Annotated in this window: 51 protein-coding genes (1 of these 51 running past the window's edge); 45 read left to right on the forward strand and 6 right to left on the reverse strand. The window is 66.2% G+C overall.

Going from position 1 to position 56,595, the window contains the following annotated elements; genetic code table 11:
- Positions 1-120 precede the first annotated feature (120 nt).
- The 15 genes from KUW00_RS13995 (at position 121) to KUW00_RS14065 (ending at position 14,023) form a co-directional block, all read left to right on the forward strand.
- Positions 121-654 carry a YceD family protein gene (locus KUW00_RS13995; protein ID WP_045993405.1) on the forward strand — a complete coding sequence of 178 codons (534 nt, stop codon included), beginning with the start codon at positions 121-123 and terminating at the stop codon, positions 652-654.
- Positions 655-679: 25 nt separating this feature from the next.
- Positions 680-850, forward strand: coding sequence for a 50S ribosomal protein L32 (gene rpmF, locus KUW00_RS14000; RefSeq protein WP_010627954.1), 171 nt, complete (start codon positions 680-682; stop codon positions 848-850).
- Positions 851-884: 34 nt separating this feature from the next.
- Positions 885-1,958: a phosphate acyltransferase PlsX gene (gene plsX / locus KUW00_RS14005; RefSeq protein ID WP_083970469.1), complete on the forward strand. Its 1,074-nt coding sequence runs from the start codon at positions 885-887 to the stop codon at positions 1,956-1,958.
- Between the two features lie 9 nt (positions 1,959-1,967).
- Positions 1,968-2,915, forward strand: coding sequence for an ACP S-malonyltransferase (gene fabD / locus KUW00_RS14010; RefSeq protein ID WP_045993431.1), 948 nt, complete (start codon positions 1,968-1,970; stop codon positions 2,913-2,915).
- 60 nt (positions 2,916-2,975) lie between these two features.
- Positions 2,976-3,719, forward strand: a complete 744-nt coding sequence (gene fabG / locus KUW00_RS14015) for a 3-oxoacyl-ACP reductase FabG (RefSeq protein ID WP_045993432.1) — start codon at positions 2,976-2,978, stop codon at positions 3,717-3,719.
- A gap of 121 nt (positions 3,720-3,840) precedes the next feature.
- On the forward strand, positions 3,841-4,074 hold the full coding sequence (gene acpP, locus KUW00_RS14020) for an acyl carrier protein (protein ID WP_021820799.1): 234 nt from the start codon (positions 3,841-3,843) through the stop codon (positions 4,072-4,074).
- A 266-nt stretch (positions 4,075-4,340) separates the two neighbouring features.
- Positions 4,341-5,579 carry a beta-ketoacyl-ACP synthase II gene (fabF, locus tag KUW00_RS14025; RefSeq protein ID WP_108447679.1) on the forward strand — a complete coding sequence of 413 codons (1,239 nt, stop codon included), beginning with the start codon at positions 4,341-4,343 and terminating at the stop codon, positions 5,577-5,579.
- Between the two features lie 3 nt (positions 5,580-5,582).
- On the forward strand, positions 5,583-6,401 hold the full coding sequence (gene pabC, locus KUW00_RS14030) for an aminodeoxychorismate lyase (protein WP_108447680.1): 819 nt from the start codon (positions 5,583-5,585) through the stop codon (positions 6,399-6,401).
- A 106-nt stretch (positions 6,402-6,507) separates the two neighbouring features.
- Complete coding sequence (gene mltG / locus KUW00_RS14035; protein WP_108447681.1) at positions 6,508-7,512, forward strand: endolytic transglycosylase MltG; 1,005 nt, start codon at positions 6,508-6,510, stop codon at positions 7,510-7,512.
- Positions 7,513-7,544: 32 nt separating this feature from the next.
- On the forward strand, positions 7,545-8,225 hold the full coding sequence (gene tmk / locus KUW00_RS14040; protein WP_222569336.1) for a dTMP kinase: 681 nt from the start codon (positions 7,545-7,547) through the stop codon (positions 8,223-8,225).
- Positions 8,216-9,217 (forward strand): DNA polymerase III subunit delta', encoded by a 1,002-nt coding sequence (locus tag KUW00_RS14045; RefSeq protein WP_371931871.1) that lies wholly within the window; start codon positions 8,216-8,218, stop codon positions 9,215-9,217. The genes tmk and KUW00_RS14045 overlap by 10 nt, the downstream gene beginning before the upstream one ends.
- Before the next feature lie 106 nt (positions 9,218-9,323).
- A complete protein-coding gene (locus KUW00_RS14050; RefSeq protein ID WP_222569338.1) occupies positions 9,324-10,160 on the forward strand; it encodes a TatD family hydrolase in 837 nt (278 codons plus the stop codon).
- A 94-nt stretch (positions 10,161-10,254) separates the two neighbouring features.
- Positions 10,255-10,845 carry a DUF1285 domain-containing protein gene (locus KUW00_RS14055; RefSeq protein WP_222569339.1) on the forward strand — a complete coding sequence of 197 codons (591 nt, stop codon included), beginning with the start codon at positions 10,255-10,257 and terminating at the stop codon, positions 10,843-10,845.
- A complete protein-coding gene (locus KUW00_RS14060; RefSeq protein WP_222569340.1) occupies positions 10,845-13,049 on the forward strand; it encodes an ATP-dependent helicase in 2,205 nt (734 codons plus the stop codon). Before KUW00_RS14055 ends, KUW00_RS14060 begins: the two co-directional genes overlap by 1 nt.
- Before the next feature lie 113 nt (positions 13,050-13,162).
- The gene (locus KUW00_RS14065; RefSeq protein ID WP_222569341.1) at positions 13,163-14,023 is read left to right on the forward strand and encodes a sulfurtransferase; all 861 of its coding nucleotides are present in this window, start codon (positions 13,163-13,165) and stop codon (positions 14,021-14,023) included.
- 214 nt (positions 14,024-14,237) lie between these two features.
- On the opposite strand, the gene KUW00_RS14070 is transcribed toward KUW00_RS14065, so the two are convergent.
- The gene (locus tag KUW00_RS14070) at positions 14,238-15,497 is read right to left on the reverse strand and encodes a dicarboxylate/amino acid:cation symporter (RefSeq protein WP_108132690.1); all 1,260 of its coding nucleotides are present in this window, start codon (positions 15,495-15,497) and stop codon (positions 14,238-14,240) included.
- 312 nt (positions 15,498-15,809) lie between these two features.
- Entirely contained in the window at positions 15,810-17,477 is a 1,668-nt protein-coding gene (locus tag KUW00_RS14075; RefSeq protein WP_045993415.1) for an electron transfer flavoprotein-ubiquinone oxidoreductase, read from the reverse strand.
- 379 nt (positions 17,478-17,856) lie between these two features.
- Between KUW00_RS14075 and KUW00_RS14080 the strand changes: the two genes are divergently transcribed.
- The 11 genes from KUW00_RS14080 to KUW00_RS14130 all read left to right on the forward strand — a co-directional run bounded on the left by KUW00_RS14080 (position 17,857) and on the right by KUW00_RS14130 (position 26,867).
- Positions 17,857-18,609 carry an electron transfer flavoprotein subunit beta/FixA family protein gene (locus KUW00_RS14080; protein ID WP_045993416.1) on the forward strand — a complete coding sequence of 251 codons (753 nt, stop codon included), beginning with the start codon at positions 17,857-17,859 and terminating at the stop codon, positions 18,607-18,609.
- On the forward strand, positions 18,606-19,532 hold the full coding sequence (locus KUW00_RS14085; RefSeq protein ID WP_222569343.1) for an electron transfer flavoprotein subunit alpha/FixB family protein: 927 nt from the start codon (positions 18,606-18,608) through the stop codon (positions 19,530-19,532). Before KUW00_RS14080 ends, KUW00_RS14085 begins: the two co-directional genes overlap by 4 nt.
- Before the next feature lie 314 nt (positions 19,533-19,846).
- Positions 19,847-20,701, forward strand: coding sequence for a DUF3450 domain-containing protein (locus KUW00_RS14090; RefSeq protein ID WP_083970470.1), 855 nt, complete (start codon positions 19,847-19,849; stop codon positions 20,699-20,701).
- Positions 20,701-22,167 (forward strand): MotA/TolQ/ExbB proton channel family protein, encoded by a 1,467-nt coding sequence (locus KUW00_RS14095; protein WP_261392185.1) that lies wholly within the window; start codon positions 20,701-20,703, stop codon positions 22,165-22,167. The genes KUW00_RS14090 and KUW00_RS14095 overlap by 1 nt, the downstream gene beginning before the upstream one ends.
- Complete coding sequence (locus tag KUW00_RS14100; RefSeq protein ID WP_222569344.1) at positions 22,145-22,684, forward strand: MotA/TolQ/ExbB proton channel family protein; 540 nt, start codon at positions 22,145-22,147, stop codon at positions 22,682-22,684. Before KUW00_RS14095 ends, KUW00_RS14100 begins: the two co-directional genes overlap by 23 nt.
- Positions 22,677-23,087: an ExbD/TolR family protein gene (locus tag KUW00_RS14105; RefSeq protein ID WP_108132694.1), complete on the forward strand. Its 411-nt coding sequence runs from the start codon at positions 22,677-22,679 to the stop codon at positions 23,085-23,087. The genes KUW00_RS14100 and KUW00_RS14105 overlap by 8 nt, the downstream gene beginning before the upstream one ends.
- Positions 23,084-23,893 (forward strand): energy transducer TonB, encoded by an 810-nt coding sequence (locus KUW00_RS14110; protein ID WP_222569345.1) that lies wholly within the window; start codon positions 23,084-23,086, stop codon positions 23,891-23,893. Before KUW00_RS14105 ends, KUW00_RS14110 begins: the two co-directional genes overlap by 4 nt.
- A 45-nt stretch (positions 23,894-23,938) precedes the next feature.
- A complete protein-coding gene (locus tag KUW00_RS14115; protein ID WP_222569346.1) occupies positions 23,939-25,153 on the forward strand; it encodes a tetratricopeptide repeat protein in 1,215 nt (404 codons plus the stop codon).
- 51 nt (positions 25,154-25,204) lie between these two features.
- Positions 25,205-25,540, forward strand: a complete 336-nt coding sequence (locus KUW00_RS14120) for a hypothetical protein (protein WP_222569347.1) — start codon at positions 25,205-25,207, stop codon at positions 25,538-25,540.
- Positions 25,541-25,640: 100 nt separating this feature from the next.
- Positions 25,641-26,078 (forward strand): copper chaperone PCu(A)C, encoded by a 438-nt coding sequence (locus KUW00_RS14125; RefSeq protein WP_222569348.1) that lies wholly within the window; start codon positions 25,641-25,643, stop codon positions 26,076-26,078.
- Between the two features lie 135 nt (positions 26,079-26,213).
- Positions 26,214-26,867 carry an SCO family protein gene (locus KUW00_RS14130; RefSeq protein WP_315901149.1) on the forward strand — a complete coding sequence of 218 codons (654 nt, stop codon included), beginning with the start codon at positions 26,214-26,216 and terminating at the stop codon, positions 26,865-26,867.
- A gap of 148 nt (positions 26,868-27,015) precedes the next feature.
- Here KUW00_RS14130 and xthA read toward each other — a convergent pair whose 3' ends face one another.
- Together xthA and KUW00_RS14140 are read right to left on the reverse strand one after the other, a co-directional pair.
- The gene (gene xthA, locus KUW00_RS14135) at positions 27,016-27,831 is read right to left on the reverse strand and encodes an exodeoxyribonuclease III (RefSeq protein WP_108447690.1); all 816 of its coding nucleotides are present in this window, start codon (positions 27,829-27,831) and stop codon (positions 27,016-27,018) included.
- Positions 27,831-28,094, reverse strand: coding sequence for a hypothetical protein (locus KUW00_RS14140; protein ID WP_045993474.1), 264 nt, complete (start codon positions 28,092-28,094; stop codon positions 27,831-27,833). The genes xthA and KUW00_RS14140 overlap by 1 nt, the downstream gene beginning before the upstream one ends.
- Before the next feature lie 214 nt (positions 28,095-28,308).
- Between KUW00_RS14140 and rhlB the strand changes: the two genes are divergently transcribed.
- Together rhlB and dinG are read left to right on the forward strand one after the other, a co-directional pair.
- Complete coding sequence (rhlB, locus tag KUW00_RS14145) at positions 28,309-29,583, forward strand: ATP-dependent RNA helicase RhlB (protein ID WP_045993475.1); 1,275 nt, start codon at positions 28,309-28,311, stop codon at positions 29,581-29,583.
- A gap of 102 nt (positions 29,584-29,685) precedes the next feature.
- A complete protein-coding gene (gene dinG, locus KUW00_RS14150) occupies positions 29,686-31,833 on the forward strand; it encodes an ATP-dependent DNA helicase DinG (protein WP_222569349.1) in 2,148 nt (715 codons plus the stop codon).
- A 182-nt stretch (positions 31,834-32,015) separates the two neighbouring features.
- Here the strand turns inward: dinG and KUW00_RS14155 are convergent, their stop codons facing one another.
- A complete protein-coding gene (locus tag KUW00_RS14155; RefSeq protein WP_045993477.1) occupies positions 32,016-33,089 on the reverse strand; it encodes a 3-deoxy-7-phosphoheptulonate synthase in 1,074 nt (357 codons plus the stop codon).
- Between the two features lie 301 nt (positions 33,090-33,390).
- On the opposite strand from KUW00_RS14155, the gene rpoE reads away from it, so the two are divergent.
- The 12 genes from rpoE (at position 33,391) to acpS (ending at position 45,326) form a co-directional block, all read left to right on the forward strand.
- Positions 33,391-33,993 carry an RNA polymerase sigma factor RpoE gene (gene rpoE, locus KUW00_RS14160; RefSeq protein ID WP_045993478.1) on the forward strand — a complete coding sequence of 201 codons (603 nt, stop codon included), beginning with the start codon at positions 33,391-33,393 and terminating at the stop codon, positions 33,991-33,993.
- A gap of 276 nt (positions 33,994-34,269) precedes the next feature.
- A complete protein-coding gene (locus KUW00_RS14165; protein WP_045993479.1) occupies positions 34,270-35,010 on the forward strand; it encodes a sigma-E factor negative regulatory protein in 741 nt (246 codons plus the stop codon).
- Between the two features lie 91 nt (positions 35,011-35,101).
- Positions 35,102-36,205 (forward strand): MucB/RseB C-terminal domain-containing protein, encoded by a 1,104-nt coding sequence (locus KUW00_RS14170; RefSeq protein ID WP_222569350.1) that lies wholly within the window; start codon positions 35,102-35,104, stop codon positions 36,203-36,205.
- On the forward strand, positions 36,202-36,627 hold the full coding sequence (locus tag KUW00_RS14175; protein WP_222569351.1) for a SoxR reducing system RseC family protein: 426 nt from the start codon (positions 36,202-36,204) through the stop codon (positions 36,625-36,627). Before KUW00_RS14170 ends, KUW00_RS14175 begins: the two co-directional genes overlap by 4 nt.
- Positions 36,628-36,808: 181 nt before the next feature.
- Positions 36,809-38,230, forward strand: a complete 1,422-nt coding sequence (locus KUW00_RS14180; RefSeq protein WP_222569352.1) for a DegQ family serine endoprotease — start codon at positions 36,809-36,811, stop codon at positions 38,228-38,230.
- Positions 38,231-38,436: 206 nt separating this feature from the next.
- Positions 38,437-40,254, forward strand: a complete 1,818-nt coding sequence (gene lepA / locus KUW00_RS14185; RefSeq protein ID WP_045993482.1) for a translation elongation factor 4 — start codon at positions 38,437-38,439, stop codon at positions 40,252-40,254.
- 93 nt (positions 40,255-40,347) lie between these two features.
- The gene (gene lepB / locus KUW00_RS14190; RefSeq protein WP_045993483.1) at positions 40,348-41,151 is read left to right on the forward strand and encodes a signal peptidase I; all 804 of its coding nucleotides are present in this window, start codon (positions 40,348-40,350) and stop codon (positions 41,149-41,151) included.
- Between the two features lie 57 nt (positions 41,152-41,208).
- Positions 41,209-41,898, forward strand: a complete 690-nt coding sequence (rnc, locus tag KUW00_RS14195) for a ribonuclease III (RefSeq protein WP_045993484.1) — start codon at positions 41,209-41,211, stop codon at positions 41,896-41,898.
- Entirely contained in the window at positions 41,895-42,794 is a 900-nt protein-coding gene (era, locus tag KUW00_RS14200; protein ID WP_045993485.1) for a GTPase Era, read from the forward strand. Before rnc ends, era begins: the two co-directional genes overlap by 4 nt.
- Positions 42,795-42,873: 79 nt before the next feature.
- On the forward strand, positions 42,874-43,572 hold the full coding sequence (gene recO, locus KUW00_RS14205) for a DNA repair protein RecO (protein ID WP_222569353.1): 699 nt from the start codon (positions 42,874-42,876) through the stop codon (positions 43,570-43,572).
- A 479-nt stretch (positions 43,573-44,051) separates the two neighbouring features.
- Complete coding sequence (gene pdxJ, locus KUW00_RS14210; RefSeq protein ID WP_222569354.1) at positions 44,052-44,855, forward strand: pyridoxine 5'-phosphate synthase; 804 nt, start codon at positions 44,052-44,054, stop codon at positions 44,853-44,855.
- Positions 44,856-44,945: 90 nt separating this feature from the next.
- Positions 44,946-45,326, forward strand: a complete 381-nt coding sequence (gene acpS, locus KUW00_RS14215) for a holo-ACP synthase (RefSeq protein WP_108132704.1) — start codon at positions 44,946-44,948, stop codon at positions 45,324-45,326.
- Positions 45,327-45,365: 39 nt separating this feature from the next.
- On the opposite strand, the gene KUW00_RS14220 is transcribed toward acpS, so the two are convergent.
- Positions 45,366-48,284, reverse strand: a complete 2,919-nt coding sequence (locus tag KUW00_RS14220) for an ATP-binding protein (RefSeq protein WP_222569355.1) — start codon at positions 48,282-48,284, stop codon at positions 45,366-45,368.
- A gap of 149 nt (positions 48,285-48,433) precedes the next feature.
- On the opposite strand from KUW00_RS14220, the gene cysM reads away from it, so the two are divergent.
- The 5 genes from cysM to ppc form a co-directional block, all read left to right on the forward strand.
- Positions 48,434-49,330, forward strand: coding sequence for a cysteine synthase CysM (cysM, locus tag KUW00_RS14225; protein ID WP_213228625.1), 897 nt, complete (start codon positions 48,434-48,436; stop codon positions 49,328-49,330).
- A 1-nt stretch (position 49,331) separates the two neighbouring features.
- A complete protein-coding gene (locus KUW00_RS14230) occupies positions 49,332-50,786 on the forward strand; it encodes a TRAM domain-containing protein (RefSeq protein ID WP_222569356.1) in 1,455 nt (484 codons plus the stop codon).
- Positions 50,779-53,037 carry a GTP diphosphokinase gene (gene relA, locus KUW00_RS14235; protein ID WP_045993189.1) on the forward strand — a complete coding sequence of 753 codons (2,259 nt, stop codon included), beginning with the start codon at positions 50,779-50,781 and terminating at the stop codon, positions 53,035-53,037. Before KUW00_RS14230 ends, relA begins: the two co-directional genes overlap by 8 nt.
- Positions 53,034-53,924, forward strand: coding sequence for a nucleoside triphosphate pyrophosphohydrolase (mazG, locus tag KUW00_RS14240; RefSeq protein ID WP_222569357.1), 891 nt, complete (start codon positions 53,034-53,036; stop codon positions 53,922-53,924). The genes relA and mazG overlap by 4 nt, the downstream gene beginning before the upstream one ends.
- Before the next feature lie 80 nt (positions 53,925-54,004).
- A protein-coding gene (gene ppc / locus KUW00_RS14245; protein ID WP_124804386.1) for a phosphoenolpyruvate carboxylase crosses the window boundary here: on the forward strand, positions 54,005-56,595 show its 5' portion. Its footprint extends 58 nt past the window's final position; the window shows 2,591 of its 2,649 coding nt (coding positions 1-2,591); its start codon is at positions 54,005-54,007; its stop codon lies beyond the right edge, outside the window.

Here is a 56,595-nt window from a genome sequence, read left to right on the forward strand (position 1 = left end):
TCGGGGAGGCCCGCTATGGGCAGGTTGTGCTCGTCGGGTTCGAGCGGATCCCGGGACATGGTAACCTATTGAGCACAGGGCTTTGACAGGGGCGGAGCGAGTGCCTATCATTGCGCGCCTATGTTGACCTCACGATTGCCCGGCCGGGTCGAGCCCTACAAGCTCGCCGCCCAAGCCGAACACCTCGAAGGCCTGGTGGCGCTGGCCGACATGAGCCGCCTGACCGAAGAGGTCGGCGCTCAACAGGGCGATGCCAGCGCCTGGCTGGAATTCGCCATCGACGCTCAGGGGCGTCGGGTGATCCGGGGGCGCCTGGAGGCCGATCTGCAGCTGCCGTGTCGCCGCTGCCTCGAGCCCATGGCCCAACATGTCACGAGCGACTTCCTGCTCGGGCTCGTCAGCAGTGACGACCTGGCCGCCGATCTGCCGAGCACCCATGAACCGGTGCTGGTGGAGAATGAACAGCTGGACCTGCTGGGCGTGGTCGAGGATGAACTTATCCTCAGTCTGCCCCAGGTGGTCTACCACGACGAGTCAGAGTGTCCTGTCTCGCGCGACCAGCTGAGCAGCGGGGCGGATGCCGAAGTCTCGGAAGCGCCCTCTGGCAGTCCCTTTGACGTGCTCAAGCGCCTCAAGGGCAACACCGATACCTGATCGATTTTTTGTGGAGTGATTTCCCATGGCAGTTCAGCAGAACCGTAAGACCCGTTCCAAGCGCGGCATGCGTCGTAGCCACGACGCCCTGAGTGCACCGACCCTGTCCCAGGACAAGGAAACCGGCACCACTCACCTGCGTCACCACGTCTCCCCGGACGGTTTCTATCGCGGTCGCAAGGTCGTCGACGTATAAGTTGACGACGCCTCGATAGCGCCTGGCCGCCGGGATGCGGATTGCCGTAGATGCCATGGGCGGGGACAAGGGTCCCCGCGCCACCGTGGCGGGGGCGGCCAGGGCAGTCATCGAGGACCCGCAGCTCGACATTCAGCTGTTTGGCCCTGCGGGCCTGCTGGATGACGAGATTTCACGCCTGCCGCGGCCTCTGGCCGCGGCGGCGTCGCATCTGCACCTGTGTGACGCACCCGATATCATCCCCGCCGATATGCGCGCCTCTCAGGCGCTGCGCCGAGGCCATGCTTCAAGCATGGCTCGCATGCTTGACTGTGTGGCGGCGGGTGAGGCCGATGTCGGCGTCAGTTCCGGCAATACTGGCGCCTTGATGGCGCTGTCGCGCCGCGCCCTTGGCATGGTTCCGGGCGTGCCGCGCCCGGCCATCAGTACCGCGATTCCGACGCGAGGCGACGGACGCTGCTATTTGCTTGATCTGGGTGCCAATGTGGATGTGTCGGCGGAGCGCCTGGTGGACTTCGCCCTGATGGGCGATATCATGGCGCGCCACGTCGACGGTCTGGCGGCTCCGCGGATTGCCCTGCTCAACGTTGGGGTGGAGTCGACCAAAGGCTCCTTGGCGGTACAGCAGGCCGATGCGGCACTGCGCCAGGTGGCCGGGATCGACTATCTTGGCTTTATCGAGGGCGATGGCGTGTTTGCCGGTCAGGCGGACGTCGTGGTCTGTGACGGCTTTGTCGGCAATGTGCTGCTCAAGGCCAGCGAGGGCCTGGCCAAGATGCTGGTCGGTCGCGTCCAGGCGACCTTCGAGGCGCACTGGGGGAGTCGGCTGGTGGGGATGCTGGCCCGTCCAGCGCTCAGACGATTGAAGAGTGAACTGGATCCGGTTCGCTACAACGGCGCCAGCCTGCTGGGGCTGGCGGGTATTGTGATAAAGAGTCATGGCAGCTGTGACGCTCAGGGTTTTTACTACGCCCTGAAGCGCGCCTCCCAGGAGGTCAGCCGTGACTTGCCGAGCCGGCTGGAGGCCGAGCTCGACCATCGTCGTCCATCTTCCGGTCCCTTGTCAGGGGGCAGTGTGGATATGGATGATGGCCAACAAGAGCTATAGGTGATCAAGATGACTCAACCGCTTGCCCTTATCTTCCCTGGGCAGGGGTCGCAACAGGTCGGCATGCTGCGCGATCTGGCCGAACGCTACAGCGTGGTGAGGACGACCTTCGAGGAGGCCTCGGAGGCGCTGGGTTACGACCTGTGGCAGGTGGTCCAGGAAGGTCCTGCGGAGGCGCTCAATGCCACCGCCTGCACCCAGCCGGCACTGTTGGCCTCCAGCGTGGCGATCTGGCGCGTGTGGCAGGAACTCGAGGGCCCGCGCCCCGGTGCCATGGCCGGCCATAGTCTCGGCGAATACAGCGCCATGGTGTGCGCCGGCGCGCTTTCCTTTGCGGAAGGGGTTCGTCTGGTTCGCCTGCGCGGCGAAGCCATGCAGCAGGCCGTGCCGGCCGGGCAGGGCGCCATGGCAGCGATTCTCGGTCTGGACGACGCGGCCGTCGAGCAGGCCTGCGCCAAGGCGGCCGACGGGGACGTGGTCTCTGCTGTCAACTACAATGCTCCCGGGCAGGTGGTGATCGCCGGCAGCAAGGCCGCCGTGGATCGTGCCATCGCCGCCTGTCAGGAGGCCGGGGCCAAGCGCGCGATGCCGTTGCCGGTATCGGTGCCTTCCCACTGTGACCTGATGCGGCCGGCCGCCGAGCGGCTAGAGCAGGCGCTTGGTGATATCGAGCTCAAGGCGCCGCGCTATACCGTGGTGCAGAACGTCGATGCCCAGGCCCATGCCGATGTGGCCACCCTGCGCACTCGCCTGATCGAGCAGCTCTACCAGCCGGTGCGTTGGGTCTCCTGTGTCGAGAAGATGGTCGACGGCGGTGCCGAGGTGTTCATCGAGTGCGGGCCCGGCAAGGTCCTCACCGGCCTCAACAAGCGTATTGCCCGGGGCAGTCGCGGACTGGCGGTGAATGATCCCGACAGTCTCAGTGCAGCCCTTGAGCTGGCTCGCGAGATCAACTGATCGAAAGCCTCCTGGCCCGGCGCTGTGCCGGGCGACAACGACGAAGCAATGGAAGTGACCATGACAACCGAGCCTAGAGTCGCCCTGATTACCGGGGCCAGCCGCGGTATCGGCCGTGCCATCGCCCACGAGCTGGGGCGGCAGGGTCGCATCGTGATCGGCACCGCCACCACCGATGCCGGTGCCGACCGCATCGATGCGGACCTCAAGGAGCAGGGGTTTCAGGGCGCAGGGCGCCGCCTAGATGTCACCGATCCGACCAGCGTCGAAGCACTGCTGAAGTCGATCAATGACGAGTTTGGTGCGCCGACCATCCTGGTCAACAATGCCGGTATCACCCGTGACAATCTGCTGATGCGAATGAAGGAAGATGAGTGGGATGGTGTACTCGACGCCAACCTCAAGTCGGTCTTTCGCCTCAGCAAGGCGTGCCTGCGTGGCATGAGCAAGGCCCGTTGGGGCCGTATCGTATCCGTCAGTTCGGTGGTCGCCACCATGGGCAACGCCGGCCAAAGCAACTATGCTGCCGCCAAGGCGGGCATGGAAGGCTTCACCCGGGCGCTGGCGCGCGAGGTGGCCTCCCGTGCCATCACCGTCAACGCCGTGGCGCCTGGCTTTATTGCCACCGACATGACCCAGGCGCTGTCCGAGGATCAGCAGACGATGCTCAAGGGGCAGGTGCCTCTGGCGCGTCTGGGGCAGCCCGAGGAAATCGCCGCGGCGGTCGGGTTCTTGACCAGCGATAGCGCAGCCTATATCACTGGCGAAACCCTGCACGTCAATGGCGGGATGAACATGCGCTGAATGCGCTTCCTGCGTGTGTTGCGTCGACCCGAAGGGGTCTATAAACTACCCCGCAGTTTACTTGCGGAATTAACCAGCTGGTCATCAGAACGGCTAACGTGAACGACTGGAGTATGTCTAAATGAGCACCATCGAAGAGCGCGTGAAGAAAGTTGTGGCAGAGCGCCTGAACGTCAAGGAAGAAGATATTCAGAACTCCTCTTCCTTCACCGAGGACCTGGGCGCTGATTCCCTGGACACCGTTGAGCTGGTGATGGCGCTGGAAGAGGAATTCGATACCGAAATTCCTGATGAAGAAGCCGAGAAGATTACCACCGTTCAGGAAGCGATCGACTACGTCAACGCCAACCAGTAAGACCGGCTCGGTGTTCCGAGTCAGTCTGCCGGTGGCGGCGATGGCCGCTTGCTGAAAGGCGGGGATGCAATCCCCGCGGAAGCCGTCCTGGTTCGCCAGGGCGGCTTTTGCGTGTCCAGGCCTCGAAGGCAGGGTCCTGTGCCAGCGTTCCCGGTAAAGCCTCGGCGCCGGGGGGAGCACAGCGGCCTGTGTCTCGGGTATAATGCGCGCAACCGACGGTCCTCCACAGTTGGGCCGTAACTTTTTGGATGTCTGGAGGAAAGCTGATGTCTCGTAGAAGGGTAGTGGTGACGGGCCTCGGCCTGGTCACACCGGTGGGCAACACCGTCAAGGAAAGCTGGGACAGCATCCTGGCCGGCAAGAGCGGTGTGGCGCCCATCGAGCACTTCGATGTCAGCGGCTTCAACACGCGCTTCGGCGGTTCGGTGAAGGATTTTGATATCAGCCCCTACCTGAACCCCAAGGATGCCAGGAAGATGGACCTGTTCATCCAGTACGGTATCGCCGCGGGGGCTCAGGCCATCGAGGACGCCGGTATCGAGTGCACCGAGGAAAATGCCGATCGCATCGGCGTGGCCATCGGCTCGGGGATCGGTGGGCTGCCGATGATCGAGCACAACCACAACGCACTCAACAAGAGCGGCGCCCGGCGTATCTCGCCGTTCTTCGTGCCCGGCTCCATCATCAACATGATCTCGGGCAATCTGGCGATTCAGCACGGCTTCCGTGGTCCCAATATCGCCATCACCACCGCCTGCACCACCGGTACCCACAATATCGGCTACAGCGCCCGCACCATCGCTTACGGCGACGCCGACGTGATGGTCTGTGGCGGTGCCGAGATGGCGACCACACCGTTGGGGCTGGGCGGCTTCTCCGCCGCGCGGGCGCTGTCCACCCGCAATGACGATCCCCAGGCGGCCAGCCGCCCCTGGGACAAGGATCGCGACGGCTTCGTGCTGTCCGACGGCGCCGGCGTGGTGGTGCTGGAAGAGTACGAACACGCCAAGGCACGTGGGGCGACCATCTACGCCGAGCTGATCGGTTTCGGCATGAGCGATGATGCCTACCACATGACCCTGCCGCCGGAAGACGGTCGCGGCGCGGCGGCCTCCATGGCCAACGCGATCAAGGACGCCGGCATCGACGCCAGCGAGATCGACTACATCAACGCCCACGGCACCTCGACCGCCGCCGGTGACCTGGCCGAGAGCCGGGCGGTGGAGAAGGTCATGGGCAGCGCCGCCGAAAGCGTTGCGGTCAGCTCCACCAAGTCGATGATCGGCCACCTGCTCGGCGCCGCCGGTGCGGTGGAGGCGGTCTTCAGCATCCTGGCGATTCGTGATCAGGCGCTGCCGCCCACCATCAACCTGGACAATCCCCAGGAAGGGTGCGTGCTCGACTACGTGCCGCATACCGCCCGCGATGCCAAGGTCGACGTGACCCTGTCCAACTCCTTCGGCTTCGGCGGCACCAATGGCACCCTGGTGTTCAAGAAGGCCTGATGGATGAATAGGCCGCCCGAGCCGACATTGCCCCTGAGTGATCGGGGGCTGGCCTACGGCGATGGCCTGTTCGAGACGGTGCTGGTGCGCGATGGCACGCCGCTGTTGTGGTCTGAGCACCTGGCACGACTGCTGAAGGGCTGCCGGGTGCTCGACCTGCCCCCGCCCCGTACAGAGGCCCTGGCATCCGCCCTCGCTGGCGCGGGGCCGGGGCTTGGTGTGCTCAAGCTGGTCTACACCCGGGGCAGCGGTGGACGGGGCTACGCGCCGCCGGCGTCCTCAGACCCCAGGCTTGAGGCGGTGTGGTCGAGCTTCGCACCCGATCAACAGCGTTGGGCAGCCGGGGTCAGGGTGCGTCGCTGCCGCCTGCGCCTGGCACGCCAGCCCGTGCTGGCCGGGATCAAGCATCTGGCCCGCCTCGAGAACGTGCTGGCACGAGCGGAGTGGCGGGATCCCGACATCGCCGAGGGGCTTCTCGAGGATGATCGGGGCCAGCTTGTCGAAGCCACCGCCATGAACGTGTTCTTTCTCGCCCGGGGCGCCGAACAGGTATCGACCCCGCCGCTGGATCAGTGTGGCGTGTCAGGTACCCTGCGGGCCGCCTTGCTGGAACAGGGCGCGGTGGTGGAGGCGCCGTTGCTGGCCGACGAGCTTTCGTCCTGCGAGGCTGTATGGCTTGGCAACAGCGTCCAGGGGGTGTGGCCGGTCGCGCGGCTCGACGACAGCGAAGGGCAGCCCCAGCATGGCTGGGAGCTGAGTGATGTCCATCGCGCCTTTCAGCACCGAGCCCACCGCCTGCTGGGGTATGCCGGGGCCGACTGAGTCACCCGGGCGCTTCCGGCCGGGGTGCCTGCATCCGCTTTGCCGTACTATTCTGACCGCTTCAGACAAGCGCCGTGCGCCGGCGCGACCAGACTAAGGAACTTCCATGCGCACCGCGCTCAAGGTCTTGCTCACTCTTGTCGTCATTGCCGCTATTGGCGGCTACGGCGCTTATCACTATTGGCAGACGCGTCTGCAGGCCCCGATCACCCTCGATGAACCGATGCTCTACGAGGTGCCGCCCGGGGCCGGTTTCAATCGGGTGGTGGATGATCTCGAGGCCCAGGGTGTGCTGGCCGACGCCTGGGCCTTCAAGCTGTTGACGCGAGTGGAGCCTGATCGTGTGCCGTCGCTGAAGGTCGGCGAGTACTCGCTGGAGCCAGGCATGAGTGGCATGCAGGTACTCGATAAGCTCGCCAGCGCCGAGGTGGTCACCTACAGCGTGACCATTCCCGAGGGCTGGACCTTCCAGCAGATGCGCGCGGCCCTGGCCGAGGCCGAGAAGCTGGCCCACGCCAGTGCCGAGATGAGCGACGACGAGATCATGACGGCGCTGGGCCACGAGGGCGAGCATCCGGAAGGGCGCTTCTTCCCCGATACCTACACCTACCACAAGGGGGTGGAGGATCTGGAGATTTTGCGCCAGGCCAATCAGAGCATGGAAGCCCTGCTTGAGGAAGTGTGGGCCGATCGCGCCGAGGATCTGCCCATCGATACGCCGTATGAGGCGCTGATCATGGCCTCGCTGATCGAGCGTGAGACCGGCGCCCCCGAAGAGCGGCGTCAGATTGCCGGGGTGTTCAAGCGCCGCCTGGAGCGTGGCATGCGGCTGCAGACCGATCCAACGGTGATCTACGGCATGGGCGATCGCTTCGAGGGCAATATCACTCGGGCCGACCTGCGCGAGGCCACCCCCTACAACACCTACGTGATCGATGGCCTGCCGCCGACCCCGATCGCATTGCCGGGGCGGGCTGCACTGGAGGCCGCCGTCGACCCAGAGGAGGGCGACACGCTGTACTTCGTCGCCAAGGGAGATGGCACCCACCACTTCTCCCGCACGCTGCGTGAGCACAATAACGCCGTCAATCGTTATATTCGGCGCCGTTGACGCGGACGTCTCCCGAACCAGGAGTGGTATCCATGACGCAGACACAACCGGCCGAGCCCACCTCTGGCGCGCGCGGGCGCTTCATTACCCTGGAGGGCGGAGAAGGCGTCGGCAAGTCCACCAACCTGGCCTTCGTGGTCGCCGCCCTCGAGGCGCGTGGCATCGAGGTAGTACAGACCCGCGAGCCTGGAGGGACGCCTCGGGCCGAGGCCATTCGCGAACTGCTGCTGGCGTCCAGCGACGAGCCGCTGGACAGTGACGCCGAGCTGCTGCTGGTGTTCGCCGCACGGGCCCAGCATCTTGCCCAGCGCATTCGCCCGGCCCTGGAGCGCGGCGCCTGGGTGGTCAGCGACCGCTTCACCGACGCCACCTTTGCCTACCAGGGTGGCGGTCGAGGCCTGCCGTTCGAGCGCATCGTCCAGCTCGAACGTCTGGTCCAGGGAGAACTGACGCCGGATCTGACGCTGTTGCTGGACATGCCGCTGGACGCGGCGGAGCGTCGCCTGGCGGGTCGTCTGGACCGCACCGGCACGCGCAAGGATCGCTTCGAGCAGGAGCGCCGCGACTTTTTCGAGCGGGTGCGCCTGGCCTACCTGGCCCGGGCCGAGCAGGCACCGCAGCGGATGGTCAGGATCGACGCTGACGCCAGCCTGGACGAGGTGCAGCGGCGGATCGCGCGGGTACTGGACGAGCGGGTGGCGCAATGGACGTGAATAGCAGCGTCGCCCAGCCGCCGATGCCCTGGCTGGCACCGCGCTGGCACGAACTGGTGCGACTGATGGACGCCGGTCGTCTGCCCCATGCCGTGCTGCTGTCGGGCCCCCGCGGGCTCGGCAAGCAGTCCCTGGCCGAGGCACTGATTGCCCGCGCCCTGTGTGCCCGTCCAGGAGAGACCGCCTGCGGAGAGTGCCACAGTTGCCATATGCTGGCCTCGGGCTACCACCCTGACCTGCTGCGGGTGGCGCCGGAGGAGGGCAAACGGATGATTCGCATTGACCCGATCCGTCAGGTCAATGGCTTCGTCTCCCAGACCGCTCAGCAGGGCGGGCACCGGGTCATCGAGATCCGTCCCGCCGAGGCGATGAACGTGGCCGCGTCCAACGCCCTGCTGAAGAGCCTGGAGGAGCCGGGGCAGGACACCCTGTTCGTGCTGGTCTCCGACATGCCGTCCCACCTGCTGCCGACGATCCGTTCGCGCTGCCAGCAGTGGACGCTCAAGCCGCCGGAACTCGAAGACTGCCTGGACTGGCTGTCGAAGGAACTCGGTTCCGAGGACGAAGCACGCTTCTGGTTTCGAGCCGCCGGTGGGTTGCCGCTGGCAGCGCGACAGCTGGCCGAGCCGGGCTCGCGGGCGCTGCGTCAACAGCTGCACGAGACCTTCGACGCCCTGGTACGTGGCGCCGAACCGGTGGCCGAGGCGGCCCGGCTGGACCGCCAGGCCATCGATGCCATCCTGTGGTACGGTATCGCCTGGCTGGAGGATCTGATTCGCCTGGGGCTTTCCGGCGAGCCTGAAGGCCTCAGAAACCCCGACCTGGCACCGCTCTATCGTCAGGCGGTGAAAAATGGCCGGGTGCGCGACTGGTTCCGCCTGCTCGACTACGCCCGTGAGCAGCGTCGGTTGCTCAGTGAAGGCGGCAATCCCAACCCGCAACTGGTGCTCGAGGCCTGGCTGGTCCGCTGGGCGGCCCTGTTGCGTTCCTGAGCGACGTCGTGTGCCCAGACGTCCTCCCCGGAGGCTCGCTGGCGTCTCTGATCATCGTCGCCGGTATTCGTCCCTGACATCCGTATTCAAGCCCCGAGAGATCTTCATGTTCGTCGATTCCCACTGCCATCTCGATCGCCTTTCTCCTGATACCCATGGCGGCGATCTGTCGCGGGCCCTGGACGCCGCCCGCGAGCGCGGCGTCCAGCAGTTCCTGGCCATCAGCGTGACCCTCGACGGCGTACCCGAACTGGCCGCAATTCGCCAGGCCCACGACGATGTGGTGATCTCCGCCGGGGTGCATCCGCTGCATCAGGTGGAGCACGAACCCGGCGTTGCCGAGATTGTCGCCTGCGCCAAGGAGCATGGCGCCGTGGCCATCGGTGAATCGGGACTGGACTATCATTACGACAGCGTTCCCGACGAGGTGCAGCACGAGCGTTTCGCTCGCCATCTGCAGGCTGCCACCGAGCTGTCGCTGCCGATCGTGGTGCATACCCGGGAAGCGAGGGAGGACACGCTCTCGCTGATTCGTCAGTACAGCGATCCCGAGGTCGGCGGGGTACTGCACTGCTTCACCGAGGACCTCGAGATGGCGCGGGATGCGGTGCGCCTGGGCTTTTATATCTCCTTGTCGGGGATCGTCACCTTTCGCACCGCCGAGGCGCTGCGCGAGGTGGCCAGAAAAGTCCCGCTGGATCGTCTGCTGATCGAGACCGACAGCCCCTATCTGGCGCCGGTGCCGCACCGTGGCAAGCCCAACGAGCCGGCCTGGGTGGTCGACGTGGCCCAGTGCATCGCCGACGAGCGGGGAATCAGCGTGGAAGAGGTGGCGATGCAGACCACCGCCAACTTCTACCGGCTGTTTCCCAAGGCCCAGCCGGCCGCCCCGGAGGACCTCAAGCAGGCCCTTCGCGACGCAGGTTTTGTGGAACAGGGCTAAGCGGGCTTTGTTGTGACCAGGCCGATGGCCCCGGTCGGCACGGGCACCGGTCTGTTGGCCGGGCCTTGAGCGATAACTCGACGAGGTAGCCTCCATGCAACTCGATCACATCCTGAACGGCATCGCCGAGCTTGGTGAGCGTCCGCCCTTGTCCGACTGGCAGCCCGAACCGAGCGGCGAGATGGACCTGGTGATCGCCCGAGACGGGCGCTGGATCCACGAAGGCAGTCCGATCCAGCGTCCTGAGCTGGTGCGCCTGTTCGCGCGCATCCTGCGACGGGAGGACGACGGCCACCATTACCTGGTCACGCCTATCGAAAAGTGGCGGATCAGCGTCGAGGACACCGCCTTCGTAGTGCTGGAGGCGGAACTGGCAGACGAACAGCGGGAAGGCCAGTCAAAAGGCCAGCCAGAAGACCACGTAGACAAGCGCTGGTGGCTGACCACCAACGTCGGCGAGCGTATCGCCCTGGGTCAGGAGTATCGACTGTCGCTGTCGACGACACCGGCGGGCGAGGAGGTGCCCCAGGTGTGCCTGCCCTATGGCGTGAGTGCTCGACTCGGGCGTAACGTCTTCTACCGTCTGGTCGAACAGGCCGAAGCGCGCAGCGACTGCGGCGAGCTGGGGCTTACCAGCGACGGCGTGTGGCAGCCGCTGGGACGCCTGGAGGGTGACGCGCACTGATGGCTTCACCTGCATTGGAGCGGCTCGCGCTGACGCCCGAACAACGCTGCGTTGTCGCCCACCCGGCAGGCCATGCCAGGGTCGCGGCGGTGGCCGGAGCGGGCAAGACCACCACCCTGGTGGCCAGGGTGCTGCACCTGCTGTCCCACGGAGTCAGCGCCCGGCGCATGATGGTGCTGATGTTCAACCGCGCCGCCCGGGAGGACTTTCAGCGCCGTCTGGTGGCCATGGCCGAACCCGGCATGGAACTGCCGGAGGTGCGTACCTTTCACTCTCTCGGTCATCGTCTGAGTCAGAGCCTGACCCGCTGGGGCGCGCTGCCACGGCGCGAACTGCTGACCGCAGACTGGCAGCAGGAGCGACTGCTGCGCCAGGCGACCCTGGAGGCGTTGGCCCAGGTCGACGAGGATCGCGACGCCGCGCTCGAGCCCGATCGCATCGAGGAACTCGCCCACTTCTGTTCGCTGGTCAAGGCCGAGGTGATCGACCCCCAGTTGCTGTATGAGCGGCTCGAGCTCGGCGAGGGGACTCGCCACTTCGTCGTCGCCCACCAGTGTCTCGAGACCTTGCTGGCCGATCAGGGGGTGATGACCTATTCGGATCTGCTGTATCGACCGCTGCTGGCACTCGAAGGTGATCCCTCGCTGCGCCAGCGGGTTCAGGGCTTCCTCGACCATGTGATCATCGACGAGTATCAGGACATCAATGCTGCTCAGCAGCGGTTGTTGGCGGTGCTGGCCGGCGACCAGGCCTCGGTGATGGCGGTGGGTGACGCCAACCAGTGCATCTACGAATGGCGCGGCGCCCACCCGGAGGCCATGCTCGAGAACTTTACCCGGATCTTCGGTGCCGCCACCGACTACCCCTTGTCGACCACCTTTCGCCATGGTCACGCCTTGGCGCTGGCCGCCAATCATGCCATCGCCGGCAACCCGCGTCGCCCGGACCAGCTATGCCTGGCGGCGCCCACCAATCCGCGTACCGAGCTCAAGGTCGCACGGGGCGCCAGTGCCTTCCTCGATGGACTCAAGCGCTGGGTGGAAGCCGGCCGTCGTCTCGACGAAGCCTGTCTGCTGGTACGTAGCTGGACCCTGTCGGTGCCGATGCAGCTGGCGCTGTTGCGCGAAGGCATTCCCTTTCGCCTGGCCCGGGAGGATCGCTTCGTCTTTCGCCTGCCGCTGGTAGAGGCACTGGCCGGCTATCTATCGCTGGCGCTGTCGCCCGAGCAGCTGCGCGACCCTGGCGCGCTGATGCCGATGTTTGCCCAGCCGACCTGCTTCGTACCACGTGAAGTGCTCGCTGGCCTGGTGCAGCGCCTGGCCGACACCCAGACCTGGCCAGGGCCGGGCGACGCGCTGCTGGCGCGACTGAAGCCGCACCAGAAGCGCACCCTCAAGCGTCGCTGGCAACTGCTGTGCGAGCTGCCGAAGCTTGCCCATCTGTCCGCCGACGCGCTGCTCGAGCATGTGGTCGCGGAGGTCGAGGCGGAAAAGGTGCTCAAGCGCGCCGCCTCCCGCCGCGACAAGGGCGAGGAGGACGTGCGCCTGCTCGACGTCCTGATCGAGCAGGCTCGGGAGGTCGGTGACATCGCCACCTTCATCGAGCTGCTGCGGCGCCCGGTGCAGAACCGCGACGAAGGGGTGTTGATCAATACGGTTCATGGCGCCAAGGGCCTGGAGTGGCCGCTGGTGATGGTGGGGGCGGTCAATGAAGAGGACTTTCCCCACTACAGTCGTGACAACCCCCTGTCCCCCGAGCGTCTCGAGGAAGAGCGCAGGCTCTACTATGTGGCCATCACCCGGGCCATCGAACGCCTGGTCATCCTCCACGATGGCGGCGATCATCGTCCCAGCCGCTTTATCCAGGAGAGCGCCTGCCGCGACGCCAGCGCCGTGGCCAGGGCGCTGTACCGATGCGCTGACGGAGCCGACCCCGAGGAGGTGAGCGTCGCCGAGCCGGCACTGGTGGGGCGCTATCTGAATGCCCTGGGGCAGCCGCTGCCGATCAAGGCGCTTGAGCGAGCGCCAGGCAATGGCCATTACCAGGTGGGTGAGCGCATTCGCCACGGCGTCTTCGGTGACGGTGAGGTCGCCTTGGTGGAAGGCGACCCCGCCAATCCGGTCATCGAGGTGCGCTTCGATCGTGCCGGCAAGCGCCGCCTGATCGCCCATCGCGCCCCGATCGAGCGGCTGTCGAGCGCCTGATCAGGGCGCGGGCCACTTGTCGAGACGCGCGAAAGCGCTTCGATACGATAAGGCTCCGGTGCGATAAAGCCTTGCGCCACCAGACAGTGTTCTGACATGAGAAGGAGTTCGTCATGACCCATCCCTTGATCGACGCCGATAGCCTGCGACACGCGCTAGACGGCGACACCCCGCCGCTGGTGCTGGACTGCCGCGTGCGCTTGAACGACCCCGATGCCGGGGCGGCGCTGTGGCGTCAGGCCCATGTTCCCGGCAGTCTGCACCTGGATCTGGACCGTGACCTGTCCGGACCCAGGGACGTTGGCTCCGAGGCAGGCGGACGACACCCGTTGCCGAGCCACGCCGACTTCACCGCGACCCTTCAGCGGCTGGGCGTTGCGCCTGAGCGCGAGGTGGTGGTGCTCGATGATGCCGGCGGCCAGCTGGCGGCGGCACGGGCCTGGTGGATGCTGAGCGAGTGGGCCGGCCACCCGCGGGTGCGCCTGCTCGACGGTGGCCTCGCCGCCTGGGAGAGCATCAATGGCGACTGGGAGGTGGGGGAGGGTGCACCTCCTGCGCCGTCGCAGTGGACACCCGAATTCGACGACAGTCGTTTCGTCGTCCTCGAGGAGATGGCGTCGACTGCGGCGCTGAAGGTGGACGCCCGGGCCGGTGAGCGCTATCGCGGCGAGGTCGAGCCGATGGACCCCCGAGCCGGGCATATCCCTGGTGCGGTCAATCGCCCCTGTAGCCTCAATCTCGACGACAATGGACGCTTCAAGTCGCCGGAGGCTTTAGCAAGAGAACTGCCCCAGAAGTCGCAGCAGGATCCTGGCGTGATTGCCTACTGCGGCTCCGGCGTTACCGCCTGCCATGACATTCTCGCCTATCGCCTGGCGGGTCTGCCGGCCCCGCGGCTCTATGTCGGCTCCTGGAGCGAGTGGAGCGTCGATCCCGCACGCCCGGCCGAGACCGGCCCCGCCGCCGCTTCCTGACGCCACTGCAGACGCCCCTTGCTGACGTCCCTTGCTGGCGCCGCCATGTGGCGCCTGCAGCGGTCCTTCAGCGTCAACACCATCAACGAGCACGGCCCCGTCATCAGGTGACGGGGCCGTGCTCGTTGGACTATCAGCATGGCGCTGAATCATCAGTACCTGGTCGAGGTGGGGCCTGGCTCTCCTGCGCAGCCGGGCCCTGTCGATTCATCGTCTAGCGGCCTGCCTCGCTGGCGCCTGTCTGGCCAGAGTCTGGGTGGGCGGCTGGGTGGGCGGCATGGTGGCGGCCCTCCAGACGGCTCAGCAGCATGGCGTTGGCGGTATTGCCCATCACGTTCAGAGAGGTGCGGAAGCCATCGGTGAAGCGGTCCACGCCGGCGACCACGGCGACGCCCTCCAGTGGCAGCCCTGCAGCCGACAGCACGGTGCTCATGGCCACCAGGCCAGCGCCCGGCACGCCAGCGGTGGAGAAGGATACCAGCAGGCCGGTGGTAAAGATGGTGGCGGCCAGGGTCAGGGTCACCTCGACACCGAAAAGCTGCGCCACGAAGAGCGCATTGAAGCCCTGGAGCACGGCGGCGCCGTCGCGTTTGAGGGCGGTCCCGAAGGGCAGGGCGAAGGCGCTGAGCTGGTGTGGTGCACCGTAGGCCCGGGCATTGTTGAGGGCGATCGGCAGGGTGGCGTTGGAGCTGGCGGTGCCAAGGGCAAAGCTCAGGGCCTCGCCGAAGTGGCGCAGGTAGGCCAGGGGGCGGGCACCTGTGATCGCCAGCAGCGCCAGATAGAACACCGCCATGGCGCCGATGGCCGCCAGCAGGCCGATCACGTACAGGCCGAGCTTCAACAGCAGGTCGAACCCCTGGGTGGCCACCACCGAGGCGATCAGCGCGAACACACCGATGGGGGCGAGCTTGAGTACCATCGACAGGATCTTGAGGGTCACGTCGTAGCCGCTCTGCAGCAGCGAGACCAGCGGCCGGCTCTGTTCCGGCAGCTGGCGGGCGGCCACGCCGACCAGGGCGGCGGCCAGGATGATCTGCAGCAGGTTGGCCTCGGCCAGCGCCTCAAAGGGGTTTTTCGGTACCAGGCCCACCAGCCACTGGGCCAGCGGGGTCGGGTCGCGGGCCTCGACGCCGGCGGCCTGAGCGCTGTCCACGCCGAGGCCCGGGGTCAGCCAGGCGGCCATGCCCATGCCGATGGCCAGGGCCACCGCGCTGGTCAGCACATAGAGCATCAGCAGCTTGCCGGCGTAGCGTCCGACGCTTTCGCTGCGATCGACCTGGGTAAAGCTCAGTACCAGAGCGCAGAACACCAGCGGCACCACGATAAACTGCAGAAGGCGCAGAAATACCTGACCCAGCGGGGTCAGCAGTTGTGTATCCAGGACGCCCGCCCACTGGGGCAGGAACAGATTGACGGCGCCGCCGGCCAGGATCCCGAGGATCAGGGCCAGCAGTATTTGACGGGTGTGGGCCATGGTATCTCCCTGTAGCGGCCTCGATCACGGCTGCCCTGTCCCTGGCCCTGGCCTGGAGTTCGGCCGGATAGGCCGATGACCAGGCGGGTGTTCGGCAGGGGGGGGGCGATCGATAAGGGGGCACACTATTAGGGCTCGGCGATGTCTTGGCAAGAAGCCCAATAGACCGATTTGTTATGACGTTAAGTGTATGCCCTGCAATAAAAAAACGGACGGGGCTGGGCCCGTCCGCTGAGGGTGTTGGCTAACGGGCGTGTCAACGCCCTGGGTCATGGTTGGGCCGCGTTCGGCAGCGACGCGGCCCGCCCGCGATCACATATTGGGATAGTTGGGACCACCGCCGCCTTCCGGGGCGACCCAGGTGATGTTCTGGGCGGGGTCCTTGATGTCGCAGGTCTTGCAGTGGACGCAGTTCTGGAAGTTGATCTGGAAACGCGGCTGGCCATCGTCACCCTCGACCACTTCGTAGACCCCGGCGGGGCAGTAGCGCTGAGCGGGCTCGGCGTACTCCGGCAGGTTCTTGTGGATCGGAATTTCCGAATCTTCGAGCTTGAGGTGGCAGGGCTGGTCTTCCTCGTGATTGGTGTTGGACAGGAACACCGAGGAGGGCTTGTCGAAGGACAGCTTGCCGTCGGGCTTGGGGTAGTCGATCTTCTCGAACTCGCTGGCGGGCTTGAGCGCCGCATGGTCCGCAGTGGTGTCGTGGACCCTGGGCAACTTGCCGCCGAGCAACTGATCGACGAAGTTGTAGGCGCCACCGCCCACGGTGCCGTACTTGTGGATCGCGGGACCGAAGCTGGCGGTCTGCTCGAGTTCCTTGTAGGCCCAGCTGTCCTGCCACCTGGCCTCGAACGCCTTGAGTTCGTCGCCGCCCTCGTTGCCGTCCTTGAGCGACTCGAACACGCTTTCTGCCGCCACCAGACCGGACTTCATGGCGGTGTGGATGCCCTTGATCTTGGCGAAGTTGAGGGTGCCGGCGTCACAGCCGATCAGCAGCCCGCCGGGGAAGGTCATCTTCGGCAGGCAGTTGAGGCCGCCCTTGGCGATGGCACGGGCCCCGTAGGCCACCCGCTTGCCGCCTTCCAGGTAGCGCTTGAGCACCGGGTGGTGCTTCATCCGCTGGAACTCGTCGAACGGCGACAGGTAGGGGTTCTGGTAGGCCAGGTCCATGATCAGGCCGACCACCACCTGCTGGTTCTCGGCGTGGTAGAGAAACCAGCCGCCGTGGGTGTTCTTGTCCAGCGGCCAGCCGGAGCCGTGCAGCACCAGCCCTGGCTCGTGCTGTTCCGCCGGTACGTCCCACAATTCCTTGAGACCGATGCCGTAGTGCTGGGGATCCTTGCCCTCGTCCAGGCGGAATTCGCGGATCAGGCGCTTGCCGATGTGGCCACGGGCGCCCTCGGCGAACAGAGTGTATTTCGCACGAAGCTCCATGCCCGGTGCGTAGCCACCTTTCTCGCTGCCGTCGGCGGCCACGCCCATGTCGCCGGTCAGGATGCCGCGTACCACGCCGTCCTCGACGATGGCGTCCTGGGCGGCGAAGCCCGGGAAGATCTCGACGCCCAGGGACTCTGCCTGTTCGGCCAGCCAGCGGCACAGGTTGCCGGCGCTGATCACATAGCGGGTGATGTCGCCACCGGTGTTGTGCATGCTCTTGGGCACCAGCGCGTTGGGCAGCTTCTGGGCCTTCTCGGCGTCCTTGAGCAGGTACAGCTCGTCACGCACCGCCGGGGTGGTCAGCGGGGCGCCACGCTCCTCCCAGTCGGGGAACAGCTCGAATAGCGCGCGGGGCTCGAGCACCGCTCCGGACAGAATATGGGCGCCCACCTCGGAGCCCTTCTCGACCACGCAGACGGTCAGCTCCTGCTCGGCCTCGTTGGCCTGCTGCATCAGTCGGCAGGCGGCGGCCAGTCCAGACGGACCGGCGCCGACGATGACCACGTCGAACTCCATGGTGTCGCGTTCTACTTGTTCTGCCATCGGGTGCTTTCCTCCTCGGCGTGACGTCGGGGTGCCACCAACGTCGTACAGATTTTAAACGGTCGTTTGCTTCACGGTGTGTCCCATGATAGGCATAATAGCGTCGTCGGGTCATCCTTACGATGGTCGACCCTCCACAATGGTCGACTCGGCATGCGGGGATTGTTGCCAAGGCCCGGCCTGTGGCACATTGAAGGTACGCACCGAGCCCCTATCAAACGCTTGCATGAAACGCATAAGGGCATAGCGAAAAGTTCTCAATCGTGGTGTCCTCTCGGGACACGCGATGCGTAAATCGATGCGGTGCCCGTCACCGCCAACGTGTTGATGGTTCCTTCCTTACATTCAAGGTTCCCCAGATGAACCAAGCGAGGACAACATGAAAGTACTCGTCGCGGTCAAACGCGTCATCGACTACAACGTCAAGATCCGGGTCAAGCCGGATGGCAGCGACGTTGACTTGACCAACGTCAAGATGGCCATGAATCCCTTCTGCGAAATCGCCGTGGAAGAGGCGGTGCGCTTGAAGGAGAAGGGCGTGGCGACCGAGGTGGTGGCGGTGACCGTGGGGCCGAAGGCGGCGCAGGAACAGCTGCGCACGGCCCTGGCGCTGGGGGCCGATCGCGCCATCCACGTCGAGAGCGACGAGCGCGTTGAATCGCTGGGCGCGGCCAAGGCACTGGCCAAGGTGGTCGAGAAGGAAGCGCCGCAGCTGGTCATCCTCGGCAAGCAGGCGATCGACTCCGACAACAACCAGACCGGTCAGATGCTGGCCGCGCTGACCGGCATGGCCCAGGGTACCTTCGCCTCCGAGGTGGAAGTCGAAGGCGAGACCCTCAAGGTCATCCGCGAGATCGATGGCGGACTGCAGACGGTGTCGCTGAAGCTGCCGGCGGTGGTCACTACCGACCTGCGCCTGAACGAGCCGCGCTACGCCAAGCTGCCGGACATCATGAAGGCCAAGAAGAAGCCGATGGACGTGATGACCCCGGCCGATCTGGGCGTCGAGGTGGCCAGCCGTCTCAAGCTGGTCAAGGTCGAGCCGCCGGCCGAGCGCCAGGGTGGCGTCAAGGTGGGCTCGGTGGACGAGCTGGTGGACAAACTGAAGAATGAAGCGAAGGTGATTTCATGAGCATTCTGGTTCTGGCAGAACACCACGACGGCCAGCTGGCCGACGCCACCGCCCACGTGGTGGCCGCCGCCCAGGCTATCGGTGGTGATATCGACGTGCTGGTTGTCGGTCAGGACGTGGCCGCCGTGGCCGATGCCGCCGCCAAGCTGGATGGTGTCAGCAAGGTGCGTGTCGCCGACGGCGAGACCTTCGCTCACCTGCTGGCCGAGCCCACCGCCGACCTGCTGGTGGCCCTGGCCGACGACTACAGCCATGTGCTGGCGGCCGCCTCGACCACCGGCAAGAACGTGCTGCCGCGCCTGGCGGCGCTGAAGGACGTGGCCCAGATCTCCGAGATCATCGCGGTGGAGAGCGCCGACACCTTCAAGCGTCCGATCTACGCCGGCAACGCCATCGCCACCGTCCAGAGCGAGGACGCGCTCAAGGTCATCACCGTGCGTTCCACCGCCTTCGACGCCGTCGGCCAGGGTGGCTCCGCTGCCATCGAACCGGTCGAGGCGAGCATCGACAACAGCCTGTCGAGCTTTGTCGGTGAAGAGCTGGCCGAGAGCGATCGTCCCGAGCTGGGGGCTGCCCGCGTGGTCATCTCCGGTGGTCGCGGCATGGGCAGCGGCGAGAACTTCAAGATCCTCGACAACATCGCCGACAAGCTGGGCGCCGCCATCGGCGCGTCCCGTGCGGCGGTGGATGCCGGCTTCGTGCCCAACGACATGCAGGTCGGCCAGACCGGCAAGATCGTGGCGCCGGACCTGTACATCGCCGTGGGCATCTCCGGTGCCATCCAGCACCTGGCCGGGATGAAGGACTCCAAGGTCATCGTCGCCATCAACAAGGACGAGGAGGCGCCGATCTTCCAGGTCGCCGACTATGGCCTGGTGGCCGATCTGTTCGAGGCCATTCCGGAGCTCGACAGCAAGCTCTGAGTGCAAGATGTAGAAGCGGTGTGCCGGCTAGGCCGGCTAGGCCGGCAACGCTGACAAACGCCGTGGCGGCCAACGCCACGGCGTTTTTATTGGTGGGTGTCTGGCATCGATGTGCATGGCCGCCAACCCCTCGCCAGGCGTGCCGATCCGCTGTCGGACAGGGGCGTCGATGCCCTTGCCCGAGAGGTGTTGACAGCGATGAACTCGGGGTAGAGGCACCTTGCTCGCATTGATAACAATTCGTGTTTCGGGTACTGTCGTGGCATTTGACGCGGCGCCCCAAGGCGGCGCGAGAGCAGGTCGGAGGCCTTGGAATGGCGAACAAGCAGATCAACGGGCGGCCCTTCGCCGGGCCATCACAGGCTAGCCCCAGCGATGTGGTGACGGCTGGCGCAGCGGCAAGGAACAGCCTGCTGGGCGTCTCCTGTGCGCTGGCGCTGGCGCTGGGGCACAGCGGGGTAGCCCAGGCACAGAACACGGCGGACAATCTCGGCGACGAGGCCCTGGCGGCCCAGACGACCCAGGCCGAGCTGCAGGCGCGGATCGATCAGGCCGACGACGAGGTGCGTCAGCGTATCGAGGCGCTGCGCCAGGCCGAGCAGGAGGCCCAGCGGCTTCAGTCCTACAACCAGGCGCTGGCCCCCCAGCTCGAGCAGCTCAAGGCGACCCTCGAGCAGCGCAGTCAGGGCATGGCGACCATGGCCGAGACCCGCGACGCCCTGCCGGGCCTGTTGAACGACATGACCCGCCGCCTCGACGCCTGGGTCGATCAGGACGTGCCATTCCTCCATGGCGAGCGCAAGGCCCGGGTGGCGTCGCTCGAGGCCTCCCTGGCCAACCCCGAGCTGACCGCAGCCGAGAAGCTCGAGCGGGTGCTGGCGGCCTGGCGTGCCGAGCTCGACTATGGGCGCGATCTCGATGCCTGGCGCGGCACCCTGGAAGAGGGCGATCAGACCCGCGAGGTCGACTTCCTGCGACTGGGACGCGTGGGCTGGTACTACCTGACCCCGGATGGCCAGAACGGTGGCGTATGGAACGACGGAGATTGGCAGTCGCTGTCCGCTGCCGAGCGCGACCAGGTGGAGAAGGGCCTGCAGATCGTGCGTGACCAGCGTGCACCGGAACTGTTGACGCTGCCGCTGACCCAACCGATCGAGGAGCGTTCCTGATGGTGTCTTTGACGGATTTCCCGGTGTCGCTGAACCGGCATAACTCGATGGGCAAGGGCCTCGCCCGCAGGCTGGTGCTGGGTGCCGCCGTGACCGCGCTGCTGGCCGCCGCTGCGCCTGCCGCCATGGCCCAGCAGGACGGCGATAGCGACAGCGTACTGTCGAGCTTCAAGCTGGAGCGAGAGGCCGCCGAGGCGCGTGATCAGGCGAGGTTGGCCGAGCTGGTGGAGGACAGTGAAGCGCTGTCCGCCGCGCTCGAGGAGGCCGAGGCCCGTCGTGACGGCGCCCGGGAAGAGCGTGAGCGGCTGGAGGCCGAGATGGCCGAGGCGCGTCAGGCGCTGGACGAGATCGGTGCACAGCGTGATGCCGAGGGCGGCGACCTCAACGCGGTGTTCAGCGCGGTGGCCGGCACCAGCGGTGAACTGAGAGACGATCTCGGCCAGAGCCTGCTGACCCTGGGCGCCGACGTCGATTTGCCGCCGCGGCTGGACGACGACGCCATCCTGACCGTCGCCCAGATCGAGACCCTGGCCGACAGCCTGATGGGGCTGACCGCCGAGACCGGACTGGTGCGCCGATTCGAGGCGCCGGTGGCCGCAGGCAGCGGTGAGGTCGCGCCACGCCAGGTGACCCGTGTGGGTGACCTGATGGCCTTTGGCGGCGGCCAGTTGCTCGAGCGGGTCGGCGACGAAGGGCGGCTCTCCGCCCTCGAGCACACCCCGGAGCGCGTCGGCGCTGTGCTCGACGCTTATCAGTCAGGCGATGGCCAGCTGCTGCCGGTGGATCCCGTCGACGGACGGGTGATCGAGGCGCTATCGCGCCAGCCCACGCTGCTCGAGCGCTTCCATCAGGGCGGTGCGGTCGGCTATGTGGTGGTCACCCTGGGCGCCCTGGGCCTTTTGATCGCCCTTGGCCAGTATCTGTACCTGCTGCGGGTCAGCATGACCACCCGTCGCCAGCTCGCCAACATGGATGAGCTGTCCAATGACAACCCCCTGGGCCGGGTGCTTCAGCGCTTCCACGCCTTCGGTGCCGGCCATGCTCCCGAAGCCCTGGAGGCACGTCTGGACGAGTCGATGCTGGCCGAGCAGCCGCGTCTCGAACGCGGCCAGGCACTGGTCAAGATGCTCGCTGCGGTGGCGCCGCTGCTGGGCCTTTTAGGCACGGTGACCGGCATGATCGTGACCTTCCAGTCGATCACGGTGTTCGGCACCGGCGACCCCCAGTTGATGGCCGGCGGTATCAGTCAGGCGCTGGTGACCACGGTGCTGGGCTTGATCACCGCGGTACCGCTGCTGTTCGCCCATACCGCCATGTCGTCACGCTCGCGCGCCCTGATCGGCACCATGGAAGGCCGCGCCAGCGCGGTGCTGGCCGACCGTCTGGAAGCCGATCGCAAGGCGCTGCAACCGGCCACCGACGCAAAGCAAGGAAGCAGGCGCCATGCCGATGCACCCCTGGCTTGATCCCCTCGTCCGGCTGATCGACGCCGGCGGGCCGGTGCTGGTGGTGATCGCCGTGGTGGCCATGCTGCTGTTCTCGGTGGGGCTCGAGCGCTGGTGGTTCTTTCGCTTCCACTATCGCCCGGCCCGGGCCGAACTGATGCGCCGCTGGGTCGGGCGGCCCGATCACCAGAGCTGGAGTGCCCGCACCCTGCGCGAGGTCTGGGTAACGGAGCTGATCAGGCGCCTGCGTGGCCCCTTGCCCTGGTTGAAGCTTTTGGTCGTGATCTGCCCGCTGCTCGGACTGCTCGGCACCGTGACCGGCATGATCACGGTATTCGACAGCCTGTCCATGGCCGACAGCAACCAGGCCCGCGCCATGGCCGACGGCGTTGCCCGGGCCACCTTGCCGACCCTGACCGGGATGGCGGTGTCGGTGGTGGGGCTTCTGTTCATTACACGGCTTGAACATATCATTCGGCGCGAGGATCAGCGGCTGCACGACCGCCTTGCCCGCGCCGCGGAGGATGCACATGCGTAGACGTCGACTGTCCGCCGGCGCCGAAGAGGCCAGCGAGGTCAACCTGACCCCGATGCTGGACGTGGTCTTCATCATGCTGATCTTCTTCATCGTGACCACCAGCTTCATCAAGGAGAGCGGGGTGGAGATCGAGCGCCCCGAGTCCAGCGCCGCCTCTTCCCGTCCCGACGTCCAGGTGCTGGTGGCGATCACGCCGGAAGGCGCCTTGTGGGTGGACGGTGAGCCGGTGGACATCCATCGCGTCGGCACCACCGTCGCCGGCATGCTCTCCGAGGATGGTTCGGTGGTGATCCAGGCCGATCGCAACGCCGCTACCGGGGTGCTGATCGAGACCATGGACCGGCTGCGCGACGCCGGTGTCGACAAGGTTGCCGTCGCCGCCGAAAGGAGCTCCGACGCATGAGGCGAGTGGTCTCTCTGGCGGCGGGTAGCCTGCTGACCCTGGTACTGTTCGCCCTGCTGGCGCTGCTGGTGGTGCCACCGGAGGCCGAGCCTGAGCTGCGCGAGGAAATCACCCTGAGCCTGGCCGAGGCGGTGGCGCCCCAGGCCGAGGCCCCGGCGGAGGCCTCCGCTGCTTCGGCATCGGCGCCGCCACCTCCACCACCGGTGGCCGCCGCGCCGCCGCCGCCGAGCCCGGCCCAGACCGCTGTCAGCGAGATCCAGTTGCCGGACCCCGAGGTGGTACCGCCGCCACGCGAGCCCAAGGCGCTGGACAGCGCCTTGCCGGAGTTGACCGAGACGCCGCCAGAACCTGAGCCTGAGCCCGAACCTGAGCCCAGGCCCGAACCGAAACCCCGGCCGGAGCCGACGCCGCAGCCCGAGCCCGCACCACAGCCATCGCCAGCGCCAGCGCCCAGCGTGGCCACCAATGCGACCAGCAACACGGGCAGCGCCAGCGCGGCAGGGGCCGGCGCCGCCGCGCCTGCCTCCAACGAGCCGGTGGACGTGGGCACCTCGGCCCGGGCCACGCGCAAGGTGCCGCCGGAGTACCCCCGCCGGGCCCAGCGTCGTGGGCTCGAGGGCTATGTGGTGATGCAATTTATCATCCGCGCCGACGGCAGCGTCGATCGCGGCAGCATTCAGGTACTCGAGGCCAGCCCCCGCCGGGTATTCGAGGACGCTGCGCGTCAGGCCATCGCCGGCTGGCGCTTCGAGGCGGCGTCAGGGCTTCGGCGGGCGCGTCAACGACTCGAGTTCCAGTTGAGATAGATGTCGAGATAGACATCGAGATAGCCACACAAGGGGTCGATCGCCATGGCAGTACTGTTGAAGACCACCCCGCTGGGGCGCTACCTGCAAGGCACTGGTGCCGCCCTGGCGCTGGGCCTGATGGCGGGTCTGGCCGGCGCACTGGCAAGTCCTGCGGCAAGCGCCGCGCCGACCCTGTCCGGTGGCATCATCGCCGACCTGAAAGGCCTCGAGCAGCGCCTGGCCGACGACCCGGCAGGGGTCGAGGCCAAGGCCGAGAGCCAGGCCGAGCGGCTCACCGGAGGCAACGCCTCGGACCGCTGGGCCAGGTCGCTCTACCTGCAGCTTGCCGCCGGGGCGGCGTCGGCCCAGAACCGGCCCGAGGAGGCCGCCGATCACCTGGCAAGCGCCCGCCGGATCGATGGGGTCGAGCAGGCCCAGCGAGATCGCTGGCTGCGCCAGGAGATTGAACAGCGCATCCAGGCGCAGCAACGTCAGCAGGCGAGAACGCTGTTGGAAGACTGGCTATCGCGCCACGAGGATGTCGAGGCGCTGTGGACCCTGGCCGAGCTGGCGGCCGCCGATGAGGACTGGGAGGCCGCCGCCGACGGGGTCGAACGGGCCAAGGCGGCGGACCCGCAGCCGAGTCAGGCGCGGCTCGATTTCGCCGGTGGCGTGATGCACAAGAGCGGTCGTCTCGATCAGGCCCTGGCGGCCCTGGAGGCGCGGCTTGCCACCGATCCTGCTGATGCCGATGCCTGGCGCCGGGCCGCGGCCATGGCCCAGCGCCTGGGTGATCCGGTCCGGGCCGCGGCGCTGTGGGAAGCCGGCTGGCGTCAGGGCGCCCTGTCCGGCAACGATGACCTTGAACGTCGCATCGAGCTTCACCTGGCCGCCGGTACCCCCGCACGCGCCGCCGAGCTGCTCGAACGGGCGCTGGCGGAAGGCGTCCTCGAGGATAGTGAGCAACGTCGCCGGTTGCTGGCCGAGGCCTGGTTTCAGGCTCGCGACCATGACCAGGCGCTGGACGCCTGGCAGACCCTTGCCGAGCGTTCCGACGCTGGCTCGGACTGGCTCCGGTTGGGACAGATTGCCGCAGGCTGGGGCCGCGAACAGACCGCGCGCGAGGCATTGAACCGCGCACTCGCCAAGGGCGAAGACGAGGCGAAAACCTGGCTGGGCGCGCTGTCCGCGGGCTCGCAGACGGGGCAGGGCGCGGCCGCTGAACCTGGCTCCGGCGCCACGGATTCACCTCGACCCTCCGATGAAGGCGCTGGCTGAGGCGGCTCGCTGCCTTGTGGCAAAAATGACCCTCAGCGTAGAATTCGCCCCATGAAGAATTCCAGAAGCCTCATATTGCTGGTCATCGTTCCCGCGGTGGCCGTGGTGCTGCTCGCGGCGGCCATCTTTGGCTCCCAGGCGATGTCCGACAGCCGTCTGGACGATGACGCGCGCGCCGCCCTGGCGGCGTCCCTTCAGACCTCGGCACCGATCGAGCTCGCCAACTTGCAGGAGGTGCGCTACGGCTATGGCGTGTGCGGCTCCTATCGGCTGGCATCGGACGAAGGCTTTGCCTCCTTCTATCTTGATACCCAGAGCGGCGAGGTGGAGCTGGACGTCAACTCCCGTCGTTTCAATACCCACTGTGGCCTGTCGGCGCTGTGCTGATGGCATCCATCGACGGTGAACGGTGTTGGTCGGCGGTTGACGACTGAGCCACCTTCGTCGACACAGGCTCGTGCCGGCACTTTCTCAAGGAGACGTTTTCATGCGCATGTTCAAGGGCACCCTGGTTGCCGGACTGCTGTCGCTGCTTGCGGCTACCCCGGTACTTGCCGCCGAGCTAGAGATCAGCGACGCCAGGCTGCGCATGCTGCCCGGCGACCGCCCCGGTGCCGGTTACTTCAAGCTCTACAATGCGGGCGACGAGCCGGCAGCGGTGGTCGGAGCAGAGACCGACGCCTACGCCTCGGTGGAGCTGCACATGAGCATGGAGAAAGACGGCATGGCCATGATGCACGGCGTCGAGCGCTTCGAAGTGCCCCCCGGCGAGACCCGCGAGTTCGCCCCCCAGGGTTATCACCTGATGTTTATGAAGCCGCAACAGTCGCTGAACGTTGGCGATGAAGTCGAGGTCCGCCTGATCCTCGAAGGGGATGAGCGCGTCGAGACGACCTTCGAGGTGGTCTCGCCGGCGGCGCTGTAACGACGGTCTTGAGACGGCTGAGACAGCTGAGACAGTTAGGTCGGCAAAGTGATGTCGAGAGAACGGTGTCGGGAGCAGGGGCTGCAAAGTAGAGCCGAGACAACGGCCCATGAAATGAAAGCTACGAGGTTGGCAATGCGACAGGGCAGGACCGGCGGCAATGGCAGGGTGCAGAGAAGGGGAGCTGGTGCGAGCCAGGCAGTCGTCAGGGCTGGTGCGGCACTGCTGCTGACGGCTGCGCTGTTTGCCCTTGCCGGCTGCGAGGACGTCAACTGGCGTGGCACCGACATCTCCGACGCCATGCCGGCGCTGGACTTCGAACTGATCGACGAGAACGGCCAGCAGGTCGATGAGGGTGACTACGCCGGCAAGACGACACTGGTCTACTTCGGCTTCACCCACTGCCCGGACGTCTGTCCCACCGCGCTGGCTCGCTTGTCAGCGGCGATTCGTGAACTCGACGAGCCGACCAGAGACGCCGTCAGGGTGCTGTTCGTCTCGGTGGATCCCGAGCGCGACAGTCCCGAGGTGCTCGACGCCTATACCGAAGCCTTTGGGCCGCGCTTTATCGGCCTGACCGGCGACAAGGCGGCCCTCGACGCGGTCACCAACCGCTACCGCGTCAGCTATCGTCTAGGCGAACCCGAGGCCGACGGCAGCTACGACGTCGACCATTCCAGCGCCATCTTCGCCTTCGATTCAGGCGGCGACGCCCGTCTGCTGATGCGTGACACCGATCCGGTGGACTCCATCGCCGCAGACATCCGAAGGCTGGTGGAGAAGGGGTAGAGGTCCCCATCTTCTTGCAAAAATGCAGCTGGAAAAGCAAAGGGCCACCTGAAGTGGCCCTTTCGCGTCTCGATGGTAACGCGCCTTCACGCCTCGCTGCGTGGCAGCTTGATGCAGTCTCTGGTGCCGCGCGTGGTGTTGTGAAGTTCTAAAGATCCAGTTCGGTCCACACCGGGGCGTGGTCCGAGGGTTTTTCCATGGCGCGCAGGTCGTAGTCGATGCCGGCGTCGGTGACGCGCTCGGACAGCGATGCCGTGGTCAGGATATGGTCGATGCGAAGGCCCCGCTTGGGTTCGCGATCGAAGCCCTTCGAGCGATAGTCGAACCAGCTGAAACGATCGTCCACCTCGGGGTAGAGGCGGCGATAGCTGTCCTCGAGGCCCCAGGCCTTGATGCCATCCAGCCATTCGCGCTCGATCGGCTGAAAGCTGGTCTTGCCTTCGCGCAGCCAGCGCTTGCGGTTGGCCTCGCCGATGCCGATATCGATGTCGGCGGGCGAGATGTTGAAGTCGCCCATCACCGCCAGGCGTTCGCTGGGGGAGTGGTCCTCGTCGAGCAGGCGCTGGAGCTGGGCGTAGAAGGCGCGCTTGTGGGGAAACTTGGTCGGGTGCTCGATGTTCTCGCCCTGGGGGAAATAGCCGTTGTAGACCCATACAGGCTCGCCGTCGGCGGCGCGCAGACGCACGCCGATCATGCGGCGCTGGGCGTCTTCACCGTCGTCGGGAAAGCCATAGCGAACCTCCTCCGGGGCCTCGCGGGTCAGCATGGCGACGCCGTAGTGACCCTTCTGGCCATGGAAGTGCACCTGGTAGCCCATGGCTTCCACCGCCTCGCGGGGGAATTCACTGTCCTGGACCTTGGTTTCCTGCAAACCGATCAGGTCGGGCTGGTGGGAGGCGATCAGCGCCTCGAGCTGGTGCAGGCGTGCGCGGATGCCGTTGATGTTGAAGCACACCAGGCGCATTACTGCTCTCCCTTGTTGCTGTCGCTGTTACTGCTGTCCGGCCCCTTGCCTTCGGGGTGAATCTCGATCGACGGGGCGGCGCGCATGCGCTCCAGCCGGCGTGCGGCCTGGGCCTTGCGCTGCTGGCGCTTCTTGGCGGAGAAGCGCCGTGATGAGGTGACCTCATCGGGATTTTCGTGGCGCCACTGCTTGTAGTCCTTGCGCCGACCGGTACGGATGGTCACCTTGTCGGCCAGGGAACGGGTCTTCTTGCGGCGTGTCATGACGCGGGGCTCCTGTATTCAATGGGCACATTCTATCAGTGCGGGGCCGCCAGGACAGCCGCTAGACACGATTCGATGCGCATCGGGCAAGCCCAAACGGCCAGACGCTGGTACAATACCCGGCTTGAGGAAACTCGAGGGGGCCCTGTGCCGTTGCCTCGACGCTTTCCGCTTTCCTTCAACTTCTCTTCGAGACGGACACACAGCACAGCCTATGAGCGAGTCGGAACAGACCACCGCACCGGCCGAGAGCCGCAAGCCCAAGCGTCGTCGCCGCAAGCCGAGGCGCCGCCAGTCCAACTGGGATCTGCGCCAGTTTCAGGTGCCCGCCGTGGCGGGCAAGTGGCGGTTCCACGACTTCGATCTGCCGCTGCCGCTGATGCGCGCCATCCATGCGCTCGGGTTCGAGTACTGCACGCCGATTCAGGCCGAGGCCCTCACCCACACCCTGATGGGTGGAGACGTGGTGGGCAAGGCCCAGACCGGTACCGGCAAGACCGCCGCCTTCCTGATTTCCATGATGGCCTACTTCCTCGAGGAGGAGGTGCCGGATGGCCAGAAGCCGGGGACGCCGCGCGCACTGATCGTGGCGCCGACCCGCGAGCTTGCCTTGCAGATCGAGAAGGACGCCAAGGCCCTGGCGCGCTTCACCTCGCTCAAGGTGACCAGCGTCGTCGGTGGCATGGACTACCAGAAGCAGCGCGAGGGGCTTGCCGGCAACGTCGATATCCTGGTGGCCACTCCGGGCCGCCTTCTGGACTTCCAGCAGAAACGAGACATCGACCTTGGTCAGGTCGAGGTGCTGGTGCTGGACGAGGCCGATCGCATGCTGTCGATGGGCTTCATTCCCGACGTCAAGCGCATCATCCGCTACACGCCGAAGACCGAAGAGCGGCAGACCTTCCTGTTCTCCGCGACCTTCACCGAGGACATCCTCAACCTGGCCAGCCAGTGGACCCATCAGCCGGCCCACGTCGAGATCGCGGTCACCGTGGATAACGCCGCCGATATCGATCAGCGGGTGTACATGGTGGGCGACGAAGACAAGCAGCGACTGCTGGTCAACCTGCTGCAGCAGGAGTCGTTCGACCGGGTGATGGTGTTCGGCAATCGCCGCGATCTGGTGCGCAAGCTGCTGGAGCTGCTGAAGAAGGCCGACATCAATGTGGCCATGCTGTCCGGCGATGTGCCGCAGAACCAGCGCATCCGCACCCTGGAGCAGTTCCGCGAGGGCGAGATTCAGGTGCTGGTGGCCACCGACGTGGCCGGCCGTGGCATCCATATCGAGGACGTCAGCCACGTGATCAACTACACCCTGCCCGAGGATCCGGAGGACTACGTCCACCGCATCGGGCGCACCGGCCGTGCCGGCGCCAAGGGCGTGTCGATCAGCTTCGTGGGTGAAGAAGACGCCTTCTCGCTGCCCGAAATCGAGCGCTTCATCGGCGATAAGCTGCCCTGCGAGCATCCGCCGGAAGGGCTTCTGTAAGCCCGTCAGGCGTTTGACGCTTGTACGCAGTCAGGGCCGGCCCAGCGCCGGCCCTTTGCGTCTCTCCCCCTTGTCCTTTTTCTCAATTGTCGTGGACCCGCCATGCTAGACGACGCCCTCAAGAGCGAGATTCAAAGCGCCTATCGTCGGGTGCTGGAGGCGCTGGAGCTGACCCCGCGCTACGGCCAGCGGCTGATGATCGCCGAGATCTCCCGCACCCTGGCCGGCATCGAGACCGACGAGGATGGCAAGCGGGTGAGCGACGAGCACGTCTGTGTGCTGGAGGCGGGCACAGGTACCGGCAAGACCCTGGCCTACCTGTTGGCGGCGTTGCCGGTGGCCAAGGCGCGCGGCAAGCGCCTGGTGCTGGCCACCGCCACGGTGGCGCTGCAGGAGCAGGTGCTGCACCAGGACCTGCCGTCGCTGAAGGCCCACAGCGGATTGTCCTTCGACTTTGCCCTGGCCAAGGGGCGCGGGCGCTACGTGTGCGTGGCCAAGCTCGACGCGGCCATGGACGGCGCCGAGGAAAACCCGACCCTGTCGCTGTTCGAGCAGAGCCTGGACGCCGCCACCGGCGATGACTTCAAGGCGCTGGTGGCCGCCATGGGAGACGCCTACGGCAACGGTCGCTGGGAAGGGGATCGCGATAGCTGGGGCGAAGCCATCGACGATAGCCATTGGCGGCGACTGACGGTGGATCACCGCCAGTGCACCAACCGCCGCTGCGGGCACTTCGGTGCCTGTGCCTTCTTTCGTGCCCGGCGCGACCTCGATCAGGCCGACGTCATCGTCGCCAACCATGACCTGGTGCTGGCGGATCTGGCGCTCGGCGGCGGCCTGGTGCTGCCAGACCCTGCCGACTGTATCTACGTCTTCGACGAGGGCCACCACCTGCCGGACAAGGCGATCTCCCACTTCACCCATCGCTTCAGCGTGGGCGGCGGGCTGCGCTGGCTGAGAAACCTCAGGGGCTCGCTGACCGAGCTGAATACGGCCCTGGGCGTGCAGCCGACCCTGGCGCGACTGCTGGGCGCACTGCCCACCGCGATGGAAGCGCTGGAGCCACGCCTGGGCGAGGTGTTTGCGCTGGGCCACCAGCTGGCCGAGCGGCCCCATGGGCTCAATGACGACGAGGACGGTGCTCAGCACCGCTTCGAGATGGGGCGTGTGCCCGAGGCCCTGCGGGCCCAGGCCGAGGCGCTGGTGGTGCCCTTCGCCGAGCTCTGCCGTCTGCTCGAGTCGATGACCGACATCCTGCGCGAGAGCCTGGACCCGGAGAAGTCCACCGGCCTTGCCCGGGAGCAGGCCGAAGCCTGGCTGCCGCTGCTGGCGCTGCTGCACGGCCGGGCGCTGGAGGCCCACGCCCTGTGGCAGGCCTTTGCCGAGGGCGATCCGGCGGACGCGCCGCCGCGGGCACGCTGGCTGACCCTGGAGCGCTTCCAGGGCGAGCCCGAGCTGATCTTCTCGGCCAGCCCGGTATCTGCCGCCCATACCCTGGCGCGTTCGCTGTGGGGGCGCTGTCACGGCGCCGTGGTGACCTCGGCCACCCTGACCGCCCTGGGCCGTTTCGAGCGCCTGCAGGAGAGGGCGGGGCTGGCCAACCGCTATCGCTACCAGCGTCTGCCGAGTCCCTTCGACTATTCCCGAGCGGTGCTCAGCGTGCCCCGGGAGGCGGTGGACCCCGCCGACCGCGACGGCCACGAGCGGGCCATCGTCGACTTCGTCGAGGCTCTCGACGACAAGGAAGCGGTGCTGGTGCTGTTTTCGTCCCGGGCCCAGCTGCGCGGGGTGGAGAAGGCCCTGTCGCGGGAGCGCCGAGAGCGAGTGCTGGCCCAGGACCGTCTGCCCAAGCGTGAGCTGGTCAGCCGCCATCGCCAGCGTATCGACGCCGGCGAGGGCAGCATCCTGTTCGGTCTGGCGAGCTTCGCGGAGGGCATCGACCTGCCCGGCGACTACCTGACCCACGTAGTGATCACGCGGCTGCCGTTCGCCGTGCCGGACGACCCGGTGGGAGCGACGCTGGCGGAATGGATCGAGAGCCAGGGCGGCAACCCGTTCATGCGCATCAGCGTGCCGGATGCCTCGATCAAGCTGGTCCAGGCCTGTGGTCGGTTGATCCGCAAGGAGGCCGACCGTGGCCGCATCACCTTGCTGGATCGCCGCGTGCTGACCCGTCGCTACGGCCGGGCGCTGCTCGACGCATTGCCGCCCTTCGTGCGCGAGATCGACGGCGTGAGCCAGGGCGGCTGAGGGACGCCGCGCCTCGCGACCCAGTCGTGATATGCCCGTCAAAAGCAAGGAGCCCGCCAACTTGGCGGGCTCCTTGCTGTCGTGGGCGTTGCTTCTGCAGGCGTCGCTGGCGCTGGGGATAACGGCGTCGCTGGCGCCTGGCGCCGGGGCCTTTCAGCCCCTTGCCCCGCGCCAGGGGCGAATCAATTCACCCGCTTTGCCAGCTCCGGCGCCAGGCGTTCGTTCATGCTGCGGAAGGCCTCCACGGTGGTGTCCCAGTCGATGCAGGCGTCGGTCACGGAGACGCCGTAGGCCATTTCGCTCAGGTCCTCGGTGATCTTCTGGTTGCCCCAGCCGATGTTGGACTCGACCATCAGGCCGATGATCGAACGGTTGCCGTCGAGAATCTGGTGGGTGACGTTGTCGAGCACCAGCGGCTGCAGGGCGGCGTCCTTGTTGGAGTTGGCGTGGGAGCAGTCGATCATGATGTTGGGCTTGACCCCGGCCTTCTTCAGCTCCTGCTCGGCCAGCGCTACGCTCACGCTGTCGTAGTTCGGCTTGCCGTTGCCACCGCGCAGCACCACGTGAGCATAGGCGTTGCCGCGGGTGCGGATGATCGCCACCTGGCCCTGCTGGTCGATACCCAGGAAGTTGTGCGGGTGAGCGACCGACTGCAGCGCATTGACGGCCACATCGAGGCTGCCGTCGGTGCCGTTCTTGAAGCCCACCGGGCATGACAGGCCGGAGGACATCTCGCGGTGGGTCTGGGACTCGGTGGTGCGGGCGCCGATGGCCGACCAGCTGATGCAGTCCTGCAGATACTGGGGCGAGATCGGGTCGAGTGCCTCGGTGGCCAGCGGCAGGCCCAGCTCGGAGAGCTCCACCAGCAGGCGACGGGCGATGTGCAGGCCTTCCTCGATCTCGAAGGAGCCGTTCAGGTGGGGGTCGTTGATCAGGCCCTTCCAGCCCACGGTGGTGCGCGGCTTCTCGAAGTAGACGCGCATCACGATGTACAGGCTGTCCTTGACCTCGTCGGCCAGGCGGCGCAGACGACGAGCGTAGTCCAGCGCGGCGTCCACATCGTGGATCGAGCAGGGGCCCACCACCATCAGCAGCCTGGGATCGGTGCCGTCGAGGATGTTCTGCACGGTCTTGCGGCCCTCGATCACCGTGGCCTCGGCCTCGGGAGAAAGAGGAATTTCCTGCTTCAACTGCTCAGGAGTGACGAGAACATCCTGGGCCAGGACGTTGAGGTTGTTCACCTGCTTGTCGGACATGAGGTCTACCTGTGTGTATCGTGTCAGCGCTGACGTTTCTGCGTGGCTCTACTATCCCTTGAGGGAGGGGTAAATTCAATCGCCTGAGGGAACCTTGTCGCGCACCCGATGTCGGAGCGGCGTCGAGAGATGCACTCAGAGAACGCTTGATGCGAGCCAAGGAAACAGGAACACTTGTGCCTTTTATCATGACGAGACCCATGACCTATACATCGCCGACAGGCGAAAGGTGGCACCCTGTTGCCAAGGGCCAGACCGAGGGTCCGGCGTCGTCAGCCCGACATCGTCGGGGAGGAGAGACATGACGCCCAAGGAAACGGACCAGCAGCTGGTGGCGCGCGCGCAGAAGGGCGATACCCGAGCCTTTGACCTTCTGGTCAAGAAGTACCAGCACAAGATACTGGGCCTGATCGGCCGCTATATCAGCGACCATGCCGAGGTGCAGGACGTGGCCCAGGAAGCCTTCATCAAGGCTTACCGGGCGCTTGGCAAGTTTCGCGCCGAGAGCGCCTTCTATACTTGGATGTACCGCATCGCCATCAACACCGCCAAGAATCATCTGGTGTCCCGCGGGCGTCGTCCGCCGGGCAGCGATCTGGATATCAATGATGCCGAGATCGTCGACATGAGTGGCCGGCTGGCCGATATCGAGACACCGGAGGCGTCCATCGCCAGGGACCAGCTCGAGGCGGCGGTATTCGAGGCGATCGAGAATCTTCCCGATGACCTGCGCACCGCCATTACCCTGCGCGAGCTCGATGGTCTTTCCTATGAAGACATCGCCCAGATCATGCAGTGCCCGGTGGGTACCGTGCGCTCGCGCATCTTTCGCGCCAGGGAAGCGGTGGATCAACATATTCAGCCGCTGATGACGACCTCGCGAAACGCCGAGTCACTTTCCTGATTCGCTATCGCTAGCCTGTGAGCTGGTCGTGGGCGCAGGGGGGAGGCAGGGCGACCCCTTTTGTTGCCGAATTCCCCATTTTTTTCAAATTGGGATGAACTGTTCGCCAGATTGGGCGTCTTACCCAGTGACCGGCCCGATGCAACAATCAACGACGGTCGTCACCTGGCGCTCGAGCCGGTGGCGAGTAACCGAGAATCGGTGGCGGAACCTGGCGCATCTCCGGTGGTCTATGGAGCTGGAGGCGCGACGCTTCGTCGAAATGAGGTGTGGAGAATGAGTCTGAACGCACGGGAATCGCTTTCAGCCCTGATGGACAATGAAGGTGACGAGCTGGAATTGCGTCGAGTGCTGAAGTCGCTCGAGAGCGACCAGGACAGCGCCGAGAGCTGGCGTCGTTACCATTTGATGCGTGCCGCGCTGCGCCGCGAGACCGATAGTGACCCCTCGGTGGATCTGTCCGCCGGTATCCTGGCTCGCCTCGAGGATGAGCCTGCGCCGCAGATGGAGGCTCCCGCCGACGGCGCGGTCGCCAAGCGCGGCGGAATGGGGCTCGCACGCGGTGCCGGTATTGCCGCGGCGGTCTCGTTGATGGTGATCAGCGGGGTTCAGTTCTACAACGGCGCCTTCGATGGCTCCATCGACGGTTCCGGTGCCGGTGTGGCCAGCAGCGGGGCTGCGGGTGGCGTAAGCGGCGGCGTGAATAGCGGCGCAGCACAGACGGCGTCCGCCGTGCCAGGTGCAGAGCTTGCCAGCGTAGCGGCGTCTCGGCCTTCGCTGATGGATCTGCCGATGTTTCAGTCCGGCACAGGCTCCAGCAATGGCCTGATGACCGTCGGCGCCCAGGTGGCCTCGCCGATGATGCTGTCGCCATCTGCCCAGCAGTCGCGGGTCAGTGACCAGGCGCAGGCCCAGTTGTTGCAGTCGTACCTCGATCGTCATGCCCAGGGGGCGGCCTTCAGCAGTGCCGACAACTGGATGCCGATGCTGCGCAGCACCCCGGCGGAAGCCCGTTGAGGTGATCGATCTGGCATCGAGATAGCAATGATCTGCTCGGCCCTGAGGGGCCGAGCGCATTCTCAGCAGTGCCTGTCAGGACATGATTTCTATGCCACATCAGGGGTCGCTTGCAGCGTTGGCCGGCTGGCTGACACTTTCCCTTGTCTGTCTTTCTCTTCCCGCCCAGGCCGTTGCCGACCCTGGTGTCGACGCCGTAACGGCGGACGCCGAGGCCTCGGCTGACTCGGTAGCTGACCCGAATAGTATCCAGAGCGTCTACGACTGCAGCGCCTTGACCGCCTTGTCACCCCCCGAGTCTCCGGGAGACTGGTTCGAGCGCAGTGTCTGGGCTTCCCATTGCTACCAGTATCAGGCGCGCGCCGTTCGCATCGTCGATGAGGAGGTGGTGACGCTGTCGGTGGCCCGCGACATCCAGCAGGGTGTCGAGCGCGATCGCCTCCACTTCCTCGATGGCCCCAGTCGCTCGCTGCTGCGAGAGGGGGGCGCCTTTCGCTTCGAACTCGGTGATAGCCAGGGGGCGGCGCCGGCCTCTCCCCAGGCGCTGGTCGAGCACCTGTCACGCTTCTATCGGCTGCGCTTCGACGGCGAGGAGCGAATCGCCAATCGTCACGCGATCCGTCTGGAACTGTTGCCGCTGGACGCCATGCGCTACGGCTATCGCATCTGGCTCGACCGCGAGACCGTCATCCCCTTGAAGCGCACCCTGATCGACGAGCGGGGCCAGGTGCTGGATACCTTCCAATTGGTGGCGATGACGCCGCCGGAACGCTACGACGGCAAGGTGGAGCTGCGCCGGCCGCCGTCCTCGGCCAGGCTCGACTGGCGCGCAGGCTGGCTGCCTCGTGGCTTTGTTGCCCAGCCGTTGATGGCGATGGCATCCGACAGCGATGGGCCTCGCCGCCACAAGTTGTACAGCGACGGCCTGTCGACCATCAGCCTGTTCGTCGAACCGGTAGCGGGTTCACGGGTACTAAGGCCGGGTGTCCATCGACTGGGCGCCAGTCACGCTGCGGTGCGCCGAGTGCAGCGTGAAGGCCAGTTGCTTCAGGTGGTGGCCGTAGGCGAACTGCCTCCCAGCGTGCTGGTCAAGGTGGCCGAAACCCTTGAGCTGGCCGAGGGGCAGTCGCAGGGTGTTAGCGATGGTGCGCGCCCTGAGGCGGTGAGCAACGTCCACCAGGAAGCGTCGTCATGAGTACCGACTGCGCGACCGCAGAGGCGCGAGTGGTGGGTTGGACGACCGCAGGGGTCAGGGTAGCGCTGGCGGCAACCGGCGGCTGCGGGCGCTGCGCTGCTCGGGGCGGCTGCGGGGCGCGTTGGCTGCTGCGCAGGAGCGACGATCGGCGTGCGCTCGAGATCGATACCGAGCAGCGTCCCGCCATCGGGCAGACGGTGACCCTGGCCCTGTCCCGGACGAGCCTGGTGCGCGCCAGCGTGCTGGTCTACGGCCTGCCGCTGTGGTTGGCGCTGGGGGCGACCCTTGCCGTCAACGTGCAGTCGCCGGATCACTGGTCGCTGCCGCTGGTGTTTATTGCGGGCCTGGCCCTCGGCGGCGTGGTGCTGCGTCGGCATCTGCGCCGCCGCGCCGAGGCGTATCGGCCGACCTTGGTGCTCTAGCCCTGTTGTGATAGCTCTGTTGTGATAGCCCTTTGCCCGAGCACTTCACGGGCCCTTGTCGCGTTATTTTGCCCGCTAATGACTGAACCTTTTGGCGGCGTGACGGTACTACAAGAAGCGACCCTCGAGGTTGCGTTCGATGCACTCTGAGTCCTATCTGAGTCTTACGCAGGAGCCTTGCATGAAGCCAATGACTCGCACCCTGTCCATGTGGATGACGCTGGTGGTGGGAATGGTTGTCGCCCAATCCAGCCTGGCCAGGGATCTTCCTGATTTTACCGAACTGGTCGAAGAGGCCGCCCCCGGCGTGGTCAACATCTCGACGACCCGGGTCACCGAGGGCTACTCCACGCCCTTCGGCGATTTCGGTGGCCAGGAAATCCCCGACATCTTCCGTCATTTCTTCGGTGATCGCTTCCCGGTGCCGCCCGGCGGAGGCGGTGGTCGCACCGAGGAACGTCAGTCGCTGGGCTCCGGCTTCGTCATCGACGCGGACGGCTACATCATGACCAACGCCCACGTGGTGGAGGGCGCCGACGAGATCATGGTGCGCCTCAATGACCGTCGTGACCTCAAGGCCGAGCTGGTCGGGGCCGACGAGAAGACCGACGTGGCGGTACTGAAGGTCGATGCCAGCGATCTGCCGACGCTATCCCTGGGTGACTCCGACGACCTCAAGGTGGGGGAGTGGGTGGCCGCCATCGGTTCGCCGTTCGGCTTCGATCACTCGGTCACCGCAGGCATCATCTCGGCGATCAACCGCACCCTGCCGCGTGACGCCTATGTGCCCTTCATCCAGACCGACGTGGCGATCAACCCGGGTAACTCCGGTGGACCGCTGTTCAACCTCGACGGCGAGGTGATCGGTATCAACTCCCAGATATTCACCCGTAGCGGTGGCTTCATGGGGCTGTCCTTCGCCATTCCGATCAATGTCGCCATGGACATCGCCGACCAGTTGCGAAGCGAAGGTCACGTCACCCGGGGCTGGCTCGGTGTGATGATTCAGCCGGTGTCCAAGGACCTGGCCGAGTCGTTCGGCATGGACCGCCCCGAGGGTGCCCTGATCGCCGACGTCGATCCCGACGGACCTGCGGCGCGTGACGGCGTCCAGGCCGGTGATATCGTGCTTGCGGTCAATGGCGAGACGGTGGAGCGCTCCAGCAACCTGCCGCGGTTGATCGGCCGTGTCGCCCCGGACAGCGAGGTCGAGTTGACCGTGCTGCGCGCCGGGGATCGCAAGACCCTCAGCGTCACCGTTGGCGACTGGCCCGAGGAACTGGCCGGTGGCAGCGGTCAGTCGCCCGGCAGCGCGTCGCCGGCACGCCTGGGTCTGGCGGTGCAGTCGCTGTCCGACGCCGAGCGTGACAAGTACGGCATCGACGCCGGCGTGCGGGTCAGCGACGTCGACCCGCGTGGCGTGGCGGCGGCTTCCGGCATCCGGCGTGGCGATATCATCGTCAGCGTCAACCAGGTCGCGGTGGAAAGCGGTCGCCAGCTTAGCCAGCTGGTGCGTGAGCTGCCTGCCGATCAGGCGGTGCCGGTCCGTCTGTACCGTGACGGTCGCTCGCTGTTCGTGGCGCTGCGACTGGCCGACGACTGAGGCGCGTCCCGCTGACCGACGACGCCCGAGGGCCGCCATGGCCCTCGGGCGTTGTCGTCCTGTGATATCGAATCGAGCCGCCGCAACGGCTTGGGATGCGCGGGGCAGGGGATGCCGGTACAATAGCGCCAACTTTTTTTTCCGCGTCATCGGGGCAGGGCGAGCCTGTCGCTGTCCGGTGCGTTCTCAAGATGGAATCATCCTGCATGTCTGATCCTGATAACCGCAAGGTAATCAATAATATACGTAACTTCTCGATCATCGCTCACATCGACCATGGCAAGTCCACCCTGGCCGATCGCCTGATCCAGAGTTGCGGTGGCCTGTCAGAGCGCGAGCTCAAGGATCAGGTGCTGGACTCCATGGATCTGGAACGCGAGCGCGGCATCACCATCAAGGCCCAGTCGGTGACGCTGGACTACCACGCCAACGATGGTGAGACCTACCAGCTCAACTTCATCGATACCCCGGGGCACGTCGACTTCTCCTACGAGGTGTCGCGCTCGCTGTATGCCTGCGAGGGCGCACTGCTGGTCGTCGACGCCGCCCAGGGTGTCGAGGCCCAGTCGGTGGCCAACTGCTACACCGCCATCGAGCAGGGGCTAGAAGTGTTGCCGGTGCTCAACAAGATGGACCTGCCCCAGGCCGACCCCGACAAGGTCGCCCACGAGGTCGAGGAGATCATCGGTCTCGACGCCACCGACGCCTGTCAGGTGTCGGCCAAGAGTGGTCTGGGCATCGATGCGCTGCTCGAGCGGCTGGTGCGCGATATTCCGCCGCCCAAGGGCGACCCCGAAAAGCCGCTGCAGGCGCTGATCATCGACTCTTGGTTCGACAACTACCTGGGCGTGGTATCGCTGGTACGGATCTTCGACGGCGTGCTCAAGAAGGGCGACAAGATTCGCATCCTGTCCACCGGACGTGACTGGCAGGCCAACGAGGTCGGCATCTTCACCCCGCTGCGCAAGGAGACCGACATCCTGCGCGCCGGTGAAGTGGGCTTCGTGGTGGCCGGTATCAAGGACATTCAGGGGGCTCCGGTGGGGGATACCATCTCCCACGCCAAGACGCCGGACGTCAAGCGCCTGCCGGGCTTCCAGAAGGTCAAGCCCCAGGTCTACGCCGGCATGTTCCCGGTCAGCGCCGACGACTACGAAGACTTCCGCGATGCGCTCGAGAAGCTGGCGCTCAACGACGCTTCGCTGGACTACGAGCCGGAAAACTCCGACGCCCTGGGCTTCGGTTTCCGCGTCGGCTTCCTCGGCACCCTGCACATGGAGATCGTGCAGGAGCGTCTGGAACGCGAGTACGACCTGGACCTTTTGACCACCGCGCCGACGGTGGTCTACGAACTGGCGATGAAGAACGGTGACGTCAGCTACGTCTCCAACCCGTCCAAGCTGCCGGACATGGCCGACGTCGAGGAGATGCGCGAGCCCATCGTGCGCGCTAGCATCCTGGTGCCCCAGGAATTCGTCGGCAACGTCATCAGCGAGTGCGAGCTGCGTCGCGGCACCCAGAAGGACATGCTGTTCCTGGGTAGCCAGATCCAGCTGACCTACGAATTGCCGATGAGCGAAGTCGTCATGGATTTCTTCGATCGGCTCAAGTCCATCTCCAAGGGCTATGCTTCGCTCGAGTACAACTTCGAGCGCTTCGAGGCGGCCAAGCTGGTACGCCTCGACGTGCTGATCAACGGCGACCGGGTCGATGCCCTGGCGGTGATCATCCATCGCGATCACGCCCACAGCCGTGGTCGTGTGCTGGTCGAGAAGATGAAAGAGCTGATCCCGCGTCAGATGTTCGACGTGGCGATCCAGGCCGCCATCGGTGGCCAGGTCGTGGCCCGTTCCACGGTCAAGGCGCTGCGCAAGAACGTGACCGCCAAGTGCTACGGCGGCGACATGACCCGCAAGAAGAAGCTGCTCGAGAAGCAGAAGGCCGGCAAGAAGCGCATGAAGCAGGTCGGTCGCGTGGAGATCCCTCAGGACGCCTTCCTCGCCGTGCTCAAGGTGAACGACTGATGCCCCAGCGGCGGTCGATCCGTCCCGGTGTGACGCCGGGACGGCTTGCCCCTCCCTCAGATACCGACTTACAAGCCACCTGGAAACACTGATATGGACTTCTCCCTGCTGCTGGTGATCGCGGTCGCCGTCACCGGTCTGATCTGGCTGCTCGACCTGGTCTGGTGGCGCCCCCGGCGTCAAGCCGTCACCGCAGCTGCCGAAACCGGCACCACCGAAGGCGTGGATCTGTCCGCTCGGGAGCTTTCGCGCAAGGACCCCTGGCCGGTCGACTACGCCAAGTCGTTCTTTCCGGTGCTGCTGGTGGTGCTGGTGCTCAGAAGCTTCGTGGTGGAGCCGTTTCAGATTCCGTCAGGCTCCATGCGCCCGACGCTGGAGGTCGGGGATTTCATTCTGGTCAACAAGTTCACCTATGGCCTGAGGTTGCCGGTGGCCAACACCAAGATCCTCGATCTGAACGAGCCGGAGCGGGGTGACGTCATGGTCTTCCGCTATCCCCAGGACCCGGCGGTGAATTTCATCAAGCGCGTGGTGGCGCTGCCCGGCGATACCCTGCGCTACGTCGACAAGCAGCTTTACGTCAACGGCGAGCCAGTGCCCAAGACGCTGCTCGACGACGCTCCGGAGAGCGCGCCAGGTGAGCTGCTGTTCTCCGAGCAATTGGGCGAACATCAGCATCAGATCTACAATAATCCCCGCGATCGCGGCCCGCTGGTCCACGACGTCGTGGTGCCCGAGGGCATGTACTTCGCCATGGGCGACAACCGGGACCACTCCAATGACAGCCGCTACTGGGGCTTTATCCCGGAAGCCAACATCGTCGGCAAGGCCTTCGCGGTATGGATGCATTGGGACGGTGGACTGCCGAGCTTTTCCAGCGTGAGGACGATCCCGTGATCGCTTCAACGCCGCTTGGTTCTTCCATCGTCAGCACAAAGAGTTAACAGGAGCGTCGTGAGCAATTCCCTGACCCCCTTCAGTCGCCGCATCGGCCATGAATTCCAGGACGCGAGTCTATTGGAACTGGCCATGACCCACCGCAGCTTCGGTGGGCGCAACAACGAACGCCTCGAGTTTCTGGGTGACTCGATCGTCAACTTTGTCATCGCCGAGGCGCTGTTCGAGCGCTTTCCCGAGGCCCGTGAAGGCCAGCTTTCGCGCCTGAGGGCGCGCCTGGTCAAGGGCCAGACCCTGGCGGAGCTGGCCCGGGAAATGCGCTTTGGCGAATGCCTGCGCCTGGGTTCCGGCGAGATGAAAAGTGGCGGCCATCGGCGTGAATCGATCCTCGCCGACGCCGTCGAGGCGGTGATCGGTGCCATCTACCTGGACGCCGGCATGGACGCGGTACGCACGCGGGTGCTGGCCTGGTTCGAGGAGCGCCTGGCGCGCATCGACCTCAAGCAGTCCCAGAAGGACCCCAAGACCCGCCTGCAGGAGTTTCTGCAGTCCCGTCAGGCACCGCTGCCTCGCTACGAGGTGACCTCGGTGGAAGGCGAGGCCCACGCCCAGACCTTTACCGTGGAGTGCCACGTCGAGATGCTCGACGAACACACCGTCGGCACCGGCGCCAGCCGCCGCCACGCCGAACAGATGGCCGCCGAAAGCGCCTTGCAACGCCTCGATCCCAAGGGAGTCAGCGCATGAGTCAGACCTGTGGATTCGTGGCCATTGTCGGCCGTCCCAACGTCGGCAAGTCCACCCTGATGAACCGTATTCTCGGACAGAAGATCTCGATCACCTCGCGGCGGCCGCAGACCACCCGCCACCAGGTGCTGGGGATCAAGACCGAAGGCGACGCTCAGGCCATCTTCGTCGACACCCCGGGTATCCATATCCTCGGCAAGGACCGCAACAAGGCGATCAACCGCTTCATGAACCAGGCGGCGGTGCAGGCCCTGCGGGACGTGGACTGCGTGGTCTTTCTGGTCGACCGCACCCGCTGGACAGAGGAAGACCAGATCGTGCTGGACCGCCTGGCCAATGTCGAGGCGCCGGTGATCCTGGCGGTCAACAAGGTGGACCGCCTGCAGGACAAGGCCACCCTGCTGCCGTGGTTGGCCGAGCTCGGCAACAAGCGCGAGTTCGCCGCGGTGGTGCCGATCGCCGCCCAGCACGGCACCAATGTGCCGGAGCTCGAGGCCGAGATCGATAAGCACCTGCCCGAGGGGATCCACTTCTTCCCGGAAGATCAGGTCACCGACAAGAGCATGCGTTTTCTGGCTGCCGAAATGGTACGCGAGAAGGTCATGCGCCAGCTCGGCGACGAGCTGCCTTATCAGATGACCGTCGAGATCGAGGAGTTTCGTGACGAGGCCCGGGTGGTGCACATCAGCGCGCTGATCCTGGTCGAACGTCAGGGCCAGAAGAAGATCCTGATCGGCGACAGCGGCGATCGCATCAAGAAGATCGGCCGTGAGGCACGCCTGGATATGGAGCGGGCGCTGGACAAGAAGGTCATGCTCAACCTGTGGGTCAAGGTCAAGCGTGGCTGGTCCGACGACGAACGCGCCCTCAAGAGCCTCGGCTACGACCTCGACTGAGCCGTTCCCCCGCGCCCCGGCAGGATCATCGATGACGATGGTCCTGTTGTGATCCTGTTGCCCCGACGTCGGGATCCCCATGCAGCCCCAGCCCGCCTTTCTGCTCCACAAGCGTCCCTACCGCGAGACCAGTGCATTGGTCGAACTGCTGACCCTGGACCACGGTCGTGTGCGCGCCGTGGCCCAGGGCGTGCAGCGTCCCGGTAGTCGCTCGCGCAGTCAGATGCAGCCGTTCGCGCCCCTGCACCTGACCTGGCAGGGCGATCGCGAGCTCAAGCGACTGCGGCTGATCGAGTCCCGTGGCCCGGCGGCGATGCTCGCCGGCGAGGGGCTGCTGTGCGGTCTCTACGCCAACGAATTGCTGACCCGCCTGCTGCCGGTGGAGTTGCCGGTGGGGCAGGTGTTCGCCTTTTACACCTCGGCGCTGGACGAGTTGGCGACGCCGGTCTCTCGCGCTGCGGCCCTGCGTCGGCTCGAATTTGCGCTACTCGATGCGCTGGACGCCGCGCCGCGTTTCACCACGCCCGACGGTGGCGGCCTGGATCCCCAGCGGCGCTACCGCTTCGAGCCCGGCAGTCGGGCCTTTGTCGTCGCAGAGCGCGGCATCGACGGGCGCACCCTGCGCCTGCTGGCCGGGGCCGACTGGGGCGAGGCCGGGCTCGCCGGGCCGGCCAAGGCGCTATCGCGTGCGGCCCTGGCGCCGCTGCTGGGCGACCGTCCGCTGCGCTCCCGTGCGCTGATGGTTGCCATGGCCGAGCGGCGCCGCCAGGCGCGCTGACCCTTGTCGCCCTGGCGCCGTTGCTGGGCGACCGTCCGCTGCGCTCCCGTGCGCTGATGGTCGCCATGGCCGAGCGTCGCCGCCAGGCGCGCTGACCCTTGTCGCCCTGGCGCCGTTGCTTGGCGACCGTCCTCTGCGCTCCCGTGCGCTGATGGTCGCCATGGCCGAGCGTCGCCGCCAGGCGCGCTGACCCTTGTCGCCCTGGCACCGCTGCTGGGCGACCGTCCTCTGCGCTCCCGTGCGCTGATGGTCGCCATGGCCGAGCGTCGCCGCCAGGCGCGCTGACCCTTGTCGCCCTGGCGCCGTTGCTGGGCGACCGTCCGCTGCGCTCCCGTGCGCTGATGGTCGCCATGGCCGAGCGTCGCCGCCAGTCTCGCTGACGCTTCAGCGCGCTGATATCGCCTGGCCTCGGGTGACCGCCGGCCTGTCGGCGGTGCTACCATAGGGCTCGTCTTTCATCCCCATGACGGAGAACCTTGATGCATCCCCCTCGACTGCTGCTCGGCGTCAACATCGACCATATCGCGACCCTGCGCCAGGCTCGCGGTACCCGCTATCCCGACCCGATTCAGGCGGCCCTGGTCGCCGAAGAAGCCGGCGCCGATGGCATCACCGTCCATCTGCGGGAGGACCGCCGTCATATCCAGGAACGCGACGTGCGCCTGCTGGCCGAGGTTCTCAACACCCGCATGAATCTCGAGATGGCCGTGACCGAGGAGATGCTGGCGCTGGCCGAAGAGGTACGTCCGGCCCACGTCTGTCTGGTGCCGGAGAAGCGCGAGGAGCTGACCACCGAAGGCGGCCTGGACGTGGTCGGCCAGTTCGACGCCATCGAAGCCGCCTGTCGCCGACTGGCCGCCGTGGGGGCAGAGGTATCGTTGTTCATCGATCCCGATCCGGATCAGATCGCCAGCGCCAGGCGCGCCGGTGCTCCGGCCATTGAGCTGCACACCGGCGCCTTCGCCGAGGCCGATAACGACAGCGATCGGGCGCGCGAGTACCAGCGCATCGTGGCCGCCGCCGAAATGGGCGTCGAGCTCGATCTGATCGTTAACGCCGGTCACGGCCTGCACTACCACAACGTCGAGGCCATCGCCGCCATCCCCGGCCTCAACGAGCTCAATATCGGTCACGCCATCATCGCCCGGGCGCTGTTCGTCGGCCTCAAGGAGGCGGTGGCGGAGATGAAGCGACTGATGCTGGCCGGCTACGAGGCGGGGCTGGTCGCGGCCATCGACGAATTTGAGCAAGAGCACGAGCATGAGCACGACCACGACCATTAGCACTGAAGCGTCGCCGATGTCAGCGCCGGCTCGAGGAGGTCTGTCTGTCGAGACCTTGCCAGGGAATACCGGGTCTCTCGGAGCCCTGGCATGATTCTCGGCATCGGCACCGATATCGCGCGGATCGAACGCTTCGACGCGGCCATTGCGCGCCATGGCGCGCGCTTCGCCGAGCGCATCCTGGGGCCGCTGGAAGCCGAGCGCTACACCGAGGCGCCACGGCCTTCGGCCTTTTTGGCCAAGCGCTTCGCCGCCAAGGAGGCCTGGCTCAAGGCACTGGGCACCGGTCTTCGCCATGGCATGCGCTGGACCGAGATACAGGTGGTCAACGATCCCCTGGGGCGGCCGGAGCTGGTGGTCTCGGGGGAAGCGCTACGTCTGGCCGACCAGGCGGGCGTCGGCGCCTGTCACCTGAGTCTCAGCGACGAGAGCGATGTGGCACTGGCCTTCGTGGTGCTCGAAAGGCGTTGATCGCTGCAGGGGGGGGGGCGCGGCAGTTGCCCGCGTCGGCTAAACCGGTCCCTTCAGTGGGGTTTCTCCACTGTCCTGCTGCCAGCGCTCGACCTGGGTCATGGCCTGCTCCAGGGTGGGCAGCAGCGGACGAACGCCGTCGATCCCGCGTGAGCGAAGTCGGGTCTCGAGGGTTTCCACCAGCAGCGCCATGCGCGGCACACCGCAGTAGCGGCAGGCACCGTTGAGGGCGTGGATGCTATCGAGCAGGGCCTCTTCGTCCTCGGCCGCCAGCGCCGCCTCGATCTCTCGACGGGTCTCGTCCAGCGATGCCCCCAGGCTCGCCAGCAATTGCCTGGCCAGCGCTTCGCGCCCACCCGCCAGGCGGGTGCCCAGGGCGATGTCGATGTCGGGCAGGTCGTTGCCCTGGTCATCGCTGTTGTCACGGGGCTGGCCCTGGTCCTTGCCAAGGTCCTTGCCAAGGTTCTTGCCAAGGTCCTTGCCATGGGCCTGGTCTGGGACGGCCGGCTCGACCGAGTCATCAGCCTCACTGGCGTCCTGTCGATACTTGTCGGTGACCGGCGAGTTCGGCGCCGGGGTCGTCTCCGTCAGGCCGCTGCCCAGCCTTTCTCTAAGCAGGCGGTCGAGGCACTCGGTGTCGAGTGGCTTGATCAGCACATCGTCCATGCCACTTTGCAGAAGCGCTCGGCGCTGGTGTTCCAGCACGTGGGCGGTCACCGCGATGATCGGTCGCTTCGCCCAGGCGGGGCTGAGTTGGCGGATCGCCTGGGTCGTCTCCACACCATCCATGCCACCCATGCGAATATCCATCAGTACCATGTCATAGAGCTGCTGCTGGGCCAGCGCCAGGGCTTCTTCCCCACTGGTGGCCAGGGTCACGCGACGCTCCGGTCCTTCCACCAGTTCTCGCAGCAGCAGGCGGTTGGTCTCGCTGTCATCGACGATCAGCAGGCTGGCCATGGAGGTTTGCGTGTCCGGCGAAGGCGGCGGGGTCTGCGAGTTGTTCCACTGGGGCGGTGCAGCCGGGGCCGCTGTCGACGTCTCGTCGGGCACATAGGGCTGGCGAGACGGTAGCGCCGGCGGGGACGTCGGCGCAGGCAGGCTCGGCCTGTGGCGAGTACCGGCGAGGGCGCCCTCCACCGCTTCCGCCAGGGTCTGGCGAGCCAACGGCTTGGACAGTACGCTCGAGCCATCGGGCAGGCCCAGTCCGGGCACATCCGGAAGTCCCGCATTGATCAACAGCAGGGTGGGGCAGTTGCGCTGCCTGAGTCGTGCGCGTAGCTCGCCGATGCGGCCCTCTTCGAGCTCCTCGATGGCGATGGCTTCCAGTGCCAGCGCAGCCTGCTGGGGGCTCGCCACAACCCGGGCGTCCCACTGTTCGAGCATATGCAAAAGGGCCCTGCGGGTGGGGCCGTGGGGTTCCTCGACAAAGATCGAGGCCTGGTCGAGCGCCAGTTCGGGCGCACGCACATGGCTTGCGGTGCTGGTCAGGGGCAGGGTGAAGTGGAAGGTGGAGCCGTGGTCGAGGGTGCTGTCCACGCCGATGGTGCCGCCCATCTGCTCGATCAGTTGCCGCGAGATGGCCAGACCCAGGCCGGTGCCGCCGTACTGGCGACTGTGTCCGGCGGTGGCCTGGCGGAAGGCCTGGAACAGCCGTCGCTGCTGGCTGTCACTGAGGCCGATGCCGGTATCGCTGACGCTGATGCGCAGGGTGAAGCGCTCGTGGCGGGACTGTTCGACCATGACCCGCACGATGATCTCGCCGCGGTCGGTGAACTTGATGGCATTGTTGACCAGGTTGGTGATGATCTGGCGCAGTCGCAGCGGATCACCTGTGATTTCCGCCGGTACGTCGTCATAGATCAGGCTGAGCAGCTGCAGGCCCTTCTGCTGGGCCAGTGGCGCCTGCAGCCCCAGCACCTCGTCGACCAGCGACTGGAGGTCCACCGGCACCTGTTCCAGTACCAGACGACCGGCTTCCAGCTTGGAGAAGTCGAGCACATCGTTGACCAGCGACATCAGGTTGTCGCAGGCCCGTTGCACCTGGTCGAGCCACTCGCGCTGACGCGGGTCCAGCGACGAGCGCCCCAGCAGCCGGCAGAAGCCGATGATGCCGTTGAGCGGCGTGCGGATCTCATGGCTCATGTTGGCCAAAAACTCCGACTTGACCCGGTTGGCCTCCACCGCCTGGCGATGGGCCATGTCGAGCTCGATGTTCTGCACCTCGATGGTCTCCATGGACTCCTGAAGTTCCGAGGTGGCGTGTTCGATCTGCTGCTGCAGGTCTTCGCGCGCCCGCGCCTGGTGGTCGATCAGGGCGTTGACCCGGCGCCCCAGCTCGGCCAGCTCCAGCGGGTGGTCCAGCGGCAGGTGGTGGGGCTGACGACCGGCGGCCAGCTGGTCGAGCAGGTGGGCGATGTCATCCAGCGGCTGGGTCAGGCGGCGGCCCAGGGTGAAGGCCACCAGAAACAGCAGAAGGCCGCAGACCAGCAGGATCATGGCGCCCCTGGCGATATCGCTGTAGGTGGCGAGCAACAGCAGCGAGGCGTCGATATCGAGGATCAGGTAGGCGCCGTCCACGGCAGTGATCGGTGTCGTCAACACCCACTGGCGATAGTGCTGGGTCAACAGCCCCTGGCTGGGAGCCTCGACGTTCAGCGCTTCGGCCCGCAGTCGACCGAGTTCAAGCACCACCTGATCCTGCTGCACCAGGCGCAGGGCACGGACGCTGGGAATATCCATCAGGCGATTGGCAGCCGCCTGAACGCCGGCGATATCGTCCAGCGACAGGGCCTCGCCCAGCTCGGGGGCCACCAGCCGCGTGGCGGTAGAGAGGTTTTCTTCCATGGCGGCCTCGCGCAGGCCATGGTCCTGATACAAGGCGAGGCTGATCGCCAGCCCCAGCAGCAGCAGCGGCAGCCCCACGAGGGCTAGCATCAACCGTGTTCTCAAACTCATAGGCGCTGCGTTCCTGGCCGGGAATAGGCGCGGACGAAGAGCGGCCACCGCCGTCTCGTACGTCTCCATGTCACCCCATGGGACCATGCCTGTCCAGTGGCGAGGGGCGTCGATATAATGGCGTCAGATGACGTTACAAGGAAAGTCTTATGGAATTCCCCTACCTCGACCAGCTGGTCGGCAAGACCCCGCTGGTCCGCCTCAAGCGCATCAGCGCCGGGCGCAACAATGTGCTGCTGGCAAAGCTCGAGGGTGACAATCCGGCGGGCTCGGTCAAGGATCGGCCGGCCCTGTCAATGTTCGACGAGGCCGAAAAGCGCGGCGAGATCGCCCCCGGCGACACCCTGATCGAAGCGACATCCGGCAATACCGGCATCGCCCTGGCCATGGTCGCGGCGATGAAGGGCTATCGCATGGTGCTGATCATGCCGGAGAACGCCTCCAGCGAGCGCAAGCAGGCCATGGCGGCCTACGGTGCCAGGCTGATCGAGGTCAGCAAGGAAGGCGGCATGGAAGAGGCCCGGGACCTGGCCGATACCATGGTCGCCCGAGGCGAGGGCAAGTCGCTGGACCAGTTCGCCAATCCTGACAACCCGCTGGGTCACTATCGCACCACCGGCCCCGAGCTGTGGCAGCAGACCGACGGTCGAATTACCCACTTCGTCAGCTCCATGGGGACCACCGGCACCATCATGGGGGTGTCGCGTTACCTGAAAGAGCAGCGCGCCGACATCGAGATCATCGGCCTGCAGCCCGAGGACGGCGCCAGCATCGCCGGGATTCGTCGCTGGCCCGAGGCCTACCTGCCGAAGATCTTCGAACCCCAGCGGGTCGATCGGGTACTGGACATCGGCCAGGACGAGGCCGAAGAACACATGCGCCGACTGGCCCGGGAAGAAGGAATCCTGGCGGGGGTGTCCTCTGGGGGCGCCCTGGCCGGGGCGCTCAGGGTGGCCGAAGAGGTCGAGAACGCGGTGATCGTGTTCATCGTCTGCGACCGGGGAGACCGTTATCTCTCCACCGGTCTGCTGGCGCCGGAGTCCTGAGGTGGCTGGACTCGGAAAACGCCGTCCGCCGCGTCAGCGCTCCGGTGTCTCGGGGCTTGCTCACAAGCGCCCGTCGGACACTCGCCGGGCCTACCAGACCGACACGTCCGATGAACTGCCCGACGAGCTCGAGATTCAGGGGCTGTCCCACGATGGCCGCGGGATTGCCCGTTCGCCCGCCGGCAAGACCCTGTTTGTCGAGGGGGCCTTGCCCGGCGAGCGGGTCAGGGTGGCGGTACATCGCACCCGCAAGCGCTACGACGAGGCCCACCTGCGTGAGCTGATCGAGGCCGCGCCGACCCGGGTGACGCCGCCCTGTCCCTACATCGAGCGCTGTGGCGGCTGTGATCTGCAGCATCTGGAACTCGACGCCCAGCGTCGTCACAAGGCCGTCGTACTGTCGGAGCTGCTGGCCCGTCAGGGCGTCGAGGTCGACCTCGAACGCATCGAGGTGCTGGCCAGTGATGACGTCGCCTATCGCCGCCGTGCTCGGCTGGGGGTCAGGGTCGATGCCGACGGCGGCATCCATCTGGGCTTTCGCGCCAGGCGCAGTCACCGGCTGGTATCGGTGGAGAGCTGCACCGTTCTGGTGCCGGAGCTGTCGTCGCTGCTGGCACCGTTGCACCAGCAGCTGGCGAGCCTCGAGGCGCCACGCCAGGTCGGCCATCTGGAACTGCTTGCCAGCGACGGCCAGGTGACCCTGGTGGTCCGCCAACTGCGTGAGCAACCCGCGGACCTGGCACGCTGGCGTGCATGGGCCGATGAGCGAGGCGTCGCCGTCGGCGTGCTGGCAGGCCGTGAACAGGTGCGCTTCGAGTGGCTGGTGACCCCGCCGCGAGGACTCCAGGTGACGGTGCCGTCGGCGCGTGGCCCGCTCAGCCTCGGCGTCGGACCGAGCGACTTCCTGCAGGCCAACGCCCAGGTCAACCAGCGCATGATCGAGACCGCGCTGGATTGGCTGGGGACACCTCGCCGGGTCGATGAACCCCTGCTGGATCTGTTCGCCGGGATCGGCAATTTCAGCCTGCCGCTGGCGGCGTCGGGCTACGCGGTGAGCGCGGTGGAAGGCTCGCCGGAGATGACCGCGCGCCTGGCCGACAACGCCGCGGGCGCGGATCTGGACGTGGCTGCCCTCCAGGGCAACCTGCATGACGAAGGGCAGGTGGCGAGGCTATTGCGTACCCATGATGCCGAGGTGGTGGTACTGGACCCACCGCGCGAGGGGGCCGAGGCGCTGTGCCGGGCACTGGCCAAAAGTACGGTGTCCCGGGTCTTGTATATTGCCTGTGATCCCGCCACGCTTTCTCGCGATGCGGCACACTTGTTGCAGGGAGGTTATCGTCTGCAACGGGTCGCCATGGCGGACATGTTCGTGCACACCTCGCACCTCGAGTCGATGGTACTGTTCGAACGCCAGGGGCCGTCGCCACGCCAAGGAGTCAGGAAAGATGGTTAAAGTGCGGGAAGACCAGCCGTTGACCGCGGATGGTCGGGTCGATATCGATCAGTGGGTCGCGCGGCTGCAGGACGACGTCAAGCTGGCCGACGCCGGTGAACTGGTCGAGGCCTGCCAGCTGGCGCAGTCGCTGGAGCAGGCCTCCGAGCGGCCCCACAAGTCCTGGTTGAAGGACGGCTCGAGCTTTCGCATGGGCCTCGAGATGGCCGATATCCTCGGTGAGCTGCGCCTGGATCAGACCGCCATCGAAGCCGCCGTGCTGTATCGCGCGGTGCGTGAGAACCTGATCAAGCCCGAGCAGGTGGCCAAGCGTTTCGGCCGCGAGGTGGCGAGCCTGATCGAAGGCGTGCTGCAGATGGCCGCGATCAGCAATACCCAGGCCACCACCGCCGGCCTGCAGCAGCAGGATCAGCAGGACAACCTGCGCAAGATGCTGGTCAACATGATCGACGACGTCAGGGTGGCGTTGATCAAGATCGCCGAGCGCACCTGCGCCCTGCGCCAAGTCCGCGATGCCCCGCGCGAGAAGCAGGTGCGGGTCGCCCGCGAAGTGTTCGACATCTACGCTCCGCTGGCCCACCGCCTGGGCATCGGCCACCTCAAGTGGGAGCTCGAGGACCTGTCCTTTCGCTACCTCCACGAGGACGACTACAAGACCGTCGCCCGGCAGCTGGCCGAGAAGCGCCTGGATCGCGATCGCTACATCCAGGAGGTGGTGGAGACCCTGAAGTCGCTGATGTCGGCCCAGGGCATCCACCAGTTCCAGGTAGACGGTCGGGCCAAGCACATCTTCTCCATCTGGCGAAAGATGAAGCGCAAGCGCATCGACTTCTCCCAGGTCCATGACGTACGCGCGGTGCGCATCCTGGTGCCCACGGTGCAGGACTGCTACACCATGCTCGGCATCGTCCACTCGCGCTGGCACACCGTGCCCGACGAGTTCGACGACTACATCGCCAACCCCAAGAAGAATGGCTACCAGTCCCTGCATACGGCGGTCATCGGCCCCGAGAACAAGGTGCTGGAAATCCAGATACGCACCTTCGCCATGCATGAAGAGGCCGAACTTGGGGTCTGCGCCCACTGGCGCTACAAGGGCCACGATACCAATGCCCGCAGCGACAGCTATGAGGAAAAGATCGCCTGGTTGCGTCAGGTGCTCGAGTGGCACGAGGAGATCGGCGAATTCGGCGACCTGCGCGAGGGCCTGACCAGCGACGTGGCGCCGGATCGCATCTATGTGTTCACCCCGGACGGTCACGTCATCGACCTGCCCAGGGTCGCCACCCCCATCGACTTCGCCTACCGCGTGCACACCGAGGTGGGCCACCGCTGTCGCGGCGCCAAGGTCAACGGTCGCATCGTGCCGCTGACCTACAAGCTCAAGACCGGTCAGCAGGTCGAGATCCTGACCGCCAACAAGAGCGCCCCGAGTCGTGACTGGCTCAACCCCAACCTGGGCTTCGTGCGCACCTCCCGCGCCAGGGCCAAGATCCAGTCCTGGTTCAAGCACCAGGCGCGTGACCAGAACCTGGAAGAGGGCAAGGCGCTGTTCGAGCGCGAGATGAAGCGTCTCGACGTCCACGACATGGACCTCGCCACCCTGGCCCAGAAGGTCAACTACGCCAATGCCGACGACATGTACGCCGCGCTTGGCGCCGGCGACCTGCGTATCGGTCAGGTGCTGCACCAGGCCCAGCAGCTGTTCGGCGACAGCGACGAGCAGGAGCACCTCGACCGGCTGCTGGCCAAGCCGCGTCAGAAGCCGGCCAAGACCCCGGACGGCGAGATCACCGTGCTGGGCGTCGGCAACCTCAAGACCAACATGGCCAACTGCTGTCATCCGGTCCCCGGCGAGCCGATCGTCGGCTTCATCACTCAGGGCCGTGGCGTGTCGATCCATCGCCAGGACTGCCCCAACATCCTGCAGCTCAGGGTTGACGAGCCCCAGCGGGTGATCGAGGTGGAGTGGGGTGCGCGCTCCAGCAGCCAGTACCCGGTGGATATCGAGATCCAGGCCTGGGACCGCTCCGGTCTGCTGCGCGACGTCACCGCCGTGCTCGGCCAGGACAAGGTCAACGTGCTCTCGGTCAATACCCTGACCAACACCGACGACGGCATCGCGCGCATCTCGATCACCGCCGAGGTGGACGGCCTGGAGACCCTGGGCCGGCTGTTCTCCCGCATCCAGCAGCTGCCCAATATCATCGAGGTCAAGCGCAAGCGCGGTCAGGGAGGGCGTCGCACATGAGCCGGCGCTATTCCATCGATGACCTGCTGACCCTGATGACGGTACTGCGGGACCCCCAGCAGGGCTGCCCCTGGGACGTCAAGCAGCACTGGGACACCATCGTCCCCCACACCCTCGAGGAAGCCTACGAGGTCGCCGACGCCATCGAGCGACGCGCCTTCGACGAGCTGCCGGGGGAGCTCGGCGACTTGTTGTTCCAGGTGGTCTACTACAGCCAGTTCGGCAGCGAGGAAGGGCGTTTCGATTTCCATGACGTGGTGCACACGCTGACCGACAAGATGCTGCGTCGCCATCCCCACGTGTTTCCCGAAGGCACCCTTGAATCCCGCCGCCAGGGCGTCAGTGCCGCCGAGGTCGAGACCCGTCAGGTCCACTCCCGCTGGGAGGCGCTCAAGGCCGAGGAACGGGAAGGGCGCAGCGGCCCGCAGCAGGGCGAGGCCGAAGCGGTGGTTTCTGTCTCGGCGCTGGATGACGTGCCGCGGACCCTGCCGGCGCTTAGTCGCGCCGCCAAGCTGTCCAAGCGCGCGGCCCGGGTGGGCTTCGACTGGCCGGACACCGACGGGGTGCTCGACAAGCTCGAAGAGGAGCTGGGTGAGATTCGCGAGGCGCTCTCGGCCGGGGATCGCGACCACGCCGCCACCGAGGTGGGCGACCTGCTGTTCGCCACCGTCAATCTGGCGCGCACCCTGGGCGTCGACCCGGAAGCCTGCCTGAGAGGCACCAATCAGCGCTTCGAGAGCCGCTTTCGCCATATGGAGCGGTCCCTGGATGCCCAGGGCACGCCGCTCGGCCGGGCCTCGCTGGAGCGCATGGAAGAGCACTGGCAGCAGGCCAAGCGTGCCGAACGCGCCGAGCCGTCCGATCCGTTCGATCCGACCATGGACTGACGAGGCCGGCCAGACCCTATCGATAACAAGGCGGGGCCGCACGCTCGGGACCCGCTGGACACCACACCCAAGGAGACCCCATGAGCCACGATCTGCACGAATCCTTGCGCGATAACGTCCGCATCCTCGGCGACAGCCTGGGACGCACCATCGCCGATGATCTCGGACCCGAGTTCGTGTCACGCATCGAGACGATTCGCGGACTGGCCAAGCGGGGCCGCCAGGGCGAAGAGGCCGGCCAGCAGGAGCTGATCGAGTACCTGCGCCGGCTGCCGGAGAAGGACCTGCTGCCGGTGACCCGGGCGTTCAACCAGTTCCTCAACCTGGCCAACATCGCCGAGCAGCACTACCGTGCCCGCTTTCGTCGGGTCGAGGACTACAAGCCGGGGATGCAGCCGGTGCTCGGTGAGCTGCTCGAGCGCGCCCGGCGCGAGGGCCACTCGTCGCGCACCCTGGTCGAGACGCTGGCCAACATGCGCGTCGAGCTGGTGCTGACCGCCCATCCCACCGAGGTCATCCGGCGCACCCTGATCCAGAAGTACGACGCCATCGATGACTGCCTCAGCGCCATCGAGTCCTCCAGCGAGTACCCCGAGCGTGCGGCCCGGGCCAAGGGGCGGCTCGAGGAGCTGATCAGCCAGGCCTGGCACACCGACGAGATCCGCCACGACCGGCCGACCCCGGTGGACGAGGCCAAGTGGGGCTTTGCGGTGATCGAGAATTCGCTGTGGCAGGCGGTGCCGGACTTCCACCGGGACCTGGATAACCTGCTGCTGGAAAGCGCCGGCGAGCGTCTGCCGCTGGACGCCGCGCCGCTGCGTTTCGCTTCCTGGATGGGTGGCGATCGCGACGGTAACCCCAACGTCACCGCCCGGGTCACCCGGGAGGTGCTGCTGCTGGGCCGCTGGATGGCGGCGGACCTGTACCTGCGTGATCTCGAGCAGCTCAAGATCGAGCTATCGATGTGGAGCACCAACAGTGCCCTGCGTGCCGAGGTCGGCAACGTCGCCGAGCCCTATCGCGAGCTGCTCAAGCGTCTGGTGGCGAAGGTCGAGGCCACCCGCGACTGGGCCAAGGCCGAACTCGACGGCAAGAGCTATGACGGCGGGCCGATCATCGAGACCCGGGACCAGCTCTATGCGCCGCTGCTGGCCTGCTACCGTTCGCTGTGCGACGTCGGCCTGGACACCATCGCCAACGGTGTGCTGCTCGATACCCTGCGCCGTGTGGCGGTATTCGGCGTCACCCTGACCAAGCTCGACCTGCGCCAGGAGGCCAGCCGCCACGCCTTGGTGATGGAAGAACTGACCCACGACCTGGGCCTGGGCAACTACCGCGAATGGAGCGAGGAGCAGCGTCAGGCCTTCCTGCTGGCGGAGCTCGAGTCGACCCGGCCGCTGATCCCGCGGCGTTGGGAGTGCTCCGCCGAGACCCGTGAGACCCTGGACACCTTCCAGGTGGTCGCCGCCGAGCACGGCGAGGCGCTGGGCACCTACATCATCTCCATGGCCGCGCAGCCCTCGGACGTGCTCACGGTGGCGCTGTTGATGAAGGAGGTGGGGGGCCGTGTCGGCATGCCCATCGCACCGCTGTTCGAGACCCTGGACGACCTCAATCGCGCCGGCGACGTCATCGATCGGCTGCTGGCGCTGCCCGGCTACCGCCAGTTCGCCGGTGATAGCCAGGAGGTGATGATCGGTTACTCCGATTCGGCCAAGGACGCCGGCCAGCTGGCGGCGGCCTGGGCCCAGTACCGCGCCCAGGAGGCGCTGGTCGATGTCTGCGAAAGCCACGGTGTCGACCTGACCCTGTTCCACGGCCGCGGTGGCACCGTGGGCCGTGGCGGCGGTCCGTCCCACGCCGCCATCCTGTCCCAGCCCCCAGGCTCGGTGAACGGCAGCCTCAGGGTGACCGAGCAGGGCGAGATGATCCGCTTCAAGTTCGGCCAGCCCGACATCGCCCTGCGCTCCATGGAGATCTACGCCTGCGCGGTACTGGAGGCGTCGCTGCTGCCGCCGCCCAAGCCCAAGCCGGCCTGGCGCGACGAGATGGACCGTCTGGCCGAGATCGCCCACGGTGCCTACGTCGGTGTGGTACGCCAGGACCCCGATTTCGTGCCGTACTTCCGTGCCGTCACACCGGAAGGGGCGCTGGGCCGCCTGCCGCTGGGCTCGCGGCCGACCAAGCGGCGTCAGGACGGCGGTGTCGAGACCCTGCGCGCGATCCCCTGGATCTTCGCCTGGACCCAGATCCGTCTGATGCTGCCGGCCTGGCTCGGCACCGGCGAGGCCTTCGCCACCCGCCTGGCCGAGCCCGGCGGACTCGAGGTGTTGCAGGAGATGCGCGAGCAGTGGCCGTTCTTCGGCACCTACCTGGACATGCTCGAGATGCTGCTGGCCAAGGCCGACGTGGAACTGGCCGCCTACTACGAGCATCGCCTGGTGGACGAGCCGAGTCTGGAGGCCCTGGGCAACCGCCTGCGCGAGCGTTTCGGCAGGCTCAACGAGGAGCTTCTGAAGATCCTCGATCAGCAGGAGCTGCTCGAGAAGACGCCGCTGATTCGCCAGGCCATCGAGGTGCGAAACCCCTACATCGACCCGCTGCATGGCCTGCAGGCCGAGCTGCTGCAGCGTAACCGCGACGCCGACGGCGCCATCAGCGCGGACCTGTC

The organism is Halomonas sp. DP5N14-9 (assembly GCF_019802175.1).
In the GTDB taxonomy this organism is placed as follows: Bacteria; Pseudomonadota; Gammaproteobacteria; order Pseudomonadales; family Halomonadaceae; genus Halomonas; species Halomonas litopenaei.

Excerpts from the sequence above, each read along its gene's own strand:
- KUW00_RS13995 (WP_045993405.1), top strand. The coding sequence starts at position 121 with ATGTTGACCTCACGATTGCCCGGCCGGGTCGAGCCCTACAAGCTCGCC.
- rpmF (WP_010627954.1), top strand. The coding sequence starts at position 680 with ATGGCAGTTCAGCAGAACCGTAAGACCCGTTCCAAGCGCGGCATGCGT.
- plsX (WP_083970469.1), top strand. The coding sequence starts at position 885 with ATGCGGATTGCCGTAGATGCCATGGGCGGGGACAAGGGTCCCCGCGCC.
- fabD (WP_045993431.1), top strand. The coding sequence starts at position 1,968 with ATGACTCAACCGCTTGCCCTTATCTTCCCTGGGCAGGGGTCGCAACAG.
- fabG (WP_045993432.1), top strand. The coding sequence starts at position 2,976 with ATGACAACCGAGCCTAGAGTCGCCCTGATTACCGGGGCCAGCCGCGGT.
- acpP (WP_021820799.1), top strand. The coding sequence starts at position 3,841 with ATGAGCACCATCGAAGAGCGCGTGAAGAAAGTTGTGGCAGAGCGCCTG.
- fabF (WP_108447679.1), top strand. The coding sequence starts at position 4,341 with ATGTCTCGTAGAAGGGTAGTGGTGACGGGCCTCGGCCTGGTCACACCG.
- pabC (WP_108447680.1), top strand. The coding sequence starts at position 5,583 with ATGAATAGGCCGCCCGAGCCGACATTGCCCCTGAGTGATCGGGGGCTG.
- mltG (WP_108447681.1), top strand. The coding sequence starts at position 6,508 with ATGCGCACCGCGCTCAAGGTCTTGCTCACTCTTGTCGTCATTGCCGCT.
- tmk (WP_222569336.1), top strand. The coding sequence starts at position 7,545 with ATGACGCAGACACAACCGGCCGAGCCCACCTCTGGCGCGCGCGGGCGC.
- KUW00_RS14045 (WP_371931871.1), top strand. The coding sequence starts at position 8,216 with ATGGACGTGAATAGCAGCGTCGCCCAGCCGCCGATGCCCTGGCTGGCA.
- KUW00_RS14050 (WP_222569338.1), top strand. The coding sequence starts at position 9,324 with ATGTTCGTCGATTCCCACTGCCATCTCGATCGCCTTTCTCCTGATACC.
- KUW00_RS14055 (WP_222569339.1), top strand. The coding sequence starts at position 10,255 with ATGCAACTCGATCACATCCTGAACGGCATCGCCGAGCTTGGTGAGCGT.
- KUW00_RS14060 (WP_222569340.1), top strand. The coding sequence starts at position 10,845 with ATGGCTTCACCTGCATTGGAGCGGCTCGCGCTGACGCCCGAACAACGC.
- KUW00_RS14065 (WP_222569341.1), top strand. The coding sequence starts at position 13,163 with ATGACCCATCCCTTGATCGACGCCGATAGCCTGCGACACGCGCTAGAC.
- KUW00_RS14070 (WP_108132690.1), bottom strand. The coding sequence starts at position 15,497 with ATGGCCCACACCCGTCAAATACTGCTGGCCCTGATCCTCGGGATCCTG.
- KUW00_RS14075 (WP_045993415.1), bottom strand. The coding sequence starts at position 17,477 with ATGGCAGAACAAGTAGAACGCGACACCATGGAGTTCGACGTGGTCATC.
- KUW00_RS14080 (WP_045993416.1), top strand. The coding sequence starts at position 17,857 with ATGAAAGTACTCGTCGCGGTCAAACGCGTCATCGACTACAACGTCAAG.
- KUW00_RS14085 (WP_222569343.1), top strand. The coding sequence starts at position 18,606 with ATGAGCATTCTGGTTCTGGCAGAACACCACGACGGCCAGCTGGCCGAC.
- KUW00_RS14090 (WP_083970470.1), top strand. The coding sequence starts at position 19,847 with ATGGCGAACAAGCAGATCAACGGGCGGCCCTTCGCCGGGCCATCACAG.
- KUW00_RS14095 (WP_261392185.1), top strand. The coding sequence starts at position 20,701 with ATGGTGTCTTTGACGGATTTCCCGGTGTCGCTGAACCGGCATAACTCG.
- KUW00_RS14100 (WP_222569344.1), top strand. The coding sequence starts at position 22,145 with ATGCCGATGCACCCCTGGCTTGATCCCCTCGTCCGGCTGATCGACGCC.
- KUW00_RS14105 (WP_108132694.1), top strand. The coding sequence starts at position 22,677 with ATGCGTAGACGTCGACTGTCCGCCGGCGCCGAAGAGGCCAGCGAGGTC.
- KUW00_RS14110 (WP_222569345.1), top strand. The coding sequence starts at position 23,084 with ATGAGGCGAGTGGTCTCTCTGGCGGCGGGTAGCCTGCTGACCCTGGTA.
- KUW00_RS14115 (WP_222569346.1), top strand. The coding sequence starts at position 23,939 with ATGGCAGTACTGTTGAAGACCACCCCGCTGGGGCGCTACCTGCAAGGC.
- KUW00_RS14120 (WP_222569347.1), top strand. The coding sequence starts at position 25,205 with ATGAAGAATTCCAGAAGCCTCATATTGCTGGTCATCGTTCCCGCGGTG.
- KUW00_RS14125 (WP_222569348.1), top strand. The coding sequence starts at position 25,641 with ATGCGCATGTTCAAGGGCACCCTGGTTGCCGGACTGCTGTCGCTGCTT.
- KUW00_RS14130 (WP_315901149.1), top strand. The coding sequence starts at position 26,214 with ATGCGACAGGGCAGGACCGGCGGCAATGGCAGGGTGCAGAGAAGGGGA.
- xthA (WP_108447690.1), bottom strand. The coding sequence starts at position 27,831 with ATGCGCCTGGTGTGCTTCAACATCAACGGCATCCGCGCACGCCTGCAC.
- KUW00_RS14140 (WP_045993474.1), bottom strand. The coding sequence starts at position 28,094 with ATGACACGCCGCAAGAAGACCCGTTCCCTGGCCGACAAGGTGACCATC.
- rhlB (WP_045993475.1), top strand. The coding sequence starts at position 28,309 with ATGAGCGAGTCGGAACAGACCACCGCACCGGCCGAGAGCCGCAAGCCC.
- dinG (WP_222569349.1), top strand. The coding sequence starts at position 29,686 with ATGCTAGACGACGCCCTCAAGAGCGAGATTCAAAGCGCCTATCGTCGG.
- KUW00_RS14155 (WP_045993477.1), bottom strand. The coding sequence starts at position 33,089 with ATGTCCGACAAGCAGGTGAACAACCTCAACGTCCTGGCCCAGGATGTT.
- rpoE (WP_045993478.1), top strand. The coding sequence starts at position 33,391 with ATGACGCCCAAGGAAACGGACCAGCAGCTGGTGGCGCGCGCGCAGAAG.
- KUW00_RS14165 (WP_045993479.1), top strand. The coding sequence starts at position 34,270 with ATGAGTCTGAACGCACGGGAATCGCTTTCAGCCCTGATGGACAATGAA.
- KUW00_RS14170 (WP_222569350.1), top strand. The coding sequence starts at position 35,102 with ATGCCACATCAGGGGTCGCTTGCAGCGTTGGCCGGCTGGCTGACACTT.
- KUW00_RS14175 (WP_222569351.1), top strand. The coding sequence starts at position 36,202 with ATGAGTACCGACTGCGCGACCGCAGAGGCGCGAGTGGTGGGTTGGACG.
- KUW00_RS14180 (WP_222569352.1), top strand. The coding sequence starts at position 36,809 with ATGAAGCCAATGACTCGCACCCTGTCCATGTGGATGACGCTGGTGGTG.
- lepA (WP_045993482.1), top strand. The coding sequence starts at position 38,437 with ATGTCTGATCCTGATAACCGCAAGGTAATCAATAATATACGTAACTTC.
- lepB (WP_045993483.1), top strand. The coding sequence starts at position 40,348 with ATGGACTTCTCCCTGCTGCTGGTGATCGCGGTCGCCGTCACCGGTCTG.
- era (WP_045993485.1), top strand. The coding sequence starts at position 41,895 with ATGAGTCAGACCTGTGGATTCGTGGCCATTGTCGGCCGTCCCAACGTC.
- recO (WP_222569353.1), top strand. The coding sequence starts at position 42,874 with ATGCAGCCCCAGCCCGCCTTTCTGCTCCACAAGCGTCCCTACCGCGAG.
- pdxJ (WP_222569354.1), top strand. The coding sequence starts at position 44,052 with ATGCATCCCCCTCGACTGCTGCTCGGCGTCAACATCGACCATATCGCG.
- acpS (WP_108132704.1), top strand. The coding sequence starts at position 44,946 with ATGATTCTCGGCATCGGCACCGATATCGCGCGGATCGAACGCTTCGAC.
- KUW00_RS14220 (WP_222569355.1), bottom strand. The coding sequence starts at position 48,284 with ATGAGTTTGAGAACACGGTTGATGCTAGCCCTCGTGGGGCTGCCGCTG.
- cysM (WP_213228625.1), top strand. The coding sequence starts at position 48,434 with ATGGAATTCCCCTACCTCGACCAGCTGGTCGGCAAGACCCCGCTGGTC.
- relA (WP_045993189.1), top strand. The coding sequence starts at position 50,779 with ATGGTTAAAGTGCGGGAAGACCAGCCGTTGACCGCGGATGGTCGGGTC.
- mazG (WP_222569357.1), top strand. The coding sequence starts at position 53,034 with ATGAGCCGGCGCTATTCCATCGATGACCTGCTGACCCTGATGACGGTA.